Below are 55,582 nucleotides of genomic sequence, written 5' to 3'. Positions count from 1 at the left end.
GGTGGAACCTGTTCGGAAGTGGCGTCGAGCACGATGACGACAAGGGTGAGGTGATCTCGGACGCGTCTCTGGCCGTCTTCGCGCGGGAGGTCCTCGCAGAGCGCGAATGTGCCAAGGAGGCCTCGGATCGCGATCCAGTGAATCGCCCGTACGGCAGTCGCTGTCGGCTCTACCCGCAGCCTTGCGTCGAAGTTGATCGTGAGGAAAGCCGAGAACGGCATCTCGGGGAAGCGCTAGCCAGCGCCGCCGACGTCGGCTGCGGCCGCGACCAACCGGTCGGCGCTGTCCTGCAGCTCGCGCGCCTGCGCTGCGACGGCGTCCCGGTGGCGTTCCTTGACCTCGGGTGGCAGCGGGAGCGTCGATGTGGGAGGCAGCGAGGCAACTTGCCGCCCATGCCGTGATTGGAGCTGCGAGGCGCTCGCGAGTGCCTCTGGGGAGCCCGGCCAGCGACGTCATCGCGCTCCGCGCATCCTCGCCCCTCTGTCCGCGCATAGAGACGTCATGACGACTTCAACCTCTCCTCGTCCCACCCCGGGCCAAGCGGCGCTCGTACGGGTCAGCGCGGCGCTCGACCGTGCGGAGCAGCTGCTTCGGGACGAGGAGTACGACCCCGAGGTCTTGCTCGTGTCGACCCCGCTCCGCGTCATCGCCTACATCCGGTCCGCGGTCGACGGTCACGATGCGACGAGCGGCGATGCTGTGGCGGGGTCATCCAGCTGAGCTGCCTCCACAGCGCCGACGGGCGGGACCTCGTCGCTCACGGCCTCCACTGCGGCGGTCGCCGACCCTGATGGATCGGAGTCGTCCACGACTGCCGCGATGCCCTGGATCAGCTGTGCGACGCGGCCGAGCTCGCGCTGCGCGTCGAGGTACTCCCGATACGCCGCCTGTGCGTCGGCGAGCAGCTTCTGGTACTACACGACGCGGATGCCGCGCTGCGCGAGGGAACGGATCTGCTCCTGCTTCACCTCGTGGTCGTCCCATCCAGCCAGCGGACGGCCGACCACGCAGATCGTCTCGAACAGTTCGTCGCTGCCGATGGACCGCAGGTACTTCCGCAGCGCGGACCGGTACTTCTCCACCTGACTGGAGAGCTCCGCCTCCGTGACGATCCGCTTCGCCCGCTTCAGCTCGACGATGACGTGGACACCGCCGGTGCGCTTATACCGGATGTCGATGCGGCTCTTCTTCTCCGCCTTCGTCAGCTTTTTCTTCAGCCCGGCGAAAGCCTTCCCGACCGTCTCCTCCATGCTCCAGTCGGTCGCGCGTTCCCAACCCGGATCGAGGAGCCAGAGGTTGTCGTACAGGTGCTCTTGCAGGACCACCTCAAGAGCGTCCTCCTCGACGTTCTCCCGGAGCTTGTCGATGACTTCGAGACGTTGCTGCACGATCCGGTGGTACATCGCCGCCTGGATGTCGCTGATGTCCCCGAACACCGTCGAGAGACGCTGGAAGTCGGCGGCCTCCAACCGGTCCAGCGCTTCGAGGTTCTCCCGGTAGCGGAGGTTCTCGAATCCTAGGACCGCCTGCGCGTAGAGCTCACGGCGTTCCTCGGCGCTGTCGACAGTCAGCTGCCCGATCTTGCCGAACAGTTTGTCCGCCTTCGGTCGGATCTTCGGCGGCAGCGTCGCGAACCACTGCTCGATGAGCGGATTGTCGAACGCCTCGCTGCGCCCCGCGGCCGCGCGCAGGTCCAGCCACGTCGCGCCTATCCGGCTCACCTGGCCGCGCAGCCAGTGCGCCAACGCGCGGTAACGCGGATCGTCCTCGATGATCCGCTGCCTACTGCTGGTGGCGATGTCCTCTAGGTCGTCGTCGTCGAGGAAGTCTGCGACGAGCTCTCCGATGAGGTACGACGCATAGACGCCGTTCTCGTTGAACTCCTCCAGGAGGTCCTCGTGGGCGAGTTTACCCCGCATGATCAGGCCGATCTTATTGAGGTTGTCCTTCGTCCCCGGATCCTTCAGGTCCGACACTGTGCGGGCGGTGCCGATCCACCCCGTCACGGTGAAGGGGACCGCGTCCGGTAACGGCTTGAGGTCTTCCCCGAGCGGCTTCAGCCTCACCGGGCCCTTGTCGACTTTCTTTTCTGCCTTGCCTGCCCGGCCGAGGTACTGCGCGGCGGTGTCCTCTTCGCCGTAGGCCCATACGTACTGCAGCTTGTGGAAGTAGTCGCGGTCCTCGACGGTGACCTCCTTGCCACCGATGTACAGGCGGAATCCGTGTTCCGCGCCGAGGATGGAGAACCGACGCGCCAGGCGGGTCCGAAGGCCCGCTGCGGCCTGCACGAGGCCTTTCTTCAGATTCCGGAGCACGATCTTCGTGCCGACCGTCTGCGCCACACGCGAGACCGGCAGCTCTTGCGGGTGGTACACCGACTGCGGCTTCGCCAACGCGGCACGGATGCCCTCTACGGACATCGACAGTGCGCTGCGCTGCCCGTCGCGGATCGTGAGCACATCGACGTCGTTCGCGACCGAGAACAGGGACAGCTTGCCGATCCCCTTCCTGCCCATCACAGCGCGTCCCTCAGGCGACTCCGGCACCTCGTCCTTGCCCCGTCGCTGATACCCGACATTCAGGAACCGCTTGTTGACCTACTCGCGGGTCATGCCGTGTCCGTCGTCCGTGATCGTCACGGTTCCGCCGGCGACGTCGATGTCGACCCGTGTTGCGTCGGCGTCCCACGCGTTCGCGACGACCTCGCTCAGCACGGCAGGGACGTTGCTGTACAGGTTGATGCCGAGATGGTTCAGCACGTTCAAGCTGATCGTCATCTCGTATGCGTGCGTCGTTGCCATAGTTCCCCCGGGTCCTCGTCGGTCGACTCCCCGACAGTAGCGGAGGTCGGGCCGACTGCGGCGCCGGGGACGCTGGGTCAGTCGGCGGCAGCAGCCTCCAGCTCAGCTGTAGGGGCCGCCTGCCCCTCAACCGCGGCTTCGGCGGCGTCGATATCGAAACCTGGCAACAGGAACGCGACCAGCTCGCGGGTCAACGCCGGTGGCACCGCGTTGCCGATCATCGTCGCGATGCTGCCGCGGCGGGTGACAGCGGAGAAGGAGAAGTAATCGGGGAACCCCTGGATCCGCGCCGCCTCATGCGCGGTGAGCGCACGCGGCCGGTCCGGGTGCATATACCGGCCCTGTCCGATGCTGCCGAAACCGCTGGTGATCGTCTGCGCCTGCCCCGACCAGTTCAGCCGTCCGTACATCGACTTGTAGCTGTGCTGGTCCCTGTGGCAGACAGGCCGCTGGTCGTTCGGCAGGTCGTAGAGGTCCCGGTCGAGGAGGTACTGCATGCGGGCGCGGTTGTCGGCGGAGGCTACGGGCGCGACGTCGTACCCTGTGGGGTCGACGAGGTCGACGAGGTCGCCGATCGCCCATCGCAGGTCGAACTTCGCATCTGCGGTGCGGGAGGTGAGCTTGCGGAGGATCTCCTCCGGGGACACATCCCGGACACGGGACGCGAGCAGCACATGTCGTTTCCGGTTCTGTGCGACTCCCAGTGTGTGCAGCGCGACGGTCGCGGTCGCGACGTCGTAACCGATGGACTCCAGATGGGCCACAGTGGTCTGCACGACGCCGTCAGTGTCGAGTCGTACCGACGGGACGTTCTCGATGAGCACGAAGTTCGGCGTCAGCACTTCGGCGGCGCGCCCCATCCGGGCGTAGAGCTCGTTCTTCGGGTCGTTGCGGCGGGTGACGTTGTTGAGGTTGCTGTGCCCTTGGCAGGGCGGCCCGCCCATCAGGAGGTGCACGTCACTGATGCTGCTGCGCAGTTCCGTCTCCGTGGCTGTGAGTCCCGCGCCGAGCGCACCATCGAAGTACGTCTCCACTGACGCGTCGACTACGTGGGCGTCAGGGAAGTTCGCAGCGTAGACGGCGACCGCCTCGGCTTCGAAGTCGATGGCGAGCGGCACCTCGACGCGGAGCCCCGCCGCGGTCGCCGCCTGCTGCACGCCGAGGGAGAGGCCACCGCATCCTGCGAACAGGTCGACCACGCGGATCGCTGCACCGCTCGTCACCGGTCGAGGGCGGTTCTTCGTCCTGAGGGACGGAACGCGGGGTCGGGTCACGACTCCAACGTTACGACGATCCGAGGACAAACTCGAGTCGACGCGGACGACGGGCGCGGCTGCAGTCAGAACCGGAGGTGGGCGACGAGACGTCGGATGTCGTCCTCGGTGAAGTCTGCGGCCGCCGCGTCCGACGCCTCGGCGAGCCGATGCAGGGTCGGGTCGGCGAGAACTGCGTCCATTGCGCGCATCTTCTCCCGCAACGCCATGTCCACCGCCTCGTCGATCGTCCCGTCGGCGACGAGGAGCGTCACCTCGGCGGACGTGCCGGCTGGCATGCCCACCCGGTGGGTCCGGTCGAGGGCCTGCAGATACAGCCCGGCGTTGAAGGAGCGGTCCACGTGGATCTGCGCCTGGCAGACCTGGTGGAGGCTGATGCCCTCCCCGAGTGTCTGCGGTGTGGCGATGAGGACCGAGCAGTCGTCGTCCTCACGGAACCGGCGCAGCTCGCGGACGCGATCGGTCGGCGCCGCGGGGTCGTCCCGCGGCGTCGCCCCTGTCACGACCGCCGGCTGCAGCGGCGCGAGGAGCCTCGCCAGTTCCGCGACATTCCCGACGAAGTTCGTCCAGATGAGCACCTTCTGCCCGGCCCGGGCGTATCGGTCCGCGTGAGCGGCTGCGGCGAGCAGCTTCGCCGGCCGTGCGGCGCCCCGGAGGTCGTCGAGGAGCTCCTCGACGGTCCGGTCGGATGGGCCACCTGTGGACCAGAGCAACGCATCGTCGTCCTGCCCGAGGAGCAGCGGGTTCGCTGCAGCGGCGAGGACCCGCATGATCGCGGCACGTCGCCCCTGGTCGACGAACCGGCCGTCGCCGTCGACCAGCCCGGCCACGACGGCGTCGTAGAGGCGCCGGTGGTCGCGGTCGAGTTCCACGGTCTCGACGACGACGTGCGCCGGGTCCAGTTGGAGTTCGTCTTTCGTGATCCGGACCCACGACCGTTCGGCGTTCGGGGTCTGTGAGCCGGCGAGCCGGGCGCCGTGGCCGGGCCAGGCAAGATCCAAGACGGCGACGAGGTCATCCTCGCTGTTCGGCATCGGCGTGCCGGTGAGCACGAATCGGTGCGTGGCGAGGTCCGTCACGTCTCGTGCGGCCGCGCCGTGCAACCCGGCGATGCCGCGCTTCGCTCGGTGCGCCTCGTCGTAGACGACCATGAGGCGGTGCCGCTGCGCCCACCGGTGCAGCGCCGCCCGCAGCGAGCCGGAGGCCAGGCGTTCGTAGTTGACGACTACGACCTCCGACTCGCGGCGAGGCGCCCGTGGGGCGACCTCGACGACGGGCGGGTGGTCGAAGCAGGCGTCCGCTTCCTCCTCCCACGCCTCATATGCGCTCTGCGGCGCGATTACGAGCATCCGGTCAGCAGTCCCAGCTGCCCGCAGTGACGCGTAGACGGCGTAGGTCATCGTCGTCTTCCCGCTGCCCGGGACGGAGAAGTTGCCTCCGCTGCCGGCATCGACGAGTGCTGCGACCGCCCGTTCCTGCGCGGGGAGCAGTGTTCGGGTGAAGCCGGTGCCGTCGAATTCCAGCGGCGGCGGCTCCTCGGCGTCCAGGACCCTGGCGAGAGCTGCAGCGATGTCCTCCGCGTGGGTCGCCGCGGCGTCCGCCGCTGACGTCCAGTCCCAATCCCAGTTCTGCGCCGGCCATCGACTCAGGGTCAGCCGGACCGGTGCGGAGTTCTCCACCGGCCATCGAACCTGCCGCACCTGCGGCGCCTCGTGTTCCGCTTTCACCTCGGTCAGCAGACGTCGCTGCAGTGCGCGCCACGTCGAGTCGGGCATCTCCGGAGGGGCGGTGAGGATGAGGTCGCCGCCCTCGCGGTGCACCGTTCCGGGCGCGACGCTCACCGCCCTGCCCGGCTCGCCGCCTTCGCGAACGCCTTCCCTGTGTGGAAGAAGTCGTTGAGCGACTGCAGCATCTCCAACGCCCGCGACGCCAGATCCTCGTCGATGCCGATCCGCTCGAACATGGGGTCGCCCCACAGGTCGACGTCCTCTTCACGGTCGTCGGCGTCGCCTTCCGGCGGTTCCAGTCCCAGGATGTCCCCGGCGCGCTGGAGCCTGAGCTCGTCCGCGTCCCGCACCTTGGCGTCGAGCTCCTCGATGAACGCCTCGATGCGGCGCTGGAACTCGGTGATCGGGTTCTCCGGCGTCGGGTCGCCGTCGCCCTTCTTGCCCAGCCAGCGCGCGCGGAGGTAGAAGTCGCCGAGGATCTCGGCGTCGTCACGGTCCACGGGGACCGCCGGTTCCGCGGAGGCCACGAGCGCCACGATGGCGTCCTCCAGCTGGTCGATGCCCGCCGGGTGCTGCGCCATGGTCTTCAGCAGCACGGACGGGTCGGTGGCGTTGACCGTGGTCGCCTTGCCGCCACCGCCTCGGGCAGTTCGAGAGAGCGCTTCCCCCGCTTGGATCAGGCCCGGGTTGAGCATCAGCGCGACGCCGCCGAGGGCTGCGAGCGCACGCTGCGCGGGACCGGCAGCGTCCCCGTCGGCGTCGTCGGCGTGTGCCAGCTGCTCTGCTCGTGCCCGGTCGGCGAGCTCGCCGACCGGTGTGCCGAGGAGTTCCGGCCAGCGCGCTTCCTGTCCCTCGGTGCGCCAGAACCAGTTGTGGCGGAACAGGCCGAACAGGGCGGCCTGTGCGGTGTTCTCCCATCCCTCCTTGAACAGGCGCAGGGACACGATCGCCTGCGCGGCGGCGACCTTCGCCCGGTCGTCGGGGTGGGGCCGTCGGCCGTTGACCTTGAGGTGCTTCTTGACGATCTCGAGGGTGTCCTCGGGGTGCTCTTCCGTCCCCGGCAGGGCACGCTGCACGGTGAGGGTGCTGAGCATCTTCGTCACCATGGTCAGGCGGTTGCCGGGCAGGCCCTCCTCGTCGGCGGCGGGCCCGTCCCAGGGCAGCAGTGTCTCCCCGAACCATGCGGCGCGCTCCTCGGGACGGACCCGGCCCTCGCTCGTCAGCTCGTCGATCGCTCCGATCGCGATCAGGCCGTTGGTGTCGGCCTCTGCCCAGGGGTCCTTCATCTTGCCGGGCATGTGGTAGCCGCGGATCATCTCCTGGATGGTCTCCGCCACCGGGTTGGGGAACTTGCCGGTCTGCAGCGGGTCCGGGTCCACGGCGAGGACCAGGTTCACATCCATCGTCCGCAGTAGCTGGAACGCGACTGCGGCGGGTGTCGTCGCGGCGACCTTCTCCAACCACGTCGCCTGGTCCCTGCCGGGGATGAACGCAGCGGCGCCGGTCGACGGGTACCGCAGGGCCTCCTCGAGGATCGGCAGGTCGGACGCGTCCAGGTCTCGCAGGCGGGTGTGGGCGCCGCGCAGCCACTTGGCGGTCGCGACGTCGGCGACGTCGCGGTTCGCGAGGGCCTCCATCGCGAGGATGGCCGAGAAGTAACGCTGCGCGCCCTCCGCGGCCTGGGCGACCCAGGCACTGCCGTCGGGAGACTGCAGCTGGGTGAGGACGACGTCGGGCGGGTCGAGGACGCCGAACTGCACGATGCTGTCGATGCGGTCCTTCTTGCGATCGGTCGTCGTCGAGAAGGCGTCGAGTTCCAGGACGGTCCGCTGCGCGGCGACGATCTCGAGAACGTTGTCCGGGCCGTCGACGTCCATGATCGGCAGGTGGAGGACCGGGTGGTCTGCGGCTTCGGTGACGATGCGGGCCGTGCCCTGGAGCATGTTGCCCATGCGACGCAGGGAGCGTCCGTTGGCGAGCCAAGGCAGCAGCATGGTCGTGTGAACGGTCAGCCTGACCTGGGTCAGCATGCCGTGCTCGGTGCGCTTGACCAGCGGTGCGGCCAATGCTGTGACGTTCCGGTCGTGGTCGGCGCTGAGCGCCTCGACGAGGCGGATCAGGCCGAGGTCGACGTCACCGGGCTCGACACCGTTCGCTTCGGCGATGGCGGTGCGGAACCGGCTGCCGAATCGGCTGAGCGCCTTGCCGTCGGCTTCGGGCGCGGCGCCGGTCTCGGGCTTGAACGCCGGAGGGGCCAGTCGGCGGCCGGCGAGACGGCTGACCGGCGGCGCGGTCTCCGGCTCGGTGAGCACGCGGAGGGTGTTCGCTGCGGTCTTGATGGTCTTCGGGTTGGTACGCGCCATGCTGGACTCCTCGTCCGGTCAGGCCCATGCCGGTCGAGGTCGAGCGCGCTGCGTCGTTCGACGCGAAACGCGTCCCGCCGGTCGAACCGTGATCGAGGAACTCAGGCATCCAGACGGCTCGGCCGCACGGAAACCTGCTGTGTCCTGATGCGGCACGAGCAGGGAACTGCTTGCTCCGTGCACCGTAGCATCGGGAGCCGACAACCGCTACTGGTTGGGATGGAGGTTCTGATGGGGCGTCGCGACGCGTCGTGGGCGAGTTCCGAAGCAGTCCGCCGTTCGATGCGCGGCAATACCTCGCAGGACACGAAGCCGGAACTGCTGGTGCGTCGGGAGCTGTTCCGCCGGGGGTTGCGGTTCCGGGTCGACTACCGTCTCGCTCCCCCTCAACGGACCCGTGCGGACGTCGTGTTCACGCGGGCTCGGGTGGCGTTGTTCGTCGACGGGTGTTTCTGGCACGGATGCCCCGTGCATGCGACGACGCCGAAGTCGAACGCGGCATACTGGTTGCCGAAGTTGCAGGCGAATCGAGATCGGGACGTCGCGACCACGGCGCTCCTGATCGAACAGGGTTGGACGGTGCTCCGATTCTGGGAGCATGAGCCGGTATCGGCGGTCGCCGACGCCGTCGAAGACGCCGTGCGGGCCGCTTCCCCTCAGTCGCTCCGCCCGCGGATCGTCCGATAGAAGTACTCCCCACGCACGCCGATCAACCGAAGCGGCCCGTACGTCCGCACGACCGGCGCGTGCGGCAGCCGGGCGACGTTCCTGATGTGTCGGCCATCAATCGGGGTGAGACAGGTCCATCTCGAGTTTCCGTACCGCCAGGCGTCCCCCTCTCGGTCGATGACCACCATGCCGCGCCGCGGCATGACGTCGAGGCCGATCGGCGACTGCGCGTCGAGGTGAAGCCGTTCGACTGCGCGGAGATCCCAGATCGGGATGCTGCCCGCGTCATAAGCGCGTTGCGCATCCCGCAGCGCCGCATCGGAACCGCTCACAGGTCGGTCTCTACCTGCGCTAGAGCTCATGTTCTCCTCCTTCGCGGCCGAATGCCACACCTGCTCTATGCGCGGAGATCGTCGGGAGGAGGAGAGATGGAGGCGCTGCCGGTCAACTGTCTCCTTGAGCCGCGACGCAGCCGGCGAAGAGGCGCGCTCTTGGGAAGCCATCTCCCCTTGAGCACCCGAGAGCTGACCTTCGAACAGCGTTGGCGGCGAGTGCTGGCGCCGTCGAGTCGCATCGAGCGGGAATCTGACACCGAGCGGACTGCATCGCAGGCTTCTCGCCGAGTTCGATCGCGCTGGCACGAGCGGCGTGGCTACGAGGCTGATCAGGTTCGGCCAAATCATCTTTCTCTTCGACTCCGCCGTCGAGCTCGTGGACACCAGGGCGCCCGGCGAGCTGCATCAGATAGACGGAAGAATCGAGGCACTTCCTACCCTCGGTTGACAGCTGACGCAGACTGTTGCGGGCGGCGATTACCGGCCGTGGAAGCGGCTTCTCCGTAACCTTCTGCCAGAGTGGAACCTCACCTCATGCGGTATAGGAGAAGGACATGGCACAGAAAGTCACCACCCACCTCGTCGACGACCTTTCCGGCGACGTCATTGAAACCGGCATGGGACGCACCGTCCAGTTCGCGTTCGACGGCAGCAACTACGAGATCGACCTCACTGACGACAACGCCGATAACCTCCGTGAGGCGTTCTCCGACTACATCGCCGCCGCCCGCAAGGTCTCCGGTCGCAGCACCCGCACGGCGTCCGCATCTCCGGCGGCGAAGGGGCGCAGTAACCCTGACGAGTTGGCGAAGATCCGCGAATGGGCTGCCGCGAACGGGTATGAGGTTGCCGCTCGGGGTCGCATCAGCCAGCAGGTCCGCGACGCGTACGCCGCGGCGAACTGACCGACGCCGCTACGCTTTCCCCGGGGCTTGCCACACACTTGCCTCAGACCGGGTCGCCGTCCCCCCACGGCGACCCGGTCGTTCATTTGCTGTCAAGCATCTCCCTGTCGTGACAACGCGTTTCGAAGCCGCTGGGTCGGCAGCGGTCATGCCGCCCTCTTGAACTCCCCCGTGTCGATGTTCCGCTTCGGTTCCGGCCTGTTCATCCATCCGGTCTTGAGACTGACCGGTCGGATGTCGTTTGCACAGTCGGGGCAGTTGCTCGGGGTGTGGCTGGACAGGTGGTTCATCGGCCGCTGCGTGAACGGGCCGTGGAGCCCGCACACGATGGTGACCTGCGTGTGCGGGTCCACGTGTCGGACCTGCGCGTAGTCGTATCGGTCGCCGTGAACCTCTCGCGCACGGGCGATGAACATGTCTCGGCGGACGGATGGGCGGGAGTTCCGACGGCCTGAGCAGTCCGGGCACCGCTGACCGCGGCGGTGCTCGTTCGGCTCCTGTGTGAACTGCCCATGCTCGGGGCAGCCGATGGTGACTTTCGTGTGGGCGTTGACGAACTCGGCGAGCACCTGCGAGTAGTCGTACCGTCCGCCGTGCTTCTCGGTCGCAGCGGCAACGAACGCGTTCACTCGAGCAGTGAGGGTGTCAGTCGGCATCGGGGTCCTTTCGTCACCTCGCCTATGCGCGGAAGTGCCGCGATGTCGTGCGATCCGTCACTACTGGTGTGATCGCGACCGTCAGGTGGCGTGTTCGTCGAGCCAGGCGAGGACGTCTGGCCGTTCTGTGAGGCCTCGGGCGCGGAGGATCTCGACCGCTTCGGACAGTGCGGCGATGAGGACCACTGCGTCGTCGAAGTCGATGGTCATGGACGTCCCGATGGGCCCTTCGATGTCGACCAAGCCGCTGGGTTGGAGGATGGCGGTGATGTCGTCCATGACGGTTGCGATCGCGGTCCCGTCGTTGCGGTCGCCGCTGAACCAGGTGCGGTGCTGCATGGTGCTCCTTCCGCGCCGCCCGGTGCGGCGCTGTCACCCGTATGCGCGGGCACCAGATGATCTGAGCGATCCGGTGGAAGAGGGCCCGCCGCCGAAGGCCGGGAAGCCGCGTCGCATGCCGAGAGCGGATGCGTCTGCCGGATCACGCGCCGACTTGCGATCTCACGCTCAGGCGGGTGGATGACGCCTATAGGGATAGATGCGTATATAGACACCCCGTCTATCTATACCTTCTTACCTATATATACGTAGTAGTAAATGTAAGTAAGTAAGGAGAGGCCCCTAGCACCCCGCTACTTCCCCGGAACTGCGCGGTTCCGTCCGACTTGACGTTCGACAGACGAAGGCAAGCGACCGGCAAGCAGAAGCCGCGCCTCGGCTCACTTTTGGGGCCTGAAGCGACGGCATTTCGCGATCTGACGACAGGCTCGCCCCCACCGACGACCACCTTCACGGCGGTTCAGCGCATAGCTGCGGCACCGGCGGTGCCTCGGCCCGCTTTCCGCGAGGGCCCGCACGGAGTCGCGCGCCGCAGTATGCAAGCCCGGATGTGTGACGGGAGTCAACGATCTCGTCACCGTGAGGTGTCGACACGAGACCGCTTGTTCCTTACTATGAACGCATGGTGAGTGACGCGCAGGACCTGTGGGTCTCCGTTGACGAGTTCGTCGCGGAGCCCGTCCGACGGTTCCTCGATGTGATGGATGGCCGGGACGTGGTCATCACACGAGGCGGTATCCCGTTCGCGCTGTTCCACCCATCTCTCGAAACGCTGCACCGTCACGACGACACGGGCCAGGGCAACGACGGCGCACCTGCGGAGAGAGGCTCACGATGACCAACGGGAAAGACCGCCAGGACGACGCGGCCACTTTTGGCGTGAGCAACGAGCATGCCGGTGCGGGCGCGCAAGGCACACGGCAGTCGCACGCGGCTCATCACCTGGCGCGGATCCCGTTCACCACCCTTCGCACAGAGGTGCCAGCTGACCTTCATGCGTTGTACGTGCAGGTTGACGCCGACCAGGCCGTCATCCCCGGTTTGCAGATGGGCGTCGGTGCGCTCATCGTCCAGCAGTGGGACCCCACTTACGCAGCCGCAGGGTGGACGCTCTACGGCGCCGACCTCACCCTCGACATGGGACATCCGTTCGGCGCGCTGTTCTACCGAAACGACGCCGACGAACGGGTGCTCCGAATCGGCGTCCAATGGCACCCGCCGGTACAGCGGCTTGAGTTTCCCGCCCTGCACCCGTCGAAACCGGAACTCAGCAGCGACTGCACCGAAGCAGAGGCCGACGCGGTCATCCTCGACGCCCGCAGCCGCATTGGATCGCTCGTCGCCATCAACGCTCAGATCGGGTCATGGGTAGCCACCGAGGAGAGCGAGGACGCCATCCTCGCCGCGGCGGGCCTGGGCTTAAAGCGGCTGGCGGAAGACGACGCACGGTTGACTCACGATGCCTGATCGGGAGACGCCGTCGGTGGAACCGGTGCCGGCCCACGTGGCCACATGCTCCCAGGTGAGGTGCGCGTAATGGCGGGTCGGCAGTGGGTGCAGGACATCCGGCATCAGCAGACGATCCTGTCGTTGCCATTCGGACTCGGGTGGACGATCGATATCACCGACGCCCTTACCGCCCTGGCTGCGGCCGGCATGCCTGCTCGTGTAGAGGCATTTGACCGGCTGCGATTCGAGGACGGCCGGACCGGATTTCTCTCAACGCCGGACCCGACCGCCACGATCACCGACGACGGCACCCCTGCCGAACGAGACGAGGACCTCATCGTTCTCCCTGGCGGATCAGAAGGTGGAGTGTTGTCCTTGGCACGGCGGTACCCGGACCTCGTAGTCGTGAACGGGAAGCGGCAACGTGTCTGGGCGAACGGCCGGCAGGTGCACGGCAGCTCGATGCAGCGCGACGCGGCGCCTGAATGGCGGACCGTGTTCGCCAGCGCCCGGACGATCGTCTTGCACGGAGGCGGCACGCACACCATCGCGGACCGCATCGGCATCCCGGCGGATGACGTCCGAGCCGTGATGCCCGCGCTCGGTGCGCACGTCGTCCACACACCAGACGGGTGGGAAGCAGCCGACCGGCACGCACTCTGCGACTGGGCGTTGGCGGCGTATCCGGGTCCCGGCGGGATCCGCACCTGCTGGCGCCGCGACGTCAGCATCGACGCTCAAGCCGACGAACTGATCGGGCTTGGCGGGGTGATGTCGGACCGGTGGGCCGCGCAGCAGTCCGGCGTCTTCGTCCCGCCGAACCGCCTGACCGCGTTCTTCGCCCAGCACCCCGACATGCACGCGCTCGGCTACGAACCCGTCACCGTGAACGACGCAACCGTCAGAGTCGTCATCCCGCAGGACACCACCATCCTGACCGCGGCCGAGGGCTGCTGCACAGACGACTTCATCACCGCGCACGTCATGTACGAAGACAGCTGGGTGACCGCGAACACGGAGGCGGTGAACGCGCTGCGGCAGCTGCTGCACTTCCAAGCCGACCTCGCCCACGACCTCCGCTGGCACCCGAGCGGCAGCTGACGAGAGTCCACCGATGACGCTGCAGCTGCTGTCCCTGACGTTGGCGTACGACGACGCACGCTTCTTCGGCGCCGTCATGTTCACCAGCCTCGACCACCCTGACGACAAGCCCGCCACGGTGCTGATCGACCACACCGACGCGGCGCCGTGGTTCCGGCTCACCAACGTCGACCCGGACGCCCAGGACCCATCGGTCCCAGCGATGGCGGAAGCGGACCGCATCATGCGGTTCATCCTTCGCTACGCACCCGAACGAATCGGCCGCACCGAGCCGACTTCCTAGCCCTAACCCTCGCGCTGCTGTCCCGACTTCTTGGAGGTACTCGCTGATGATGCGTCTGGTTTCCCTGCACCTCTCGAACGACCGGATCCTGTGGGGGCATGTCCTCCTCGAGGACACCGATGACCCGGAAGCGTCGATGGCGCGGATCATGATCGAACACAGTGAGAAGGAGCCCGGTTACGAGCTCGTTGACCGGAACCGGCGGCGCCTCACCGACCTGACCGTCCCCGCCACTCGGGAGGCGAACCGCATCGTCCAGACCCTGCTCGTCCCAGCGTCCGAGGTCGCGAAGCGGGAGAAAGCGGTCCGAGCGGTCATCCACTCCGGCTACTTGGAAGGGTTCCCGGATGAGATGCCGTGGCAGGGCCAGTTGTGGATGTATGCCCGGGGTGAGATCAGCATCGACCAGCTCGAGGCCTACACCGACAAAGGCCGACAGATCTCGCATGCACCCGGTGCCGCTCCTGCTAATGGTGCGGACGTTCCCGAGGAATGGTGGCAGGCAACGCAGGCACGCATCCGCCGGCACCTGCTGGACACAACTCTCACCGACGCCGAAGCCGCCACCGCCCTGCAGATCAGCATCGACGAGGTGGGCGAACTGTTCGGGTCGAACCGGCTGACCAGCTTCGACCTCGACGGTGAAGAACGCATCCCCGACTGGCAACTCGTCCAACCCGCCCTCCCGGAATTCGGCGACCCGGCCGTCCTTCTGTCGGGCCTTGATGCGCTGTTCGCGGCTGCTCCGCAGCGGCTCCTCGACGTGGCGGCGATGACTGAGTTCATGACCACACCCCGCCAGTTCCTCAGCGTCGACGACGTACCCCTGACACCGTTGACCTGGATGCAGCAGGGCCGTCCGCTCGCGACCGTCATCGCCTTGTTCCGGGGACGGCGGTGGCGGTGGTGACCACCCGACCGGAGCTGTTCCTGCTCACTGTCGCGTTCGACATGGCCGGCACCCACGGACACATGTACTTCCGTGACCCACCGGACTCCGAGCTCCGGCAGGTCCTCGTCAGTAGCGCCGGCGGTGAGCCCGGCTACCGCTGCGAACCAGCACACGGTGACACTCGGGACGGGTGGGAGCCGTTCCTCACCGAAGCACGCTGGCTCATCGCCCTCATCCGACCCGACACCCCGGACGAGCGTCGCTGATGGGTCCCGCACTGCAATGGGTCGCCGACGCCTACGCGGGACGTCCGCAATTCACCCTCCCCTATGGGCTCGGCGAGACCGCGGACCTCACCGACGCCCTCGCAGTCCTCAAACTCGCCGGCCTGCACGCGGTCGTCGAGTCCCACGACACGATCCGCCTCGCCGACGGACGCCGAGCACGCCTCCCGACATTGACCCGGAACCCGCGCGGCGAACCGGACACACCCGCAGAGCTGCTCCTGCTCGCACCTCGCACGGTGATGCAGATGCAGGTCGCGCTCGCGGAACAGACCGAGACGGTCCTGCTCGTCGACGTCGACCGACGACGCGTGTGGATCGACGGGAAGCAGGTCCTCGGCGTCCACGACCGGTGGAAGGACGCCGCCCCGATCTACATCACGTTCGCCGTCGCACGGATGCTCGCCATCAACGGCGCCAAATTCGACGGGCTGGTCCGCCGCGGCAAACTCACGCCCGGGCAGGTGGACGACGCGCTCGCGCGGCTCGGGAAACGCGTGCACCGCACGAGCATCGGGTGGGAGTCCCGCGACGTCGGCGGGCTCGTCGACTGGAGCATCGCCTGCTACCCGGGCCCAGGCGGCATCCGGACCCGGTGGCGATCGGACCTGCCGCTCCCGGAGCAGGCGGACCGGCTCATCAGCGCCGGCTGTTTGATCTCCGGGCGAGGGATCTCGAGTCGCCCTGGTTACCCGGCAATCACTGTCGGCAAGACGACGCCGTACCGGCTCGTCGCCTTCACCGCGAACGAAATCGACATGACGAGCCTCGGATTCCAACCCGAAGACGAGGACCTCACCGGGACCGAGCTCATCCTCCCGGCCGACCCGACCATCTTCGCCACCGCGACAGCCGCCGGATACCGAGACCGCACCGACGACATCATCACCGCCAACACACTCCTCCGCGCCGACGCCCGCACCGACGACGACTCGGCCGCGCTCGATGAGGTTCGCAGCCGGCTGTGGTTCCTCGCCGACACCGGGTACGACCTCCGGTGGAATTTGCCGAGCTGACGAAAATCGCGGTTCCGAAACTCCGTGTCACACCGAGCTGCTCCAGGCCCACGCCGTCAACTTGCCACGGGCCACTTTCACCCAGACCGCGCGCGTGCGGGTATCCGGAGCGGACGTTCCGGTCTGACGGCGCACTCCTGCCTCCCAGAGCTACTCGGCGTAGCGAACGTCTTCACCGTGGAGGAATTTCATCTCACCTGCCTCAATGTAAGCGGGACCGACTCCGCGGAGATCTGTGTTCCGGTCCGGAGCTTCGAGGACAATGCTCCGGTGACCTTTCGTCGTCATGTTAGGCACAGAAGCTCGTCTCGACCGCTTACGAGACGAGGACTGCGCAAAACGTTCCGGAACTGACTTGACAGCGAGTACTTGGAGCCGCGCGACTGCGGTCAATGAGCTCCCACCGTCGCAAGAAACTTCTGTGTCTCCGAAGCGATTAGTGCTGCGTCCGCTTCGGTCGAGGCGTAGTGCTGACCTCCGGGAAGCCGGATCGATTGCCACGGGTTGCCCCGGTTCGACCATGCTTCGGCGACTTCGTCCGCGAGGTCCACCGGACAATGGGCATCGTTGACGCCGTGAAATGCAAGGACGCGAGCCTTAGAGTTGTAGCCACTGATGCCGTCGAAAAACCGTCCGTCGTCCCCGGCGAGATCGAACCGCCTGTCGAACCACAATCCGTGAGCCGGATCCATCGCCACCGCCCGATTCGCGTGCTCGCGAAGAGCGCCCGTGACACCGCCGATCACCAGGCCAATCACCCGATCTGAGACCGACGCGCCGGCGACGGCGACCGCGGCGCCGAAGCTCCATCCGGCAAGCACAACCGGTCCTCGCGCGGCCGCGATGGCGCGGTCGATGTCTGCTCTGATGGCCTGACGCCAGGCTTTCCATGGTCGACTTACCCACTCGGTATTCGGGTAGAGGGATCCGGGGTAATTTAAGCCGATCCAGTCCCATCCAGTGTCCGAGGCGTACCGCGGCAGACCAATCAGCCGTGGTTCGGGTATCTCGAACGCTTCCGGTCCGCCGTGTAGATGAACGACTGTCCCGCGTACCGCAGCCGCGGTGCGGCGGATCAATAGCGGGGGAGGAGTCCGATCAGCTCTGCGCGGTTTCGAGGTGGCGTCGACGCCGACGGCGTCAACGAGGTGGAGAACGTTGTCGTAGCCCTGCGCAGCGAGCACGGCACTGTTCGGTGCCAACGTCTTCCGCCCGCTGGGCACCTCGATGCGCTCGAGGTCAGCTTCGTCCGATCGAACACGAAACACTTCTGCGTTTGTACCGGTGAACACGCTCACGAGGATTTGACCGCTTCCTCCGCCGACGTCATCGACCGGTCCCGGTGTCGGAATGAAGTCAGTGCGTGAGGGACGGAAAACGTGAATCCCGGCGGGTGAAGCCGCGTCCCGATCGGCGGGGCTTGGAACCACCAGTGCGTTATCGGCAATGACTGGGCCTGCGCCGTCGATCTCAGTACCGGCGTCGTCATGACCCGAACGGATCCGAACGACTCTGGTGTGCAAGCCAGCAGGACCACGATCTTCCACGAGAGCGACGTGGCTTCCCGTACACGCTGCGACGTATTCTCCGGTTCGAACGGACGTCGACCAGCTCGACGGCGTAAATCCGCTTTGTTCGGAGCGCCCAAGTCGACGCACCGAGGTGCGTGAATGCTGCCAAAACGTCACTGCACCGGAAGGATCGCTGAGGACGACGACATCGTCATCGGCCGATTCAAAGATGATCGGCGGGTCGCTACCGACGCATACGAATGCATCGCCATCGAATGTGTATCGGTCCACTCGGGCGCTGATCGGCGTCAAATTGACCGCGACGAGTTCGTTCGCGGCGCCGGTAGCGATCTCATCAGCGACGATGTCGAGTTCGACGTGACGTAGCTCCGAGCTTGTTTCATCCAAACGCTGAAGGCCGGCCCTGCCGAGAAGGATCGTCGCATCGCACCGGCGAGCAATCGGTACCGCACGGTGGACCGCAAAGAGTGCTTCTGGCCCTGTGGGCGTGAATATGGAAGCAGCTCGGGCGTCACGCATGGGTGTCCACGCTGACGACTCGATCGAACAGGTCGAGATTCCGGTCAGAGTGAACTACGGCAACACCTTGCCCGCCGTGGCGAGCGAGCCCGTCCTTGAGTTGCGCGAGCGCGTTGCGTTCCGCGACGCGGTCGAGGGCGTTGAACGACTCATCAAGGAGGACGAGTCCGCTGAGCCGGTGATCGTCGATCCCCGCCAATGTGCGTTGCTGGATCGCTCCGGCCGGCTCGGTTTGCTGCTCGGCGAATGGGTCGGACGCCTCGATTACGGTAAGCACGCTGCGGTTTCGACGTGCTTCGGCGACTGCGTCGAGTGTGAGCGATTTCCCTGATCCACTCGGTCCGACCAGCCCGATGATCGTCACCTCCTCGTCGAGTGCGTCCAGCAACTCAGAAGCTGCAGGAGCGGCAGGGCGGAAGCCCCCCACGGCGGGCGATGCAGTCAAAAGCGTCTGAACGCGCCCGGCAGTGAGCGAGACGACCCCAACTCCGTGAAATGCCTCGATTGTGGATTGGACACCTGCAGACAGGGAAATCGCGAAGAACACGATTGCCGCCGGTGAGACCAATTGCGAGGTCAGCCCGGGGGTACATGCGATGACTGTGGCGGCAATATTCGTGGTCAGGACGATCGCCCCGACGAGACCGGTGCGAAACGCGTACGCCCGAGCGATCGCAACGTTCGTAGCCATGTAGCTCGCTTCGGCCTGCTCGTATCCGACCTTCGCCGCGACACCGAGGAGCCTGCCGTTCCGCGCGACACCGGATTCGACGAGCGCCCCGACCAGCCCGATGAAGTTGCCGCGTTCATTCGCGACAGCAGTCGCTGCGGGGGAGATCATTGCGGACCCACGAGAGAACGCAACGTACGCGAGCGGCGCGACGACGATCACCACCAGAAGCATGAGCGGTGCGCCTGCGACGGCGAGCCCGATTGTAACGGTTGCCTGCATCCCGACGAGAGCAGCCGCTCCGAGTGCGCCGGGCACGGACATCTGCAGTTCGGAGAAGTCTTCGCCGAGCCGGCCCACGATCGGGCCCGCGGTGCGCTTCGAGGCAAATGCGGGCAAGCGCTCAATGAGCATGTCGTGCAGTCGAGTCAATCGTCGGATCGGGACGGCGTAGAGCGTGTTGAAGTACAGTACGCAGCCCGTAAGCATTCCTAGGCCGCAGGAGAGAATGACAGGTACGTGGAGATCCGCGGCACGCTGACCTGCGCCGACCGCCGCAGCGAATGTCACTTCCGATGCGGCAATCAGCGCGGCACCAAGCAATATCCATGCAATGCCCGCTCCGAACACGATGCGAATCGCGGCGATCGTGCCGCCGCGAGCCGGCGGATCTGGCAGCGCCCCCGACGTTGCTTCGACCTCAGCGTCGGGGACGGCCAGGCGTTCACTCACCTGCTCGGTGTGGTCAGCCCTTGCTCTTTGATCCGGGAGGTAGTCCTCGGAGGAGAACACGACGGCGAAGGGGATGTCGGAAGCGTTCAGCACATTCAACATGCGTGACCGGTTCTTCCCGTCCAGCGATGCGAACGTGTCGTCGAGAATCAGCAGGTCGGGTTCGTCGGCAATCCCGAGCGCGACGGCCGCGCGGTGGCGTTCGCCGGATGACAACGAAGCCGGATCGGAGAAGAACCGTGCTTGCGTCGCGTCCGACAAGCCGAGCTCCTCGGATCGCCCCGCGAACGTCGAACGTGCGTGGTGGGAAGCGGTCCTTTCCCACGCCGCGAGCACTTGGGGCGCGAACGTCGGGTTGCGCGGGATGAAGCTGACCCCATTCTGTCCACTGATAGCGAGAAGGTGTTGCCCCTCCTCGGTGTCACGCTGCACGAACACGGCGCTTCCGTTGATCTTGGGATAGGCGGCGCCCTCGTCGCCGACGTGCGAGGTGGACTCATCGAGGGTTCGAAGCATCGGGATCGCCAGTCGGACGACGCGGTAATTGACCAAGTTGTTTTGTACAGCGCTATAGAAGTAGCGCGCAGCGACGATAAGGCCGATCCCGAACCCGGCGCTCGGGTCGATGGCGTTGGCGATGAGTGCTGCGATGACGAGGACGACGGTGAGGGCGCCCTTGTCGAGGAAACCGGTACCCAGCTGAAGGCACACTCGTTTACGGAGAAGCGTCTGCTCGTCATTTCGTACTTCGAGCACCTCGTTGACGGCCTGAGGCCAACCGGGTGCGAAGCGGCCCCGTGGCAGCGACGTGCACAGGACACGGATCCGTTCGCGACGTCTGCCCTCAAGAGCGATGTACTTCTCCCAAAGGGCGCCGACGCGGGCGATTAGTCGCACGCTGGCGAAGACCAGGAACGCGATCAAGACGACCGCCACTACTCCTCCGGCACCGTAAAGCGTGATCGTGACAATCAGTACGGCCACTATCTGCACACTCGACACGGCAAAGTCGACCACGTACGCGAACTGACTGATTTGCGTCGGGTAGGTCAGCACCTGTTCTCGCAAGCTCGAACGGTTTTCCGTGGCCTTCGACGATAGGAGCATAAATCGCCGAAAGATGAGCTGTCTTACTTGAGCGGTCAGGAGCAGTTCGTGGCGTTCTTTGACCCAGAATCCGATGGTCTCGGCCGCAAATCCCAGGGACAGGGTCAGGACGAGCTCCCACGGGAACCGATGAGCGGCCTCCCCGACCTGGCTGATAGTGAGAGTCACGGTCACGGATCCCGCGACGACCAACAGCCCCGCAGCGATGACGACTGCGGTTGTCCGTCGCGGGGCGAGAACGAGCCCCAGCCACGAGACCGGTCCGGTGCTGTGGCGTGACCGCCATCGCACATAGCGTCCGTCAGATTCGCTCAGTCGGCCCCACGGCTCTACAGCTCTAGGACGACGCATTCGCACTCCAGTTCTGGTCGACTAGCTCATCGTCGGGATATCGCGTCTTCAGCTCGCTGAGCGCCCGTCGGCCGTCGAACAACGGGTCGAGCTGTATCTCCGCTTCGATGTACAGCAGTTCAGTCTCGGCTCGACCGTTCAGCAGCTGCGGTTCGCCGTCGACCCAAGGTCGCTGCGCAAGCGTCCAGGAGTAGGTGCGGGCGGCGTTCGAAGCGCGAAGCATGTCAAGCAGGGCGGTCGCGTCTCCAAGTCGGGCGGCCACCTCGTATGCGTCCCGCGCGGCGTGGGCATCTTCCGCGAGCATGTGGAGGTAGCCGAGAAGGCGATGGGCTTCCGGGATACTCGGATCCAGCAGCACCGCTTGGCTTGCGGTTTGAATCGCCTCATGCAGATTGCCGTGGTCGGCTAGGAACCCTGCAAGGTCCTGCCAGTATTCGGCGAACTTAGGATCGAGCTCGACCGCACGCCGAAGGCACCGTTCGGCGTCGCCGTCTTCTCCCGCGGCTGCGTAGACTCGGCCGAGGTTGGACAGTAAGACCGTGTGATGGACCTTCTGACCGAACCTAGACACCTCGATGAACTTGATCCCGCGCTCCAGCATCACTGCAGCATCCTGGAGACGGCCTTCTCGGAACAGCAGCAGTGCCAGACCATTCCGGTTGAAGACTCGCTCGTAGAGCACTTGCTCCGATTCGGGTTCAAGCTTCAGCCGCTCCCAGGCCTGTTCAAGATGACGTTTTGCGAGTCCGTGGTCCCGGAGCGCCTGCGGGTGGTGACGTGCGGCCAGCATGGACAAGCTGTAGCGAGCGCGAGCCTCCGCCAATGGGGATTGTTCGGACCAACCGCTCCATAGCAACTGCGCGGTGCCCGTCTCGCCCTGCAGCGCGAACGCGAGTCCTAGTACGTCGCCAAGCAGTGGATCGACGCTTTGCGCCGTGTCAAGATAGATAGAAGCGATGCGCTCGGCATTCCAGGAGTCCCCGCAGTTCAAGAGCCGATTGAGGCCATCGCGCAGATTAGCATCGCCAGAGGAGGCAGCGAGGATGAGCGAGTCGACGAAGCGCTGCTCATCATCCGGCTGCGCCTCTCCTCTGAAGCGTGCAACGTGAGCCTCGACGAGCCGATTCGCAACGAGCAGGTCAAGGAACTCGGCATCAATCTCGGATGGCCATCCGGACAGACGAATCGTCGTCCCCGCGGGCAAGCCATCCGCGATGCTGCGCGCTACTAAGCGCAGACCTCGCCGCACGCGATCACTTGTGTAATACCGAAGTTGGTCGTCGGGAGTCTGCTGTTCGCTTAGACTCTCGCCTTGTGTCCCCGGACGTAGGAATACAGCTCGTGTCAGCGAGTGGATCGCCCAGTTCGACCCGGTGAGAGCGTCGACCTGTCGGATGATCGCCCGCGTAAGCGCGAGCGGCGTCTCCGTTGATGTAGCACGAACGTCAATATCCAATTTTCCCCCCAAGCCACTGTCCTGATGGTGTGGCGGGGGGCTGACCCGCAAAAAAACCTGCGCCTTGATGCGACTCAGCCCCTCGCTGAAATGCCGAACAGCTAGATCTGCACCGACTTGTAGCAGTACATGACGGACATGTTTGTCTTCGGCTTTTCGACCTTGCGAGTGGTGATCTTCATGACGTTTCCCCTTTCGTCGGAAGTAGACGACCGCCCTCCGGCCGCCGAGCGGCGAACCGCTTGAGTGCCACAATAGGAACGCTTCAACCGTTGCGCAAGATGCAACTTCGGCCGAGTATGTCGATGCGCGGAGAGGCGCTCGTCGTGTGGGCATGCGCGACTGGCGTCGTGACAGTCCGCTCATCGCCGAGTTGCTCATCAGGTGCGGCCCCGTCGGCAGTCACGGTTCATCGTCGTTCGAATGGACCTCGACAAACCCGAGCGGGCGCTCCTCCTGGCCGGCGACCCGAACGAGCCGCGTCTCACCTGATGGCCGACAGAGTTTCATCGGAAGCCTTTCGTGCCCGTGGCACTCAACGAGTCCTTCCGCTGCCGCTGCGGACTGGACAGGGGCGCCCCGCCAGGTCTACGTTCCTAGTTATGACCGCACCGGATCCGCTCACAGACTTTTTGAGTCTCGTTGCGGACGTCGACGTGCCACGTCTGGGGTGGCCGACATCGATGCTCCCACCGGACGGCGTGCACGTGTCTGCCGTCGAGCGCAAGGGCGGGTCCAGCGTCAGCATCTTCGCGTCCTCCGAGGGCGCGGAGGCTGGCGCCCGATTGGACCTCGTCACGCGAGAAGTCGTGGTCACTTCAAGCGGTATGGACGCAATCCAGGAGCGCACCCTCCGTCGCCTCGTGCTGAGCTACGTCGCAGATCGGAACGCGTTCGACGAACAAAGCGGCATCGACACCCGTCCTGCGCCGCCGGAGCGTGGTGAAGACGACCCCGACAGGTGGACCTCGATGCAGCTCCTCGCAGCGGTGACCGATGGCTCCTGGTATCCGCCAGCACCGGCACGTCGGGATCCCGCCAACTGGGCAGAGTTCTTCGCCCGCGCTGAGGAGTTCAACCGCGAGTTCCGGAGGCCGGACGACGTGGCCACAGCTCCGCGTCAAGTCCCGCCTCAAGCCGGGCAATCGTCTGCAGGTCCGGCCACGCCTGACCCGCCAGGACACGCTGGAGAGTGACATGGCCGATGCCGGCATCAGCAGCGACCGCGCGGAGACTGCGTCCCGCCATCGCGTCGCGGAGATTGAGGACGAACTGGCGGGCGACTTCACCGAACGGATCACGGGACCGAACGCTCGGCCACGGTGCGTCAGCGAGCTCCACCGGCAGCGCACGCATCGGTCGACCCATGCGTTCAGCGTAGAGGGCACATCGCGGCCGAGCGCACGTCGCACCGACTACATCCTCACAACGGGGCCAGCACGCACTCGCCGTCCGCGCATGCAGAGGACGACATGACCGCCGATGGCGAAGTTCTCAAGCAATGACGCGGGGTTCCGGCAGCAGCCCGTACCGACCGCAGATGGCCGACACCGAGTGGGCGGCCATCGCACCGTACGTCCACGACGTCGTCACCCGGGCAGAACCCCTCGTCACCTACGAGGCACGAGACCTCTACCCCGTCGTCGCGCGGTTGGCCTTGTTCGCCCATCAGGTTCACATGCCCCTTGAGGACGACGAAGTCCTCAACCCGTTCACGGTCGAACGGTTCGTGCAGTTCCACCTCAACTCGTACAACCGCGCCAGCCGTAACAGCATGCGCGCCCGCCTACGTCGTGTCTCCGAAGCACTCCTCGGCGAGCGTGCCGCCGTCCGGACTCGAGCACTCGGGAAAGCGGAAGCATCCCGGCCGTACACGCCCAAACAGGTCGCGGAACTCGATGGGTGGGCGCTCGCGCAACCATCCGAGGAGCGGCGAACCTCAGCGCGCGGACTTCTTGCACTCGGCCTCGGCGCGGGCCTCACCGGCGCCGAGATCATCGCACTCCGCACCAGCAGCACCCACACCATCGGGGCCACGACATACGTCGATGTGGCGGGCGCCGACGAGCGCGTCGTTCCGGTCCTACCCGACTGGGCTGACGAACTCGGCGAACGATTAGCCTACGTCGGCGAAGACGGGTGGGCGTTCCGCTCCGAGCAACGCGGCGGCAACATCAACCTCATCACCGACTTCGTCTCCCGGAACGGGCCACACATGCCCCTGCAGGCGCGGCGGATGCGTGCCACGTGGCTCGTGCACCACCTCGAGGCGGGAACACCGGTGAAGGCTCTGCTGCGCATCGCTGGACTGCGATCAGCGGAGGCGCTCGACCGAGTCCTGCCCTTCGTGAAGGACTCGACGCCGTGACCGGCCCCGCCGCCTCGCCGCCCACGCCGTAGACCGGCCCAGGAGACGGGATCGAAGCGGCGGAGCCGACCAGCAGCTACCGCCGGGCGCGCGGCTCGAGGATCATTCCGCGGTCGGCGAGGATGCGGACCGCTTCGGAGAGCGCGGCTGCGAGGTCGGCGGCGTCTTCCATATTGACGGTCAGGGCGGCTCCCCCCGGGCCTTTGATCGTCATCGTGTCCTTCGTGCCGAGGAAGACGGTGAGGTCGTCCGCGAGCTCTGCGACCGCCGTTCCGTCGGCGCGGTCCACTTCGAACCAGCTGCGTTTCGTCGTTGCCATGGTGTTCTCCGTTCTGAACCTGCACCGTGCGGGCTCGAAGATCCGTATGCGCGGATGAAGGGTGCGACACGCCCGGGATGCATCGCTCGGCGTGCTGATTCACATCGCCGGAGTCGGTTGACGATTCGATCCCTGATCGGGACTTTTGCAGCTGAGTGCGGATCTTGGATCCCGGATCAGGCGCTTCACATCCCCGCTCACGCGTTCGCCCGCGCATAGGCCAGCACGTGAAACCGACACCCAACGCCCCTTCCCAAACCGCGCAGCCAGTACCACACTTTGTTCCTAACAACGAACACAACTCGCCGGAAATCGTGGAGGTCATCATGCGGTACTTCCCAGCGCGCACGAATCCCGCACTGTGGCACCCCATCCGACTGTTCGTCACGCAGAGCGTCCTCGACTACCGCCCAAACACGGTCCAGGCAGCGCGCAGTCTCATCTCCACCCTGACCGGATATGTGCTCTGGGCCGTTCACGAGATGCACGCCCCCCTCGACCGTGACGACCTGTTCTACCCGCTGATGATTCGGCGGTACATCAGCAGCATCTCCCACACCGAATCGTCCAAGCAGACCTACGAATCCGCGCTCTACCGCCTCGCGAACGTCATCGGTGGACTCCCTGATAAGGACCGTCCCCCTTCGGCGCGCGGCCTCAGCCCAGTCCGGTCGTACACGAACCGCGAGCTGGCCGACATCGACGGCTGGATATCCGTCCGGAAGACCCCGACCAAACGGCGGGACGCCAGCATCATCGTCGGGCTCGCCGGCGGCGCAGGCGTTCGAAGCACAGAGATGCCAACCATCCGACAAGACGGCATCCGGCGCGACACGCAAGGCCGCACCACCGTCAACGTCGGTGGCCGAAACCCCAGGACCGTCGACGTCCTTCCCGACTGGAACTCGCACTTCGATGACCTCCTTCTCGAACCACCCGCTGACCAGACCGCAGTCCTCAAGAGCACAAGCACGGTGACCGGCTTCTCAAACGCGATGAACGCACTTATCAGAGGCCCACACCCCGCTCCCGACCTCACGCTCCTCCGCGAGACGTGGCTCCTGCGCACCCTCCAGACACTGCCCGTCGCCGACCTCATGCATCAAGCCGGCTTCGCCACGCCCGCATCCCTCACTCGATACATGCCATACCTCACCCCAGGAGTAAGCGACCGTGAACACCGCAACCGCAGCTAGCAACAACGACGACGACGACGCCACAAACCGCTTCGACGAACTCGTCTGGGGCAAACTCACCACGCAGGAAGCCCGCGCAGGAAGCGGCAGCCACGCGATGATTCCCGGCTGGTGGGCCGCCGCATGGCTCGCCCGGATGCTCGCTTCCCCGCTGCCCGGACGCTGCGACCTCTGGCGCACCGAAGACAACGCCGACAAGAAGCCCGGCGGACGGAAGCCACTGTTCAGCGACTCCGTCACTCTCACCCTCTCAATGATGCTCGTACTTGAAGGCCAGCCGCTGAACCCCACCACGCTCGGGCACCTCCTCGAAACCCGACTCGACGACGACGCCAAGGAAGCGCTCGGTATCGCACACCTCTACAACCGTGCCGACCGCGACTGGTACCACGTCGCCTACCGGGCGCTGCGCCGCATCATCAAGCTCATCGACGGCTGGCCCGCGCCCAAACGCCTCATGCTCGTCGACGAACGAGAAGCGATTCTCGACAGCCGCGACGAAACCGACGTCGCCGCAAAGCGTGCCCGGGGACAGGAGTTCGGCAACATGCTCCTCGACATCGTCATCAGCATGCAGCCCGAGGAACACCAGCGAACCAGTATCTCCGTCTCCGTCGACCAGACCTCCCTCCGAGCCGGCAGCCAGCGACGCCGATGGAAGCGCGACAAGAAGACCGGGAAGGAAATCCGCCGCTACCACCCAACCACCGGAGCCGAACTCGACCGCCCAACCCTCGAGCTGGAAGCAGGTCTCTACCCGAAGGAGAAGGGCGCAGCAATCAAGGACCCCTCCGGCGCGGACGTGTTCATCGCCTCCCAGTGGGAGAACGTCTACGTCGCCAACATCCTCATCGACACTCGTGAGGACCCGACCGCCGACCACAGCGACGCGTCCCCGCTGCTCATCCGCGCCATCAGCGTCGCCACCCCCAACAAGCGCGTCGGCGAAGACACCCTCGAACTGCTCGACTCCATCCAGTCGCGCGGCTACGACATCACCCGGCTCACCTTCGACATGGGTTACAACCACGCCATGTCCGGCGGCTTCCACAAGGGGCTGCGCGAACGAAGCATCCCCAACGTGCAGGAGTACCGCGCGGAGCAGAAGGGCATCACCAACGGCGTCGGCGGAGCGAAGTTCGTCGAAGGTGATTACTACTGCCCGGGGACCGCTCCCGAGCACCTCGACGCAACCGTCAGATTCGACGAAGCAAAGGGGGACGTCAGCGAACGGCAGTGGCGAGACAACCTCGCAGAACGGTGGAGGTTCGCTCTCCACCTCAAGGACGTGAAACCAAACGGGAAAATCCGACTCAGCTGCCCCGCGCTCGGACCGTCCGCCACCGTCGCATGCCCCATCCGCGACGCACACGCACGGGCATTCCGCGGGAAGCGGGAGGCCGGCCAGGTCCTCAAGAAGAACCTGCCGAAGCGCTGGGCCGAGACCGCCGTCTGCTGCCAGGACTCCATCACCGTCGACCCGAACGAGTTCCTCACCGAACAGCAGAAGTACCGCTACGGCAGCGACACATGGTTCGACGTCTACCGCACGGACCGGAACGTCGTCGAATCGGTCAACGACAAGCTCAAGTCCGACTTCCGCGTCGACCTGAACAGTGAGCGACGGATGCGCGGCCTCGCCGCAAACCAGTACGTGTTCGCGTTCAAAGCCGCCGCTCTGAACTACAAGCGCATCGCCGACTACGCGCGCGCCCAGCTCCGCAAGGCGGAGAAGGCGAAGCGTCGCTCCAACCTCACCCCCATCCGCCCCAACGTCGAACTGCCCGCCACGGTTTCGAAGCCGGTCGAGAAGATGGTCCGCAGCCGCGACCGGCACGGATGGTCCGACTACGGACGCAACCGGAAGAAGTTCCGCAGCGTCGAAGTCAAGCCCGACATCACGCCCGAAGGCTGAACCAGAAGAGCCCCCGACCAGATGGTCGGGGGCTCTTCTATGTCCGGGAGTTTCGCAAAAAGGGCAAGCCAGATTCGCAAACAGCCCGTTGGCGGTACCGGTGGGATTTGAACCCACGGTGGAGTTGCCCCCACACATGTTTTCGAGACATGATCCTTCGGCCGCTCGGACACGGTACCGGGAAAGAGTTTACACGATCCGGGAGGCCCGTGATGACACCCCGGGTCGGATCGCCCTCCACAAGCGGTCACCAGCAGGGCTCTCCCCACACCCACAGGTCCTCCTCGTCTCCGGCAAGACCGGCGGGCGTACCGTCCACGGCATGAGATCCCGCACGCTCATCGCACTCCTCACCTCCGTCATCGGCAGCCTCGGCGTCGTCGGCGCCGCAGCCGTCGGTGCCCGCGCCGGCGTGAAGGGCCAACGGGCAGCGGCGCAACGGGTCGTCGACATGCTCCCGATCCACGCCGACTGGTGGCGGGAACGACAGCAGCACGAGGGGCAGCTGCTCTACGTGGCAATCGGTGACTCGGCAGCGCAGGGCGTCGGTGCCACTGCACCCGGCCGTGGCTACGTGGGGCTGCTCGCGCGGCGCATCCGGCACCGTTCCCACATGTCGGTCCGGGTGGTGAACCTCAGCGTCTCCGGCTCGACCACCTGGGGCGCAAAACGTGATCAGCTGCCGAAGCTCCGGCACTACGCGCCCGACGTCTGCACGGTGTCGATCGGGGCGAACGACATCGCCGACTTCGACCCGGACAAGTTCGAGCGGAACATCCGGGCGATCTACGGCGCGGTCCCGTCGCACGCCGTGGTGGCCGAGCTGCCGTGCATGTTCGTGCCGGACCGGGAGCGCAAGGTGGCGGTGGCGAACGAGATCGTGCACCGGGTGGCCGACGAGTTCGGGCTGACGGTGGCGCCGCTGCACACCATCACGAAGCGCGTCGGGGTCCGCCGCACCTTCTTCAACAGCTACGGCGACCTGTTCCACCCGAACGACCGCGGCTACGAGGTCTGGGCGAGCGCCTTCGAGCCGGCGGTCGACGCGCGGGTCGACACCGTGGCGGCGATCCGGCACTACCTGTCCGTGCGCGAGGCCGAGAACCTCGGTCGTGACGCCGGGGCGGTGGCGAACGCCCGCGCCGAGCAGGACACCGACGGCGCCGAGGCACTCGACCACGCCTCGCGCCAGGGCCCGGGGCCGGTCGAGCGTCTGCGCCACCGGATGACCGGGTCGATCGCGCTGCCCGATGACCGAGACCAGTCAGACGAGCCGGGCGGCCACGCCGGTGATGTCGGCCGTACGGCCTAGCCTCGACGACATGGCGCGCCCGCAGTCCCTCTACCGTTGCACCGAGTGCGGCTGGACCAGCATCAAGTGGGTGGGCCGGTGCGGTGAGTGCCAGACCTGGGGCACCGTCGAGGACAGCTCCGCGGCGTCCGCGAGCACCCGGGGCACGTCAGCGGTCGCCGTCACCGGCGCCCGGGCGGCGCGACCGATCACCGAAGCCCGCGGCACCTCGGTGCAGCGCTGGCAGACCGGCATCGGCGAGTTCGACCGCGTCCTCGGCGGTGGCGTGGTGCCGGGTGCGGCGGTCCTGCTCAGCGGCGAGCCGGGTGTCGGCAAGTCGACCCTGCTGCTCGAGGTCGCCTCCCGAGCCGCAGCCTCGGGCAAGCGCGTCCTCTACGTCAGCGCCGAAGAGTCCGTCGACCAGGTCCGACTCCGTGCCGAACGCACCGGGGCGATGCACGACGACCTGTACCTGGCGAGCGAGGTCGACCTCGGCGTCATCATCGGCCAGATCGACCAGGTCCAGCCCGACCTGCTCATCGCCGACTCCGTGCAGACCATCTCGTCGAGCTCGATCGACGGCATCGCGGGTGGCACGTCCCAGGTGCGCGAGGTCGCCTCGACCCTGATCCGCATCGCGAAGGACCGCGCCCTGCCCGTCCTCATCGTCGGCCACGTCACGAAGGACGGCACGATCGCCGGCCCGCGGCTCCTGGAGCACCTGGTCGACGTCGTGTGCCACTTCGAGGGCGACCGGCAGACCGCACTGCGCTTCGTCCGGGCGCTCAAGAACCGCTTCGGCCCCACCGACGAGGTCGGGTGCTTCGACATGGGCGGCGACGGCATCCACGAGGTCCCCGACCCGAGCGGCCTCTTCATGTCGAAGAACGCCACGCCGGTGTCCGGCACCTGCGTCACCGTCGCACTCGAGGGGCGTCGCGCGCTGCCGGTCGAGGTGCAGGCCCTCATCGTCCCGAGCTCGGCGCCCCAGCCCCGCCGGGTCGTGAACGGTGTCGATGCCTCCCGTGTCGCGATGCTGCTCGCGGTGCTCGAACGCCGCGCCGGCCTCAAGCTGTCCGATGCCGACGTCTACGTCTCCACGGTGGGCGGCATGAAGCTCACGGAGCCCGGCGCCGACCTGGCGATCGCACTGGCCCTCGCGAGCGCCGCACGAGACCGTCCGTACCCGCACACGCTCGCGGCCGTCGGCGAGATCAGCCTCGCCGGCGAGATCCGTCCGGCCACGGGCACGAAGCAGCGCGTGAACGAGGCCACCCGCCTCGGGTTCACGACCGTGCTCGGCTCGGACTCCGGGCACCTGCGCGAAGCCCTGCGTGTGGCGTTCTCGATGACGCAGTCGCCGCGCGAACGCGAGCTCGACCGCGCGTTCTGAGCGGCTACGCGCGCAAAGCGGCCAGCAGGTCCGCCGGCGCGGCCTGCATCGTGTGCGGGCCGGCGATGTCGAAGAACACGCCCTCGAGCATGTCGAGGTGGGCGGCCAGGAACTCCTCGAGCCGCGGCCCGTCGTAGACCATGACCTGCCGGATCTTCTCGTCCGGCACCATCGCCGTGTAGGCGTCCGCCGACGAGAACAGCAGCAGGATGCGCTTGTCCGACCCCTCACGGCCGAACACCCGCACCTGCATGTCCTTCTTGCCGGTGACGAGTCGGGGGACGATCACGATGTCGTGGCGGAGCGCGAACGCCACCGCAGCGACGTCCTGCTTCGCGAGGGCTTCCTCGAGCTGTTCGCTCCGGAAGCGCTGTTCCTTGTCTGCCATCAGCTCAATTCCACCAGATTTTCGTCGTTCCGTGACGCACGGGTAGCCAGTCGGCCCAGAGCACGCTAGCCTGATGGAACCGCTTCGGCGGCGCTCAACGTCCGGGCGAGGTGGTTTGCCCCTCAACCCGGGCCCCCAGGGTCACTGGCCGACAGGCCTGGCCCCGAACCCGTCCCGCCGGCACCTGCCCGCGTGGCGCATCACCCCCGTCGACGTACGTCGGGGTCTCCGTCGGTGCATCTGCACCTTGGCGGAAGCAAGAAAGCTAAGGAAACGCCATCATGGCATCTACCGGTACCGTCAAGTGGTTCAACAACGAAAAGGGCTTCGGCTTCATCGCCCCGGACGACGGCAGCGCTGACGTCTTCGCGCACTTCTCTGCGATTGCTGGCAACGGCTACAAGTCGCTCGAGGAGAACCAGAAGGTGGAGTTCGACATCACCGAGGGCCGCAAGGGCCCGCAGGCGGAGAACATCACCGTCCTCGGCTGATCACATCAGCTTGAACAGGCCCCGTCGTCTTCGGACGACGGGGCCTGTTGCTGTTTCCGGCACCTCTGCTCGGCACAGCCCAGCCGGAGCGGATCGGAACCGCGAACCGCGCACCCGCCGCCTACTGCAGGATGAACTGCACCGAGGTCTTCGACTCGAGGTTCCCGACGGCGACCTGCAGGTGGTAGCTCGCGCCTCCCGCGGTGACCGCCGGCCGTGACGAGTCGCACGTCGACGTGGACGAGCGGGTGCGGTCCCAGGCGATCGCCGGGGTCGTGAGCGTCTGACCGGACTTGATCGTGACGTCCTGGTTCGTGCCGCCGGTCTGGCAGTCCTTCGACGACCAGTACTGCTCCTGGCCGGAGCTGATCGTCAGCACCTGCTGCGCCGATCCGAGGTCCAGGTGGCAGGAGTTCGTGCCGGAGTTCTTGATCGACATCGCGATCTTCGGGTCCTCGGTGGGGCCGTAGGCCGACTTGTCGAGCACCGGGGTCAGGACGATCTGGTCCTTCGTGCAGGTCGAACCGTCGGCAGCTGCGGGCTTCGACGCAGAAGCCGAGGCGGAAGCCGACGGCTTCGGCGCAGCAGACCGCGAGGACCCGGAACCGGACCCAGAACCGGCAGACGATGCATCGGCACCAGACCCAGCAGAGGCCGACGCACTCGGCGCCGCCGAGGTGGCCCCGCTCCCCCGCCCGACGACGATGAGCACCACGACCAGGACGACGACCAGCAGCGCCGCGAGCACGAGCGCCCGGCGACGCCAGTAGACGACCGGCTTCTCGGGCCCGACGGGGTGACGCAACGACGACATGCGCACAGGGTAGACAACGGTGCGTGCCGCGCCCGGCCACCCCGCCGGGCGGCACGAGAAAGCGTCAGAGGTTCTTCAGCATGCGGGTGTTGCCGAGGGTGTTCGGCTTGACCCGGGCGAGGTCGAGGAACTCCGCGACCCCTTCGTCCGACGAGCGGACCAGTTCGGCGTAGACGTCCGGCGACACGACGCTCTCGCCGATCTCCAGGTACCCGTGCTTCGCGAAGAAGTCGACCTCGAAGGTCAGGCAGAAGATCCGGGCGACGCCGAGTTCACGGGCGTCGTGCTCGAGCGCTTCGAGCATCCGGTGCCCGACGCGCTTGTGGATCCACTGCTCGTCGAGGGCGAGCGTGCGCACCTCGGCGATGTCGTCCCAGAACACCGCGAGCGCGCCGCACCCGATGGGCGTGCCGTCGGGCCCTTCGGCGATCCGGAACTGCTGGATCGAGCCGTACAGGGCGACGTTCTCCTTGCCGAGCAGGATGCGCCGGTCGACGTAGGGGGCGATGAGCCGCTGGATGTGCGGGACGTCCGAGGCGAGCGCCGGACGCACGAGGATCCCGTGGTCGTCGCGCTCGTGGAACGCGTGCTTGCCGTGCTCTGTCATCCGCCTCACACTACCGGGGTCGCAGGGGGACAGCGCTGCTGAGTGCCGCCCAGGTCGATCGGCCTACCGTCCGGTGCATGCCTCAGATCATCGAAACCGTCGACGTCAACGTCCCCGTCCGCCAGGCCTACGACCAGTGGACCCGTTTCGAGGAGTTCCCGCACTTCCTCGACGAGGTCGAGAAGATCGTCCAGGTGGACGACAAGACCACCGACTGGACCGTGAAGATCGCCGGCCAGGAGCGCGAGTTCCGGGCCCTCATCACGGAGCAGCACCCCGACGAGCGTGTCGCCTGGACCGTGAAGGACGGCGAGACCGACCACGCCGGGGTCGTCACCTTCCACAAGCTCTCCGACGCCGAGACCCGTGTCACCGTGCAGATCGACTGGGAGCCCTCCGGCATCCTCGAGAAGCTCGGCTCCGCCGTGGGCGTCGGTGGCCACGCCGTCAAGAAGGACCTGCAGAACTACAAGGAGCGCGTCGAGAACGCACCGACCCAGCCGGGCTGGCGCGGCGACGTGCAGGCGTAGTCCGCACCACACGACGGACGGGAGGCGCGGTGCCAGCTGGCACCGCGCCTCCCGTTCGTTCGTCCCCCGTTCGGCATCCCCCCATCGAAATGCCGACCTGACGAGCGAGCGCGAGCCTGGCAGAGTGGTGACACCGGCCGACGCGCTGGATCAGTTTTATCATGTCTGAGACAGATGTGAGAGTGGGGACACGTGATCGAGTACAACGACGACGACGCACACCGTCGGGAACTGTCGCGCAAACTGCAGCTCCTGATGGACGTCGTCGAGGCCAACTCGGGCCAGCGACCCCCGTACAAGGAGATCGCCGCCGAGATCGAGGCGCAGGGTGCGTCGATGAGTCGACCGCGCTGGGGCTACATGCTCGGCGGCAACGGTCCGGCCGTGCGAGACCAGCGACTCCTGGCTGCCCTGGCGACCTACTTCGGCGTCCCGGCGGAGTACCTGACCGACGCGGCCGGCAACACGGACGTGCCGGAGCGGGTGCAGGCGCAGCTGGAGCTCGTGCTCGAACTCCGCAAGCGCGAGGTCGTCGCGTTCGCGACCCGGCGTCTGGGCGAGTTCGCCTCGGCGGACGAGATCCGCGACTTCACCGACCACCTGCGTCGCCTGGACGAATCGGGCGGCACCCCGTGAGCGGCTACCGTGACCGCTTCGACGCCCTGCGTCGGCAGACCGAGGCCCGTCGCCGCGTGCAGCGCCTCGGGCTCCCCCGTCGGCTGTCCCTGCCGGAGCTGACCGCCCGTGCCGAGGCGGCGCTCGGCAAGCCGATCCACGTGCGCACCACGGAGCTGCCGGGCGACCTGTCCGCGCGGCTCATCCAGCGCACCGACCACGCCCTGCTCGAGACCCGCCCCGGGCTGTCCGAGCGCTCCCGGGTGGCCTGCGTGCTGCACGAGCTCGCCCACGTGTTCATGGACGACACCGGCTGCGACCACCAGGCGTACACGGGGCTGCTCAGCGGCCGGACGGCGTTCACCCGCTCGCTGGACACCCCGCACGAACAGGCCGTCGAGCTCGTCGCCGACCAGCTCGCGCTGCGGATCGGGCTGCTCGACCCCGAGGGCCAGCCCGGGATCTTCCGGTGACGCGGTGACGCTGCACGTCTGGGGGTCGATCCCGGTCTGGCTGATCCTGGCGGTGCTGGTCGCCCGGCTGCTCCTGGTGCGCACCCAGTCGGCCAGTGTCACGTGGCTGATGGTCTGCTGCAGCTGCGTCGCCGTCGGACTCACGATCAACCAGCCCGACGTGACGACGTTCCTCGCCGGGGTGACGCACGTGCCCAACATCGCCGATCTGATCGGCCGCTGCCTGATGGTGTGCGGCATGTTCGCCCTCGCGCAGTCGGTCGAGGCTGCGGCACGCTCCGCCAAGCTCCTGCGCGCCAGCCGCATCATCGGCTGCGTGCTCGTGCTCGTCGCCCTCGTCGCGCTGTTCAGCCTCATCGACGCGCCGACCCCCACGGCGCAGTTCATGGTGGCCTACGGCGACCAGCTGCCGACCGCGCTCTACTCCGCGGTCGAGATGACCTACATCGCCATCGTGATCGCCCGGTCGGCCGTCGCCGTGCTGCGCGGCTTCCGGAGCGGCGACGGACTCGGCCGCCTGTACTGGCTCTTCGTCGTCGGTGCCGCCGGCCTCGTGCTGCTCGCCGGCATCGCCATCGCCCTCGACGCCGTGCACGTCGCCGGTGCCGACGGTGCGGTCGGGGTCCTGTCGAAGCTCTACACCCCGGTGTTCCTCGGCTCGATGGTCCTGCTCGCCATCGGCGCCGCCGGTGGCGTCCTGCCCGACGCCGCACGGGAGTTCCGCGACTGGCGGGCCGCCCGACGCCGGTTCCGGGTGCTCGAGCCAGAGCTCCGGCGACTCGAGACGGCATCGGGCAACACCGGGCTCTACTTCACGATCGTGTGGCAGCGTCGCCAGTGGCGGAGTCGGCAGCACCGGCTGTCCGTCGAGATCGAAGACCGCGCGCGCGAGGCCGGGCAGGACGTCCCGGCCGCTGCGACGCTCACCACGGCACGACTCAGGGAGATCACATGACCGGCGCACGCATCACAGCACTCGGCACCGCGGCAGGGGCGGTCGGCACCCTCGGACTCGGCGCCTTCGTCGCACGACGGCTGCTGTTCCCGACGCCGTACACGGCGACCGCCACGGTCCGCAGCGCCACGGACACCGAGGTCGAGCTGACCGCCACCCGCGACACCCGTCTGCCGGGCACCTACGACCTGCAGCGGGACGACACCCGGGTGCAGGTCGGCGCGATCACCACCACGGGCACGGTGACCGGAGCCAGCAGCGACGGCGACACCGTCCGCCGCAGCGTCACCGCCCCCGTGGCGACCGGTGCGTGGGCCTGGGACGCCCTGCGGTACGACGGACCGGACGACGTGCCCGGCACCGAGCCCGAGGCCGCCACGACCCACGTGGTCCACGTGCACGGCCAGTCCCTCGGCCCGCGCCAGGTCCTGCGCGGTGTCGGGGTCTGGCGTTCGCTCGGCGCCTCGTCCGAGGTCGTCGACACCACCGACCTGCCGCTCCGCTCCCTCGACGCCGGGGCAGCGGACCGCATCGTCGCCGCCGTGCGCGCCGCCCGGGCCCGCGGCGCTCAGCGCGTCGTGCTGCAGGGCTGGTCCGCCGGTGCGCTCGCCTGCTCCGTCGCCGCCGCACGCGTCGACGTCGACGGACTCGTGGCCGTGTCACCCCTGCTCGACGTCGCCTCGGCACTCCGCGGGGCTGTCCGCGGCGCGCACCTGCCCGCGTTCGTCGGCACGGTCGCCGCCCGCATCGCGACCACGAACGTGCTGTCGCGGCTCGCCGGGGCCCCGACTCCCGTCACGACGACCACCTGGCAGGACTCGTCGACGCCGACGCTGCTGATCCACTCCGAGGCCGACGCCCTGGTCGCGGCCGACGACGTCGCCGCACGGCAGGGAGCCACCACGGTCACGTTCCGCACGGCACCGCACACGCTCGAGTGGAACGAGGACCCGGAGCGCTGGGATCGCGCCATCCGCGACTTCGCCGCACAGCTGCCTGCCGCCGTCTGACACGGCGGACGTCCGCCCGCGCGGCGGACCGGCCCCGAACGAACCACCCCCGGACGTGCAACGGCCCCGGTCTGCGAACAGACCGGGGCCGGCTGCGTCTCGATCCGTTGGGGGGAACCGATCGAGCGCGACGCGCGAGGAGTTGGGGGGAACGTCTCGCGCGTTGTCATCACAGTACCCCCGGACGGGGGTCCGTGGCCGCAAGGACGCGCAGATCGGCGATGCGGGATCTGAACGCGACCCGGGAACGGACAGGAGGCCCGGTGCCAGCTGGCACCGAGCCTCCTGTCCGTGGGGTGTCAGGTCCTAGGACTCGATCTCGCCCTGGGGCGTGTCGGTCGCGGCCTCGACCGCGGCTGCACCGGCGAGGACCTCTTCGCGCCCCGGCTGACGCCCGGTCTCGAAGTGGAACGCACCGTCGACGAAGTCGACCTTCACGTGGTCGCCGGCGTTGAGCTCACCCTGCAGGATGTGCTCGGACAGCTGGTCCTCGACCTCGTGCTGCATCGCGCGACGCAGGGGCCGAGCACCGAGGGACGGGTCGAACCCGACCTTGATGAGCTGCTCCTTGGCCGGCAGCGTGAGCTCGACGGTCATGTCGCGGTCGAGCAGGCGGTCGGCCAGACGCTTCACGAACAGGTCCACGATCTGCAGCAGCTCGGGCTGCGACAGCTGCGGGAACACGATCGTGTCGTCGACACGGTTCAGGAACTCGGGCTTGAAATGCTTCTTGAGCTCCTCGTTGACCTTGCCGCGCATGCGGTCGTAGCCGACGGCCGAATCACCCTCGACCTGGAAGCCCACCGGGCCACCGGCGATGCCCTGCGAACCGAGGTTCGTGGTCATGATGATGACGGTGTTCTTGAAGTCGACCACGCGGCCCTGACCGTCGGTGAGACGGCCTTCCTCGAGCACCTGCAGCAGCGAGTTGAAGATGTCCGGGTGGGCCTTCTCGATCTCGTCGAACAGGACCACGGAGAACGGCTTGCGGCGCACCTTCTCGGTGAGCTGGCCGCCCTCCTCGAACCCGACGAACCCGGGAGGGGCACCGAACAGGCGGGACACGGTGTGCTTCTCACCGAACTCCGACATGTCGAGGGAGATCAGCGCACCCTCGTCGTCGAACAGGAACTCGGCGAGGGCCTTGGCGAGCTCGGTCTTCCCGACGCCCGTGGGGCCGGCGAAGATGAACGAGCCGGAGGGACGGTTCGGGTCCTTCAGGCCGGCACGGGTACGGCGGATGGTCTTGGACAGGGCCGAGATGGCCTCTTCCTGACCGATGACGCGCTCGTGCAGTGCCTTCTCCATGAAGACGAGACGCGAGGTCTCCTCTTCCGTGAGCTTGAACACCGGGATGCCCGTGGCCTGGGCCAGGACCTCGGCGATGATGCCCTCGTCGACGGTGCCGGACGCGGCGACGTCACCCGCACGCCACTGCTTCTCGAGGCGGAGACGCTCGCCGAGGAGCTTCTTCTCCTCGTCGCGCAGGCTCGCGGCCTTCTCGAAGTCCTGCTCCTCGATGGCGGCTTCCTTCGACCCGCGGACCGTCGAGATCTTCTCGTCGAACTCGCGGAGCTCCGGCGGTGCCGACAGGATCGACAGACGCAGGCGAGCGCCGGCCTCGTCGATCAGGTCGATGGCCTTGTCCGGCAGGAAGCGGTCCTGCACGTAGCGGTCTGCCAGGTTCGCCGCGGCGACGATCGCGCCGTCGGTGATGGACACCTTGTGGAACGCCTCGTACTTGTCGCGCAGACCCTTGAGGATGTTGATCGCGTGGGGCAGCGACGGCTCGTTGACCTGCACCGGCTGGAAGCGACGCTCGAGTGCGGCGTCCTTCTCGAAGTGCTTGCGGTACTCGTCGAGCGTGGTGGCACCGATGGTCTGGAGCTCACCGCGGGCGAGGAGCGGCTTCAGGATCGAGGCCGCATCGATCGCGCCCTCGGCTGCACCGGCACCGACGAGCGTGTGGATCTCGTCGATGAAGACGATGATGTCGCCGCGGGTGCGGATCTCCTTCGTGACCTTCTTCAGGCGCTCCTCGAAGTCACCGCGGTAGCGGGACCCGGCGATGAGCGACCCGAGGTCGAGCGAGTAGAGCTGCTTGTCCTTCAGCGTCTCGGGCACGTCGCCCTTGACGATCGCCTGGGCGAGGCCCTCGACGACGGCGGTCTTGCCGACGCCGGGCTCACCGATCAGGACGGGGTTGTTCTTGGAGCGGCGGGAGAGGATCTGCATGACCCGCTCCATCTCCTTCTCGCGCCCGATGACGGGGTCGAGCTTGCCGTCGCGCGCAGCCTGGGTGAGGTTCCGACCGAACTGGTCGAGGACCTGCGAACCCTGCTGCGCGTTCTGCTGCTGCTCGCCGCCGACGGCGACCGCTTCCTTGCCCTGGTAGCCGGACAGGAGCTGGATGACCTGCTGGCGCACCCGGTTCAGGTCGGCGCCGAGCTTCACGAGGACCTGGGCTGCGACACCCTCGCCCTCGCGGATCAGGCCGAGCAGGATGTGCTCCGTGCCGATGTAGTTGTGGCCGAGCTGCAGCGCCTCGCGCAGGGACAGCTCGAGCACCTTCTTGGCGCGCGGCGTGAACGGGATGTGCCCGGTCGGCTGCTGCTGGCCCTGCCCGATGATGTCCTGGACCTGCTCGCGCACGGCGTCGAGCGAGATGCCCAGCGACTCCAGCGCCTTGGCGGCGACGCCCTCGCCCTCGTGGATGAGGCCGAGGAGGATGTGCTCGGTGCCGATGTAGTTGTGGTTGAGCATCTTCGCTTCTTCTTGAGCGAGGACGACAACACGACGGGCCCGGTCGGTGAATCTCTCGAACATGTGCTCTCCCTTGGCCCCTGATGAGCGGAGCCGACGCTGTGCCGGTCTCGTGTGAGTCCGGCCAAGTACTTCGAGAGTAACCAGCGCTCCCCCCGGGGGCTGCCCCTGTTCGCCGTGGGCGTGACCAGGGTGCGTCTTGTGCGCAGTGAGCGAACGACGAGACGGACTGGAGGGCCGTGGCGATCCCGCCACGGGCCTCCAGTCCGTCAACCGATCGTCGGTCAGGAGCGCCGCACCGCGCGACGCAGGTCGCGTCGGAAGCGGCGCGCGTCGACGCCCAGGGCGTCGAGGACGTCGTGCGCCGATCCGGCGAGCGGATCGTCGACCGAGTCGAGCACGGCGAGGACGACGTGCGGTGGCCGGATGCGCTCCGAACGGCCGGCGATCGTCGCGGCGCGGGCGAGCACGCGCATCGCGGCGGGCGTGCACGCGACCCGGTCGTGTTCGCCGGGGCAGGTGGTGTGGGCGCCGACGAAGGCGCGGATGCCGGAGCGGACGGTGTCCGGGGAGATCCGGTGGGCGTCGAGGACGGGGCGGAAGCGGGGCATGCCGGCGCAGAGCGTGACGGCGGCCAGCAGCAGGTGTTCGGCGTCGACGAAGCCGAAGCCGGACTCGTGGGATTCGAGGTCGGCGAGCAGCACGATCTCGCGGCCGTGCCGAACGGAAGGGAGGGCGACGGAGAGCTGAGCGGTCTGCATGTATTCAGAATATCGCATGTCTCTGCGGAGGGACAGCCCGCATCGGAGGTCCGCTCGGTACGATCCGGTCATGGAGCAGCCCGTCGTCGGCCTCGTCGTCCACCCGACCAAGAACGTGCAGGAGTCCGTGACGACCCTGCAGCGCTGGAACGCGTCCGGCCAGGGCGAGCTACTCGCCCGGCGCGCGGACGCCCAGCGCATCGGTGGCGGGGTCGACGTGGTGGACGACGACGACTTCACCGACCGCGTCGACCTGGTCGTGGCTCTCGGCGGCGACGGCACCATGCTCGGCGCGATGCGGCTCGTGGCGAAGCGCCCGGTGCCCGTCCTCGGCGTGAACTACGGCAACGTCGGGTTCCTGGTCGAGATCGAGCCGCCCGAGCTCGAGAGCGCTCTGGAGCGGCTGTCCGCCGGCGAGTACCAGCTCGAGCCGCACCACGCGCTCGAGGCCCGGTTGTCCTGGGGTGGCGCCCGCACCGACTACCTGGCGTTCAACGACCTGACCATCGTGCGGCGCCCCGGCTCCGGGCAGGTCTCGGCGGACCTCAGCGTCGGGGGCCTCGGGTACGGGTACTACCGGGCCGACGCCATCGTGGCCGCCACCCCGGCCGGCTCCACCGCGTACAACTACGCCGCCGGTGGGCCGGTGCTCTCCCCCGCGCTGTCCGGCTCGGTGGTGACGCCGGTCGCGCCGATGGCCGGGATCGACCGCTCGGTGGTGCTCGCCGCGCGGGAGCGCTACCGGTTCGACATCGCCGAGGGCACCAGGAGCGCGGCGCTCGAGGTCGACGGGCTCGTGGTCGGCGAGGTGGCCACCGGGGCGCAGATCGACATGCGGCTCCGCAAGGACGCCGGCAGCGTGGTGCGGCTCGACGCCGAGCGGCACGGGCGCACCGGACGCGTGAAGCTCAGCCTGCTCGACCTGCCGGTGCGGCCCGACCAGCTGGTCGAGCTCATCCCGAGCGACCTGCGGCAGAAGCTCCGGCGCGAGATCGACGACTGACGCCGCGCCGGGGCTGGCCCTGGCTATGGCTCCGGCTCCGGCTCCGGCTCCGGAAACGTGAATGGCCCGCTCGAGCAGTGCTCGAGCGGGCCGTCCCATCACCCCACCGGATCGTCTTCCCACAGAACGACCCGGTTTCCCCGCGCCGGCACGGGTGAACGTGCCGGCCGAAGTCCACTGACCTAGTCGGTCAGGTACAGCTGCATGTCCTGCGAGACCGCCTTGGCGAACAGACGCAGCTTCGCGCGCGACTCCACCCGGCTGACGGCCTGGCGGGTCGTGTGCACGATCTTCGAGATCTCGTCGAGGGTCATCGGCTTGTCGTCGTCCAGGCCGTAGCGCATGCGGATGACGTTCGCCTCGTCGCTGGGCAGCTCGGCGACGATGGAGCGGATGTCGCGGTGCAGCAGCGTCGTCTCGGTGAGCTCGTTCGGGCTCGCGGCGTCCTCGTCCTCGATGAAGTCACCGAGTTCGCTGTCGTCGGAGTCGCCGACCACGGTGTGGATCGAGACCGGCTCGTGCGATCGACCCTTGAGGTCGACGAGTTCCTCGACGCTCATGCTCAGCTCGGCGGCCACTTCCTCCGGCATCGGCGCACGGCCGAGGTCGACGGTCAGGTCACGCTCGGTGCGCGAGATCTTGTTGATGAGCTCGACGGTGTGCACCGGGATGCGGATCGTGCGCGCCTTGTCGGCGAGGCCACGCGAGATGGCCTGGCGGATCCACCAGGTGGCGTAGGTCGAGAACTTGTAGCCCTGCGTGAAGTCGAACTTCTCGACGGCACGGACCAGGCCGAGGTTGCCTTCCTGGATGACGTCCATGAAGGGCAGGCCACGCTGCGAGTACCGCTTGGCGATGCTCACGACGAGGCGGAGGTTCGAGGTGATCATGCGCTCCTTGGCGCGCTCACCGTCGCGGACGAGCCAGCGGAGTTCACGCTGCAGGGTCTTCGCGAGACCCTTCTCGGTGGCGAGCTTCTCTTCGGCGAAGAGCCCGACCTCGATGCGGCGTGCGATCTGCGCTTCTTCCTCGGCGGTGAGGAGCGAGAGACGGCCGATGTGACGGAGGTAGTCGCCGACCTGGTCGACCGAGGCGCCGCGGACACCGGCGAGCTGCTCGTCGGCCTCGACCTCGGTGTCGAGGGAGGTGGTGGCGGACTCGGCGGTCGCGGTCTTCGATGCCGATGCCTTCTTGGTGGCGGTGCGGCGGGTGGTGCTGGGTGCAGCCGTTGCGATCGTCATGGTGTTTCTCCCTGCGTTCGACGGTGATGGCTTCGTGGGGCGTTGCCGGGGGGTGCTGATGAGTAAAGCGGCCCGGAGGTGTACCCCACAAATCGTTCGGAGCGATTCTCAGGGTTCTCCGTGCTTCATCATCGAAAGCGTCCCCCGCGGGGTACAGCCCACCGCCAGTCTGGTCCCCCAATCGGCCCTGGATCAAGCGGATAACGCCGTGTTTCCGGCGTTGCAGGCGTGTTTCACCAGTGTTTCCGATCGTGTACCCCGCGCGACTGCGTACTCCGGACATGCAAAAGGGGTACGTCCGACCGGATCAGTGCGATCTGGTCGTCGTACCCCGAATACCGCATGGGTGGGGGTCACCAGGAGGGTTCGAGCCACCCGTCTCGGCGCTTGGAGACCTCGAGGTCTGCGTCTCGGTCGAACTCGTCGTACTCGCTCTCGATGTCACCGACGAGGCTGCGGCCCGTGAAGGGATGTGCGGTGGTTGCCATGCGGACGATGCTCACCCCGGCACGCGTCGGCGAGGTGAACGGTGCGTGACGGTCCGTCGGCGCTCAGACGTCGAGGTCGTCGACGTCGCCCTCGTCGTCGAGGGGTCCGTCGTCACTGCCGACGGGCGAGACGGACGCCCCGGACGCCGGGTGTCCGAAGGCGTCCTCCACGTCGAGGTCGTCGAGGTCATCGACGCCGGCGGCGGACTCCGGGATGGTGGGCATGCGCGACAGGATCACACCGCGCGGTGAACACGGGGTGAAGTGGATCGTGCGCGGGCGGCTACTCGGCCGACGTCGGAGCCGGTGCGGGGCGACCGTGCTCACGCTCGAAGCGGGCGCGCTCCTCGGCCTCGACCTTGGCGTACGCGGCTCGCTCGGTCCGGTCGGCACGCATGATCGCGCGCATCACGAACCAGAAGATCAGGCCGACGACGATGGTCGGCGTCAGGGCGAAGACGATCCCGCTTACGACTCCTTCAGGCACCCGAGCATCGTACCCCGGTGGACCGGGAGTTATTTCACCAGCGGGAACAGGATCGTCTCGCGGATGCCCAGGCCCGTGATGGCCATGAGCAGGCGGTCGATCCCCATGCCCATGCCGCCCGACGGAGGCATCGCGTGTTCCAGGGCCCGCAGGAAGTCCTCGTCGACGCGCATCGCCTCGAGGTCACCACCGGCCGCGAGCTTCGCCTGCTCGACGAACCGCTCCCGCTGCACGACCGGGTCGACGAGCTCGGAGTACGCCGTGCCGAGCTCGAAGCCGCGGACGTAGAGGTCCCACTTCTCGACGACGCCCGGACGGGTGCGGTGCTGCCGGGTGAGCGGCGAGGTGTCGACCGGGAAGTTCATCACGAAGGTCGGGCGGTCGAGCGAGTCGATGACGAAGTGCTCCCAGAGCTCCTCGACGTACTTGCCGTGCGTGGCGTGGGCGACCTCGACGCCCTCGGCCTCGGCGAGCGCCTGCAGCTCGGACAGCGGGGTCTCCGGGCTGATCTCGCGCCCCGCGGCCTCGGACAGCGAGCCGTACATGTCGATCCGGGGCCACTCGCCACCCAGGTCGTAGGTGCTGCCGTCGGGCAGGGTGACCTCGAGCGCACCACCGGTGACCGCGCGGGTCGCGTTCTGCACGAGCTCCTGCGTCAGGTCGGCCATCTGCTCGTAGTTGCCGTACGCCTGGTACGCCTCGACCATCGCGAACTCGGGCGAGTGCGACGAGTCGGCACCCTCGTTCCGGAAGTTGCGGTTGATCTCGAACACCCGGTCGATGCCGCCGACGACGGCGCGCTTGAGGAACAGCTCGGGTGCGATGCGCAGGAACAGCTCGGTGTCGAAGGCGTTCGAGTGCGTCACGAACGGTCGCGCCGAGGCGCCGCCGTGCTGGGTCTGCAGCATCGGGGTCTCGACCTCGAGGTACTCGTGCGCGGTGAAGGTCTGGCGGAGCGAGGACATCACGGCGGCGCGGGCACGCACGGTGGCGCGGGCCTCGTCGCGGACGATGAGGTCGAGGTAGCGCTGGCGGACCCGTGTCTCCTCGTTGAGTTCGTTGTGCAGGTTCGGCAGCGGCAGGATCGCTTTCGCCGCGATCGCCCAGTCGTCGACCATGACCGACAGCTCGCCGCGGCGCGAGGAGATCACACGGCCGTGCACGAACACGTGGTCGCCCAGGTCGACGAACTCCTTCCAGCGGGCGAGGGACTCGTCCCCCACCTCGGCCAGGGAGACCATCGCCTGGATGCGCGAGCCGTCGCCGGACTGCAGGGACGCGAAGCAGAGCTTGCCGGTGTTGCGCGAGAACACCACACGACCCGCGATGCCCACGACGTCCTGGGTCTCCTCGCCGGTCTCCAGGTGCGCGTACTGCTCGCGCACGGCCGGGATCGTCGTGGTGATGGGGAGCTCGGCGGGGTACGCCTCGATGCCCGACTCCAGCAGCTTCGCCCGCTTGTCGAGCCGGACCTGTCGCTGCTCGCTGGTCTCCTGCTCGGCCAGTGCGGCGGCGTCGGCGATCGCGGTGTCGGGGGTGACGGTCTCGTCGGTCATGCGGGTGCGGCTCCGATGGTCGTGGGGGTCGGGGGAAATGCTACCCGCGCCGCGGTCCCGCCCCCGAACCGCTAGAGCGTCGACTGCCCGTCGGCGGCGGTGAGCGCGTTGTCGACGGCGGAGCGGACGAGCGCACCGAGGACACGACCCGGGTGTTCGACGCCGATGCCGGACAGGGTGCCCGCCGACTGGTCCACGATCGCGGTCGAGAAGCTCACGGCGGCCCGCACGGCATCGGCGTACGCGGGCCGGTCCGCCTCGGCGACGACGAACGGTTCGGCCCCCATCTCGACCACGAGCGCCTGGGCGATCGGCAGGACAGGCGCCGGGGCGGTCACCGCGCAGTACGCGTCGCGCAGCCGGGACAGGTCGACACTCGTGCCCGTGAAGGCCATCGCGGGGTGGATCGCCAACGGGATGGCACCGGCTGCCATCGCCGGGGCGAGGATGCCGACGCCGTGATCCGGGCTGGTGTGGACGACGAGCTGCCCCGGCTGCCAGATCCCGGCGTCCGCCAGCCCCTGCACGAGCGAGGCGAGCTGGTCGTCCGGCACCGCGAGCAGCACGAGTTCGCTCCGCTCCACCAGGTCGGGCGTCGCGAGCACCGGAGCGCCGGGCAGCATGGCCTCGGCGCGGTCACGGCCCTCGTCGGACACGGCGGTCACCCCGACGACGGCGTGCTCCGCGTTCGCCAGGGCTGCTCCGAGGACGGGTCCGACCCGTCCGGCGCCGACGATGCCGACCCCGAGACGCCCGGCCCTCATCGTGCGGCTCCGGTCGGTGGGACGTCGTCCCAGCCGGTAGGGACGGCGCCGGACCGGTGGTCCGCCGCCTGCCCGGCAGGGGCTCCGGACCCGTGCACGGTGTCGGCCGCAGCGTGCGTGGCGGCCGCGGGACGGGCCTCCCGTTCGCGCCAGCGGTGGGTCGTGTCGACTGCGGCCGCCTCGACGGCACGCTGCGTCGTCTCCGACCACAGGCGCTGCGCGTCCCGCGCGTCGAGCGCACCGACGCGGGCCGAGACCGGACCGGCCACGGTGTGGACGTGGACGGCTGCGAGCCGCAGGGCACGCTCAAGGGGACCCTGCTCGACCTTGACGCTCTGCACCCGGGGCAGCGGCACGATGACGAGCGAGCGCCACACGGCACCGAGCCGCAGCAGCACCGCACCCTGCACGAACCGGTAGCCGTTGCGGCGGAACGCGAACGGACGGAGCCAGGCGCCACGTCGTGGGGAGTGTACGAAGCCGCCGCGGTCGCCCGAGGTGGTGAGGCTGTCGTCGACGACGTCCACGGCTTCGGCCGCACCCTCGCGCAGGGCTTCCTGCGACGCCTCGGGGCCGGCGACGACGGTGCCGACGAGTCCGGGCAGGATGATGTCGAGGACCTCGCGGACGTCCGCCGTCGTGCCGACGGGCAGCACGATCGAGGACACCTGCTGGTTGCTCGACGCCCCGTTGCCGGCGCTCGTCGCCCGGTTGATGCGGATGTCCCACCAGCCGAAGGGGCGCCACAGCAGCGGCTGGGCGACGCTGACGGCGTGGATGCGGCCCGGCGGCAACGTCTCGTTCGACGTCGAGACCAGTCCGAAGCCGATCCGGATGCCGTCGCGGGTCTCGGCGATCGTGTACTGCAGCGAACGGGAGAATTTCCGGACGTAGTAGCCGCCGGCACCGAGCACGGCGGGGAACAGCCCGAACAGCACCGCGAACTCGCCGGTGAGGGCGACGCTGACGATCATGCCGGCGATGACCAGCAGCAGGAACAGCGTCGTGCCGGACAGCAGCATCGACGCGATGAGCCGCCCCGGGCGCACCTTGACGATGCGGGTGGCGTGCACGGCTGCCGGGTCGAGCTCGGGCGAGAACATCTCGTCGACGCGGTCCTGCAGTGCCCCGTGCGACTGCCGCGACGGACCGCCGTGGCCGTCGTCGTCCTTCGCGCCGGACGCGAGCACCAGGATCCGCTGCCGCAGGTCGTCGGCGGCGCGGGCCCCGAGGTAGGCGAGCTGCACGTTGGCGTCGTTGCCGGCCTGCGCGATCTCGAGCTTGGCGGTGCCGAACACCCGGGGCACGAGCGGCCGCTGGATGTTGATGCCCTGGATCCGGTCGAGCCGGGCCTTGCGGTGGTTCCGGAACAGCACGCCCGAGCGCACCTCGACGATCTCGCCGGTGACGCGGAACTCGTGCATGCGCCAGGACAGGTAGAACAGGCCGATCAGCACCAGGAGCAGCACCACGATGCCGAGCAGGACCCAGCCGACGACGCCGTGCTCGTACACGTACCGGACGGGGTCACCGTCCTCCTGCTGCTCGCCCGGGATGAAGAACTCGACGAGCTGGTCCCGCAGGCTGTTCAGCACGTAGCCGAGGATGACGATGAGGAAGATCCCGCCCTTGAGCAGCGGGGTCAGCGGGTGCAGGCGGTGCCACTCGCCGTCGGTCAGGGGTGCCGCAGCGGCCGCGTTGCCCCGGGTGGGCGGGGCGGGCGGAGCGGGTGGCGGGGTGCCCGGTCGGAAGGTCACGGACGACCCCTACAGCCCGGCGCGACGGGACTCGGCGAGCTCGACGAGGCGGTCGCGCAGCTCGTCGGCGTCCGCTGCCGGGACACCCGGGATCCGGACGTTCGTCGCAGCCGCGGCGGTGACGAACTTGAGCTCGCTCATGCCGAGCGCCCGGTCGAGCGGCCCGCGGGCGACGTCGACGAGCTGCATCCGGCCGTACGGGACCGCCGTGAAGCGCTGCCACATGAGGCCGCGGCGCACGACCAGGTCGTCGTCACGGAGCGCGTAGCCGATGGCCCGGACCCGTCGGGGTGTGAGCGCGGCGGTGATCGCCGTGGTGACCGCGACGACGATGCCGATGGACAGCCAGACCGTGCCGGCCCCGGAACCGAAGCCGTCGGTGACGATCCCGATGAGCACGCAGCCCGCGGTGAGCACGACACCGATCACGAGGGTGGTGATGAGTTCGGTCCACACGAGCTTCGCGGACACCCGCTGCCAGGCGATCCCACCGAGGCCGAGGCCGGGCTCGTCGAGTCGTTCACGCGGCATCGCGGGCCTCCTGGGGTTGCTCGGTCAGTTCACCGTCGTCGAACCGTTGCGGGGATCGTCACGGTCGTCGTCGTCACCCGGGGGTGCGATGCACATGCGCTCCGCCACGAGTGCGCAGACCGTCAGGACGATCCCGCCCCCGACGGCGATCACGTTCGGCAGGGTCGAGCCTAGCGAAGGCGTCGCGGGACGGGTCAGCAGGTACAGCACGAGGCCGAGGGCGAACCCGCCGAGCAGCGTGCCGCAGATGCTGGACGCCTTCGCGAGCACGACGACCCGGGTCGCGTAGAGCGGGTCGACCGGCCGCTGGCGTCCGGCGCCGTCGCGCGCGTGCCGGCGCACCGGACGCGCCATGAGCACGACGGCGACGCCGATGAACGCGAGCGTCACGCCGAGCGGGATCGAGAACAGGAACGTCGGCAGCTGGCGCGACGCCAGGACGGCGTCGAGTGCGAAGCCGGCGACCGCCGTGACGACGGCGATGCTGATCAGCGTGGAGGCGCGGGTGGGCTTCATGCGCTGGTCGCGCTCCCCGCAGGCCGGGAGGCCCGTGCCGGCTCCGCGAACAGGCGCGGCTCGTCGACGCGCTCGGTGTCGTCCCCCACGGCGGTGAGCAGGTCGGCCACCGGTCCGGCACCGGGCAGGACGGCCTCGGGGTCGGCGTCGAGCCACGGGGCGAGCACGAACGCGCGCTCCGCTGCCCGGGGGTGGGGCACGACCAGGGTGTCCGTGGCGATCCGCAGGTCGTCCACCGCGACGACGTCGAGGTCGAGGGTGCGGTCGCCCCACCGGACCTCGCGCGTGCGGCCGTGGGCGTCCTCGATGCCGTGCAGGGCGTCGAGGAAGGCCTGCGGCTCGAGGGCGGTGTCGACGACCACGACGGCGTTCCGGTAGCGGGGCTTCGACGTGTCGAGGCCGTCGAGGGTCACGGCGACCGACTCGACCTCACGGCTCGAGGCCACCGGCACGACCCCGGGCAGGGCGGCGATCGCGGTGGCGGCGGCGCGGAGCGTGCTCCCTCGGTCGCCGAGGTTCGCTCCGAGGGCGACGACGACCCGGTGGGTCATTCTTCTTCCTCGTCCGGCACCGTGGCGCCGCGGGTGCGCCGGATGGTGATCGAGACGTCGGTGAACGGCACGGTGATCGGGGCCTGCGGCTTGTGCACCGTGACCTCGGTCGCGAGTGCGGCACGGTGGGTCAGCACGGCGGCGGCGATGCGCTCGGCCAGGGTCTCGATCAGGTCGACCGGGTCGCGTTCGATCTCGGCGACGACCTGCTCGGCGAGGACGCCGTAGTGCACGGTGGCGTCGAGGTCGTCGCTGCCCGAGGCGGCGCGGGCGTCGAGCTCCACGGCGACGTCGACGACGAAGTCCTGGCCGTCCTCGCGCTCGTGGTCGAAGACGCCGTGGTGTCCGCGGGCGCGGACCCCGGTGAGTCGGATGGTGTCGTTCACGATCGAGCTGCCCTCCAGGCGTCCCAGACGTCGAGCACGGCACGGGTCGGTGCCGGGTCGTGCACGCGCACACCCCACGCGCCGCGTTCCGCGGCGAGCAGGCTGATGGCGGCGGTGGCGAGGTCGCGCTCCCTGGGCGGGGCACCCTCGGGGCTCCCGACACCGTCGAGGAACCGCTTGCGTGAGGCGGCGACGAGCACCGGCAGGCCGATCGAGGCGAAGCGTTCGTAGCCGGCCAGGATCTCCCAGTTCTGCACGCCGTGCTTGGCGAAGCCGAGGCCCGGGTCGATGACGACCTGCTCCTGCCGGACGCCGAGCACGATGAGTTCGGCGACCCGGAGCTCGACCTCGCGCCGGACCTCCTCGACCGCGTGGGTGTACTCGGCGTTGCGGTACATCCGGTCGCTGTGGCCGCGCCAGTGCATGACGACGAAGCCGACCCCCGTCGACGCCACGACCCTGGCCATGTCCGGGTCGGCGAGCCCGCCGGAGACGTCGTTGACGATGGCGGCACCGAGGTCGACGGCACGCTCGGCCGTCGCGGCGTTCATCGTGTCGACGCTGACCGGGATGCCCTCGGCGACGAGCTGCTGCACGACCGGCAGCACCCGTTCCTGCTCGACCGGCACGGGCACGCGCTCGGAACCGGGGCGGGTGGACTCCCCACCGACGTCGATGACGTCGGCACCGGCCGCGACGAGGTCACGTGCGTGCTGCACGGCGGCGTCGTAGGCCTGGTGCAGCCCGCCGTCGCTGAACGAGTCGGGGGTGACGTTGAGGATGCCGAGCACCCGGGTGCGCTCCTCGGCCGGACCACCGCGGTCACGGCGACGGCCGGTCACGACCTCCGGCACCGGCTGGGGTGCACGGAGGTCGATCGCGACCGTCGCCGGTTCGGCGGCGGCGGCGCGGGCACGACTCACCTCGGCGAGTCGACGCTCTCGTCGCGTCGGCAGCTCGGTCATGCCGGCCTACGCGGGGGCGATACCCGGGTTGCCGAACGGGCGACGACGGGTCTTCGAGGTCGACTCGGAGTCCGACGGGTCCGCTGCGGTCGAGGCGGCCTTGCCGGGCACGTCGATCGCGGGCAGGTTGCTGACCGGGCGCTTGTCGCTGGAGAGCCACTGGGGGCGCTCCGGCAGCTTGCGGACGTCCTTGAAGATCTCCACGAGCTCCGGGGCGTCGAGCGTCTCCTTCTCGAGGAGCTCGCCGGCCAGGCGGTCGAGGATGTCGCGGTTGTCGTTGAGCACCTGGTAGGCCTCGTCGTGCGCGGCCTCGAGCAGGGCGCGGGTCTCGGCGTCGACCGTCTGGGCGATGGTCTCCGAGTAGTCGCGACCGGTGCCACCGCTCATGTCACGGCCGACGAACGGCTCGCTCGAACCGGACCCGAGCTTGACGGACCCGACGGCCTGGCTCATGCCGTACTCGGTCACCATCTTGCGGGCGGTGCCGGTGGCCTTCTCGATGTCGTTCGAGGCGCCCGTGGTCGGGTCGTGGAAGACGATCTCCTCGGCGACGCGACCACCCATGGCGTAGGTGAGCTGGTCGAGGAGCTCGTTGCGGGTGACCGAGTACTTGTCCTCGAGCGGGAGCACCATCGTGTAGCCGAGGGCACGGCCGCGGGGCAGGATCGTGATCTTCGTGACCGGGTCGGTGTGCCGCATGGCCGCTGCCGCCAGGGCGTGGCCGCCCTCGTGGTACGCGGTGATCAGGCGTTCCTGGTCGGACATGATCCGGGTCCGGCGCTGCGGGCCGGCCATCACGCGGTCGACGGCCTCGTCGAGGGCGCGGTTGTCGATGAGCTGCGCGTTCGAACGGGCGGTCAGCAGGGCTGCCTCGTTCAGGACGTTCGCCAGGTCGGCACCGGTGAAGCCCGGCGTCTTGCGGGCGAGCAGCTCGAGGTCGACGCTCGCGGCGAGCGGCTTGCCCTTCGCGTGCACCTCGAGGATCTGCTTGCGGCCGGCGAGGCCCGGGGCGTCGACGCCGATCTGGCGGTCGAAACGGCCGGGGCGCAGGAGCGCGGGGTCGAGCACGTCGGGACGGTTCGTCGCGGCGATGAGGATGACGTTCGTCTTGCCGTCGAAGCCGTCCATCTCGACCAGGAGCTGGTTCAGCGTCTGCTCGCGTTCGTCGTTGCCACCGCCGATGCCGGCACCACGGTGACGACCGACGGCGTCGATCTCGTCGATGAAGACGATGGCCGGCGAGTTCGCCTTGGCCTGCTCGAAGAGGTCACGGACACGGCTCGCACCGACACCGACGAACATCTCGACGAAGTCCGAACCGGAGATCGAGTAGAACGGCACGCCGGCTTCTCCCGCGACGGCGCGGGCGAGCAGGGTCTTGCCGGTTCCGGGAGGGCCGTAGAGCAGCACGCCCTTCGGGATCTTCGCCCCGACGGCCTGGAACTTCGCGGGCTCCTTGAGGAACTCCTTGATCTCGTGGAGTTCTTCGATCGCCTCGTCGGCACCCGCGACGTCGGCGAACGACACCTGCGGGTTCTCCTTGTTGTTGATCTTGGCCTTCGACTTGCCGAACTGCATGACCTTCGAGCCGCCACCCTGGGCGCTCGAGAGCAGGAACCAGAACAGGGCACCGATGATCAGGAACGGCAGCAGGATGCCGAGCAGCGACAGGAACCAGTTGCCCTGGGCGACGCGGTCGTTGTAGCCGTCCGGCAGGTTGGCGTCGTTGACGGCCTGCACCACCTCTTCGCCACGGGGCGTGGAGTAGTAGAACTGCTCCTGCTTGTCGCCGTCCTTCAGGACGAGGTCGACCCGCTGCTCGGTGGAGTTGATGGTCGCGGACGAGACCTTGTCATCGGAGAGCTGCTCGAGACCCTTCTGGGTGTCGATCTCTTGCGTGCTGCCCTGGCTGATGACGCTCCAGCCGATGAAGATGCCCGCCAGCGCGATCAGCACGTAGAGGTACGGGCCGCGGAAGATGCGCTTGAAGTTCATGTGATCCGGGCGCGAGTGCCCGACACCTTTCTCTGCCGAAGTTGCGTGCAGGTCAGCATACGGCCGCGATTCTGTGGCGAGAATGGGTGTCCTCTGCGGGCGAACTCACCCCCGGGCCAGAGTCGGCCGAGTGCGACCCGAGCGCGGCGGGCCGCCCGTCAGGAGTAGACGTGCGGAGCGAGGACGCCGACGCCGCGCAGGTTGCGGTAGCGCTCGTCGTAGTCCAGGCCGTAGCCGACCACGAAGGCGTCCGGGATGTCGAAGCCCACGTACTTCACGTCGACCTCGACCTTGGCGGCCTCGGGCTTGCGCAGCAGGGCGACGATCTCGACGCTCGCGGCACCACGGGACTGCAGGTTCTGCTTGAGCCACGACAGGGTCAGACCGGAGTCGATGATGTCCTCGACGATCAGGACGTCGCGCCCGTGCAGGTCGGTGTCGAGGTCCTTGAGGATCCGCACCACACCGGACGACTTCGTGCCGGAGCCGTACGACGACACCGCCATCCAGTCCATCCGCGCCTGCATCTTGAGGTGGCGCGAGAAGTCCGCCATCACCATGACGGCACCCTTGAGCACCCCGACGAGCAGCGGGTCGCGGCCCGCGTAGTCGGCGTCGACGACCGCCGCGAGCTCAGCGAGCTTCTCGTCGATCTGCTCGGGGGTGAAGAGCACTTCGGACAGGTCTGCCTGGACGTCGGAGAGTTCCACCACGCCAGCCTAACCGGCGCTGAACTCGATGCGGTCGCCGGTCCGCGTGGCACGGACGCCCGGCAGGTCGATCGGGCCCTGTCCGCTCCAGTCCGTGACCAGCCGGCAGACCTCGAGCGTCTGCACGCGCGACAGCGTCACCCCGAACTCGCTCTCCACCGCCAGGCGCACGAGTCGCTGCCGGAGCGCCGGTGGGTTCGCCCCGAGCGCCCGCACCGACAGCGAGATGCCCGCCTCGGAGTGCTCGGCGATGTCCTCCGCGATCTCCTCGGCGAAGTGGTCGAGGGCGGCGGAGTCCTCGCGCAGCTGGTCGGCCGTGCGGGCCAGGGCCTCGGGCACCCCGGCACCGAGCTCCCGTTCGAGCACCGGCAGCAGGGTGTTCCGCACCCGCACCCGTGCGTACGCGGGATCGTCGTTCTGCGGGTCGTGCCACGGCGCCAGCCCCGCTGCGGCGCACGCCTGCCGGGTCGCGTTGCGCCGGACCGACAGGAGCGGCCGGCCGTAGGCCGGACCGCCGTCGCGGCGGGCGAGCGGCTGCATGCCGGACAGGCTGTCCGGCCCGCTGCCGCGCAGCAGACCGAGCAGCACGGTCTCGGCCTGGTCGTCCAGGGTGTGGCCCAGCAGCACCAGGGGTGACCCGGTGGCGGCCGCGACCTCGGCGATCGACGCGTGGCGGGCCTCCCGGGCGGCGCCTTCCGGACCACCGTCGGAGCCGACCGTGACCCTGCGGACCGTCACCGGGTCGAGTCCCAGCTCGGATGCCTGCCGGGAGGCGCGGCTCGCGACCGCCTCGGAGCCCGCCTGGAGCGCGTGGTCGACGACCACTGCCCCGGCCCGCAGACCCTGCTTGCCCGCTTCGAACGCGGTGGCCGCCGCCAGGGCGAGGGAGTCCGGTCCGCCGCTCAGTGCGACGAGGACCAGGTCGCCTGCGGCGACCACGCCGTCGTCGACGGCTGCGGCGAGCAGGTCGCGGACCGCCAGGCGGGTCGCGGCGACGGCGGGGTCGAGCCGGGGACGCGGAGAGTTCACCCGGTAACGTTAGCCGCGCTTTCGCAACACACGACAGTCCCCGAAGCAGACACAGGAGCGCAACATGGCCGCGTACGACGTCGTCGTCGAGATCCCCAAGGGCAGCCGCAACAAGTACGAGGTGGACCACGAGACCGGTCGCGTCTACCTCGACCGCGTGCTGTTCACCTCGTTCGTCTACCCCACCGACTACGGGTTCTTCGAGAAGACCCTGGCCGACGACGGTGACCCCGTGGACGCGCTGCTGCTGCTCGAGTTCCCGACGTTCCCCGGCGTCGGCGTCAAGGTCCGCCCCGTCGGCGTCTTCAAGATGAGCGACGAGGCCGGCATCGACGAGAAGGTCCTCGTCGTCCCCGCCAAGGACCCGCGCTGGGCCCACATCCAGGACATCGCGGACGTGCCGGAGCAGACGAAGGCCGAGATCGCGCACTTCTTCGAGCACTACAAGGACCTCGAGCCCAACAAGTGGGTCAAGGCCGAGGGGTGGGGCGACGCCGCCGAGGCCGAGCGCATCGTGCAGGCCGGTCAGGCCGCGTACGTGCCCGGCTCGCACTGACGATCCCCTGACGACGAACGGCGCCCGCTCTCCTTCCGGAGGGCGGGCGCCGTTCTGTGGTGGTGGCTGCGGGGTGTGGCGTGCGCGGGCGGGGCGTGCGCGGGCCTGGGTGTGCGGGGCGTGCGCGGGCGCGCATGGTGGAAACGGGCGTACCTGGTGCGTTGATCCGTGCAGGTACGCCCGATCTCGCTTGGTACCGCAGCCGCTCTGGGAAAGAACGGGCACTCCGGGAGCGGGCTACAGGGAACCGCTCGGGCGGGCGACGTACGGCATGAGCTGGTTCGGCAGCCAGATCGCGCGCTCGACGACGCCGACGCCGGGGCGCGCGGCCTCGACCATGGTGCCGTAGCTCGTCACGATCGAGTCGTGGTACGCCCCCGAGGCGGTGCCGTTCGACGAGTAGAACAGGATGTCGCCGGGCTGGCGCTGGGACAGCGGGACGAGGCGGCCGATCGACTTGAAGTAGTTGTACTGCCAGACCACGTTGTGTCCGCCGGTCGCGATGCCCTGCGAGTTGTAGGCCATCATCACGAGGCCGGAGCAGTCCCAGGTGTTCGGGCCGGCGCCGGTCAGGACGTACGGCTCGCCGAGCTGGGCACGGGCGAACGCGATGGCGCCGGCCCGAACACCTGGGACTGCTCCGGCCTCGTGATGATGGCCTACAACTCGCAGGGCATCGCGACCGGCGGACACAACG

The 55,582-nt window shown here is 68.1% G+C and carries 58 protein-coding genes and 1 tRNA gene (1 of these 59 cut by a window edge); 23 read left to right on the top strand and 36 right to left on the bottom strand.

Going from position 1 to position 55,582, the window contains the following annotated elements; genetic code table 11:
- Nucleotides 1-221: the 5' portion of a hypothetical protein gene (locus DEJ02_RS07915; protein ID WP_111032581.1), read on the bottom strand. It extends 136 nt beyond the left edge of the window; 221 of the gene's 357 nt are visible here — the first part of the coding sequence; its start codon is at nt 219-221; the stop codon falls past the left edge of the window.
- Between the two features lie 280 nt (nt 222-501).
- Between DEJ02_RS07915 and DEJ02_RS07910 the strand changes: the two genes are divergently transcribed.
- Nucleotides 502-720 carry a hypothetical protein gene (locus DEJ02_RS07910; RefSeq protein ID WP_111032580.1) on the top strand — a complete coding sequence of 73 codons (219 nt, stop codon included), beginning with the start codon at nt 502-504 and terminating at the stop codon, nt 718-720.
- A gap of 194 nt (nt 721-914) precedes the next feature.
- Here DEJ02_RS07910 and DEJ02_RS07905 read toward each other — a convergent pair whose 3' ends face one another.
- The 5 genes from DEJ02_RS07905 to DEJ02_RS07885 form a co-directional block, all read right to left on the bottom strand.
- Nucleotides 915-2,519, bottom strand: coding sequence for a hypothetical protein (locus DEJ02_RS07905; protein ID WP_111032579.1), 1,605 nt, complete (start codon nt 2,517-2,519; stop codon nt 915-917).
- 78 nt (nt 2,520-2,597) lie between these two features.
- Nucleotides 2,598-2,777, bottom strand: a complete 180-nt coding sequence (locus DEJ02_RS07900) for an ATP-binding protein (protein ID WP_181440300.1) — start codon at nt 2,775-2,777, stop codon at nt 2,598-2,600.
- 101 nt (nt 2,778-2,878) lie between these two features.
- Nucleotides 2,879-4,075: a DNA cytosine methyltransferase gene (locus DEJ02_RS07895; RefSeq protein WP_181440299.1), complete on the bottom strand. Its 1,197-nt coding sequence runs from the start codon at nt 4,073-4,075 to the stop codon at nt 2,879-2,881.
- A 65-nt stretch (nt 4,076-4,140) separates the two neighbouring features.
- The gene (locus tag DEJ02_RS07890) at nt 4,141-5,916 is read right to left on the bottom strand and encodes a DEAD/DEAH box helicase (RefSeq protein ID WP_111032576.1); all 1,776 of its coding nucleotides are present in this window, start codon (nt 5,914-5,916) and stop codon (nt 4,141-4,143) included.
- Entirely contained in the window at nt 5,913-8,165 is a 2,253-nt protein-coding gene (locus DEJ02_RS07885) for a hypothetical protein (protein WP_111032575.1), read from the bottom strand. The genes DEJ02_RS07890 and DEJ02_RS07885 overlap by 4 nt, the downstream gene beginning before the upstream one ends.
- A 219-nt stretch (nt 8,166-8,384) precedes the next feature.
- Between DEJ02_RS07885 and DEJ02_RS07880 the strand changes: the two genes are divergently transcribed.
- Nucleotides 8,385-8,852: a very short patch repair endonuclease gene (locus tag DEJ02_RS07880; protein ID WP_258378690.1), complete on the top strand. Its 468-nt coding sequence runs from the start codon at nt 8,385-8,387 to the stop codon at nt 8,850-8,852.
- On the opposite strand, the gene DEJ02_RS07875 is transcribed toward DEJ02_RS07880, so the two are convergent.
- Entirely contained in the window at nt 8,822-9,166 is a 345-nt protein-coding gene (locus DEJ02_RS07875) for a hypothetical protein (protein WP_111032574.1), read from the bottom strand. The genes DEJ02_RS07880 and DEJ02_RS07875 overlap by 31 nt on opposite strands.
- A 557-nt stretch (nt 9,167-9,723) precedes the next feature.
- Between DEJ02_RS07875 and DEJ02_RS07870 the strand changes: the two genes are divergently transcribed.
- Nucleotides 9,724-10,074: an Lsr2 family protein gene (locus DEJ02_RS07870; protein ID WP_111032573.1), complete on the top strand. Its 351-nt coding sequence runs from the start codon at nt 9,724-9,726 to the stop codon at nt 10,072-10,074.
- Between the two features lie 146 nt (nt 10,075-10,220).
- Here the strand turns inward: DEJ02_RS07870 and DEJ02_RS07865 are convergent, their stop codons facing one another.
- Together DEJ02_RS07865 and DEJ02_RS07860 are read right to left on the bottom strand one after the other, a co-directional pair.
- The gene (locus DEJ02_RS07865; protein ID WP_146249243.1) at nt 10,221-10,730 is read right to left on the bottom strand and encodes a hypothetical protein; all 510 of its coding nucleotides are present in this window, start codon (nt 10,728-10,730) and stop codon (nt 10,221-10,223) included.
- 81 nt (nt 10,731-10,811) lie between these two features.
- Nucleotides 10,812-11,069 (bottom strand): hypothetical protein, encoded by a 258-nt coding sequence (locus DEJ02_RS07860; protein ID WP_111032571.1) that lies wholly within the window; start codon nt 11,067-11,069, stop codon nt 10,812-10,814.
- Nucleotides 11,070-11,691: 622 nt separating this feature from the next.
- Between DEJ02_RS07860 and DEJ02_RS07855 the strand changes: the two genes are divergently transcribed.
- The 7 genes from DEJ02_RS07855 to DEJ02_RS07825 all read left to right on the top strand — a co-directional run bounded on the left by DEJ02_RS07855 (nt 11,692) and on the right by DEJ02_RS07825 (nt 16,094).
- Complete coding sequence (locus tag DEJ02_RS07855; protein WP_111032570.1) at nt 11,692-11,907, top strand: hypothetical protein; 216 nt, start codon at nt 11,692-11,694, stop codon at nt 11,905-11,907.
- Nucleotides 11,904-12,536 (top strand): hypothetical protein, encoded by a 633-nt coding sequence (locus DEJ02_RS07850; protein WP_111032569.1) that lies wholly within the window; start codon nt 11,904-11,906, stop codon nt 12,534-12,536. The genes DEJ02_RS07855 and DEJ02_RS07850 overlap by 4 nt, the downstream gene beginning before the upstream one ends.
- Nucleotides 12,537-12,623: 87 nt before the next feature.
- A complete protein-coding gene (locus DEJ02_RS07845) occupies nt 12,624-13,619 on the top strand; it encodes a hypothetical protein (protein ID WP_181440298.1) in 996 nt (331 codons plus the stop codon).
- Nucleotides 13,620-13,632: 13 nt separating this feature from the next.
- On the top strand, nt 13,633-13,902 hold the full coding sequence (locus DEJ02_RS07840; RefSeq protein WP_111032567.1) for a hypothetical protein: 270 nt from the start codon (nt 13,633-13,635) through the stop codon (nt 13,900-13,902).
- Nucleotides 13,903-13,948: 46 nt separating this feature from the next.
- On the top strand, nt 13,949-14,812 hold the full coding sequence (locus DEJ02_RS07835) for an antitoxin VbhA family protein (protein WP_111032566.1): 864 nt from the start codon (nt 13,949-13,951) through the stop codon (nt 14,810-14,812).
- On the top strand, nt 14,809-15,060 hold the full coding sequence (locus DEJ02_RS07830) for a hypothetical protein (RefSeq protein ID WP_146249241.1): 252 nt from the start codon (nt 14,809-14,811) through the stop codon (nt 15,058-15,060). Before DEJ02_RS07835 ends, DEJ02_RS07830 begins: the two co-directional genes overlap by 4 nt.
- Nucleotides 15,060-16,094, top strand: coding sequence for a hypothetical protein (locus DEJ02_RS07825; protein WP_111032564.1), 1,035 nt, complete (start codon nt 15,060-15,062; stop codon nt 16,092-16,094). Before DEJ02_RS07830 ends, DEJ02_RS07825 begins: the two co-directional genes overlap by 1 nt.
- A gap of 389 nt (nt 16,095-16,483) precedes the next feature.
- Here the strand turns inward: DEJ02_RS07825 and DEJ02_RS07820 are convergent, their stop codons facing one another.
- The 4 genes from DEJ02_RS07820 to DEJ02_RS18780 all read right to left on the bottom strand — a co-directional run bounded on the left by DEJ02_RS07820 (nt 16,484) and on the right by DEJ02_RS18780 (nt 23,709).
- A complete protein-coding gene (locus tag DEJ02_RS07820; RefSeq protein WP_111032563.1) occupies nt 16,484-18,145 on the bottom strand; it encodes an alpha/beta fold hydrolase in 1,662 nt (553 codons plus the stop codon).
- Entirely contained in the window at nt 18,138-20,828 is a 2,691-nt protein-coding gene (locus DEJ02_RS07815; protein WP_181440297.1) for an ATP-binding cassette domain-containing protein, read from the bottom strand. Before DEJ02_RS07815 ends, DEJ02_RS07820 begins: the two co-directional genes overlap by 8 nt.
- Nucleotides 20,829-20,991: 163 nt before the next feature.
- The gene (locus DEJ02_RS07810; protein WP_181440296.1) at nt 20,992-22,254 is read right to left on the bottom strand and encodes a tetratricopeptide repeat protein; all 1,263 of its coding nucleotides are present in this window, start codon (nt 22,252-22,254) and stop codon (nt 20,992-20,994) included.
- Nucleotides 22,255-23,535: 1,281 nt separating this feature from the next.
- Nucleotides 23,536-23,709: a helix-turn-helix domain-containing protein gene (locus DEJ02_RS18780; protein ID WP_368072981.1), complete on the bottom strand. Its 174-nt coding sequence runs from the start codon at nt 23,707-23,709 to the stop codon at nt 23,536-23,538.
- 292 nt (nt 23,710-24,001) lie between these two features.
- Here DEJ02_RS18780 and DEJ02_RS07800 point away from each other — a divergent pair, with 292 nt between their 5' ends.
- Nucleotides 24,002-24,829, top strand: coding sequence for a hypothetical protein (locus tag DEJ02_RS07800; RefSeq protein ID WP_111032559.1), 828 nt, complete (start codon nt 24,002-24,004; stop codon nt 24,827-24,829).
- Nucleotides 24,830-24,905: 76 nt separating this feature from the next.
- Here DEJ02_RS07800 and DEJ02_RS07795 read toward each other — a convergent pair whose 3' ends face one another.
- Complete coding sequence (locus DEJ02_RS07795) at nt 24,906-25,148, bottom strand: hypothetical protein (protein ID WP_146249240.1); 243 nt, start codon at nt 25,146-25,148, stop codon at nt 24,906-24,908.
- A gap of 314 nt (nt 25,149-25,462) precedes the next feature.
- Here DEJ02_RS07795 and DEJ02_RS07790 point away from each other — a divergent pair, with 314 nt between their 5' ends.
- Together DEJ02_RS07790 and DEJ02_RS07785 are read left to right on the top strand one after the other, a co-directional pair.
- Complete coding sequence (locus DEJ02_RS07790; protein ID WP_111032557.1) at nt 25,463-26,344, top strand: hypothetical protein; 882 nt, start codon at nt 25,463-25,465, stop codon at nt 26,342-26,344.
- On the top strand, nt 26,322-28,259 hold the full coding sequence (locus tag DEJ02_RS07785) for a hypothetical protein (protein ID WP_111032556.1): 1,938 nt from the start codon (nt 26,322-26,324) through the stop codon (nt 28,257-28,259). The genes DEJ02_RS07790 and DEJ02_RS07785 overlap by 23 nt, the downstream gene beginning before the upstream one ends.
- An 89-nt stretch (nt 28,260-28,348) precedes the next feature.
- On the opposite strand, the gene DEJ02_RS07780 is transcribed toward DEJ02_RS07785, so the two are convergent.
- Nucleotides 28,349-28,438, bottom strand: a tRNA-Ser gene (locus DEJ02_RS07780).
- A 143-nt stretch (nt 28,439-28,581) separates the two neighbouring features.
- Here DEJ02_RS07780 and DEJ02_RS07775 point away from each other — a divergent pair.
- Nucleotides 28,582-29,571, top strand: a complete 990-nt coding sequence (locus DEJ02_RS07775; protein ID WP_111032555.1) for an SGNH/GDSL hydrolase family protein — start codon at nt 28,582-28,584, stop codon at nt 29,569-29,571.
- A 10-nt stretch (nt 29,572-29,581) separates the two neighbouring features.
- The gene (radA, locus tag DEJ02_RS07770) at nt 29,582-30,943 is read left to right on the top strand and encodes a DNA repair protein RadA (RefSeq protein ID WP_027467076.1); all 1,362 of its coding nucleotides are present in this window, start codon (nt 29,582-29,584) and stop codon (nt 30,941-30,943) included.
- Nucleotides 30,944-30,947: 4 nt separating this feature from the next.
- On the opposite strand, the gene DEJ02_RS07765 is transcribed toward radA, so the two are convergent.
- On the bottom strand, nt 30,948-31,331 hold the full coding sequence (locus tag DEJ02_RS07765; RefSeq protein WP_017887661.1) for an SseB family protein: 384 nt from the start codon (nt 31,329-31,331) through the stop codon (nt 30,948-30,950).
- Nucleotides 31,332-31,612: 281 nt separating this feature from the next.
- Between DEJ02_RS07765 and DEJ02_RS07760 the strand changes: the two genes are divergently transcribed.
- Nucleotides 31,613-31,822, top strand: a complete 210-nt coding sequence (locus DEJ02_RS07760) for a cold-shock protein (RefSeq protein ID WP_017887662.1) — start codon at nt 31,613-31,615, stop codon at nt 31,820-31,822.
- Between the two features lie 121 nt (nt 31,823-31,943).
- On the opposite strand, the gene DEJ02_RS07755 is transcribed toward DEJ02_RS07760, so the two are convergent.
- Together DEJ02_RS07755 and DEJ02_RS07750 are read right to left on the bottom strand one after the other, a co-directional pair.
- Nucleotides 31,944-32,636 (bottom strand): hypothetical protein, encoded by a 693-nt coding sequence (locus DEJ02_RS07755; RefSeq protein WP_111032554.1) that lies wholly within the window; start codon nt 32,634-32,636, stop codon nt 31,944-31,946.
- 64 nt (nt 32,637-32,700) lie between these two features.
- Complete coding sequence (locus DEJ02_RS07750) at nt 32,701-33,243, bottom strand: amino-acid N-acetyltransferase (protein ID WP_071245253.1); 543 nt, start codon at nt 33,241-33,243, stop codon at nt 32,701-32,703.
- A gap of 77 nt (nt 33,244-33,320) precedes the next feature.
- On the opposite strand from DEJ02_RS07750, the gene DEJ02_RS07745 reads away from it, so the two are divergent.
- The 5 genes from DEJ02_RS07745 (at nt 33,321) to DEJ02_RS07725 (ending at nt 36,826) form a co-directional block, all read left to right on the top strand.
- A complete protein-coding gene (locus DEJ02_RS07745; protein ID WP_027467072.1) occupies nt 33,321-33,773 on the top strand; it encodes an SRPBCC family protein in 453 nt (150 codons plus the stop codon).
- A 192-nt stretch (nt 33,774-33,965) separates the two neighbouring features.
- Nucleotides 33,966-34,409: a hypothetical protein gene (locus tag DEJ02_RS07740; protein ID WP_035809351.1), complete on the top strand. Its 444-nt coding sequence runs from the start codon at nt 33,966-33,968 to the stop codon at nt 34,407-34,409.
- Nucleotides 34,406-34,861: a hypothetical protein gene (locus tag DEJ02_RS07735; protein WP_111024020.1), complete on the top strand. Its 456-nt coding sequence runs from the start codon at nt 34,406-34,408 to the stop codon at nt 34,859-34,861. The genes DEJ02_RS07740 and DEJ02_RS07735 overlap by 4 nt, the downstream gene beginning before the upstream one ends.
- Nucleotides 34,862-34,865: 4 nt before the next feature.
- Complete coding sequence (locus DEJ02_RS07730) at nt 34,866-35,816, top strand: hypothetical protein (RefSeq protein WP_111032553.1); 951 nt, start codon at nt 34,866-34,868, stop codon at nt 35,814-35,816.
- A complete protein-coding gene (locus DEJ02_RS07725; RefSeq protein WP_111032552.1) occupies nt 35,813-36,826 on the top strand; it encodes a hypothetical protein in 1,014 nt (337 codons plus the stop codon). Before DEJ02_RS07730 ends, DEJ02_RS07725 begins: the two co-directional genes overlap by 4 nt.
- Nucleotides 36,827-37,132: 306 nt before the next feature.
- Here the strand turns inward: DEJ02_RS07725 and DEJ02_RS07720 are convergent, their stop codons facing one another.
- Nucleotides 37,133-39,652, bottom strand: a complete 2,520-nt coding sequence (locus DEJ02_RS07720) for an ATP-dependent Clp protease ATP-binding subunit (RefSeq protein ID WP_027467068.1) — start codon at nt 39,650-39,652, stop codon at nt 37,133-37,135.
- Nucleotides 39,653-39,873: 221 nt separating this feature from the next.
- The gene (locus DEJ02_RS07715) at nt 39,874-40,350 is read right to left on the bottom strand and encodes a Clp protease N-terminal domain-containing protein (RefSeq protein ID WP_181440295.1); all 477 of its coding nucleotides are present in this window, start codon (nt 40,348-40,350) and stop codon (nt 39,874-39,876) included.
- Nucleotides 40,351-40,420: 70 nt separating this feature from the next.
- Here DEJ02_RS07715 and DEJ02_RS07710 point away from each other — a divergent pair, with 70 nt between their 5' ends.
- Complete coding sequence (locus DEJ02_RS07710) at nt 40,421-41,353, top strand: NAD(+)/NADH kinase (protein ID WP_071404515.1); 933 nt, start codon at nt 40,421-40,423, stop codon at nt 41,351-41,353.
- Between the two features lie 182 nt (nt 41,354-41,535).
- Here the strand turns inward: DEJ02_RS07710 and DEJ02_RS07705 are convergent, their stop codons facing one another.
- The 15 genes from DEJ02_RS07705 to tilS form a co-directional block, all read right to left on the bottom strand.
- The gene (locus tag DEJ02_RS07705) at nt 41,536-42,594 is read right to left on the bottom strand and encodes a sigma-70 family RNA polymerase sigma factor (RefSeq protein WP_035809350.1); all 1,059 of its coding nucleotides are present in this window, start codon (nt 42,592-42,594) and stop codon (nt 41,536-41,538) included.
- 353 nt (nt 42,595-42,947) lie between these two features.
- A complete protein-coding gene (locus DEJ02_RS18640; RefSeq protein WP_258320880.1) occupies nt 42,948-43,082 on the bottom strand; it encodes a hypothetical protein in 135 nt (44 codons plus the stop codon).
- A gap of 63 nt (nt 43,083-43,145) precedes the next feature.
- Nucleotides 43,146-43,307, bottom strand: coding sequence for a hypothetical protein (locus DEJ02_RS18440; protein ID WP_163343079.1), 162 nt, complete (start codon nt 43,305-43,307; stop codon nt 43,146-43,148).
- 58 nt (nt 43,308-43,365) lie between these two features.
- Nucleotides 43,366-43,569, bottom strand: a complete 204-nt coding sequence (locus DEJ02_RS07695; protein ID WP_071245264.1) for a hypothetical protein — start codon at nt 43,567-43,569, stop codon at nt 43,366-43,368.
- A gap of 29 nt (nt 43,570-43,598) precedes the next feature.
- On the bottom strand, nt 43,599-45,125 hold the full coding sequence (gene lysS / locus DEJ02_RS07690) for a lysine--tRNA ligase (RefSeq protein ID WP_111032550.1): 1,527 nt from the start codon (nt 45,123-45,125) through the stop codon (nt 43,599-43,601).
- 71 nt (nt 45,126-45,196) lie between these two features.
- Nucleotides 45,197-45,889 carry a Rossmann-like and DUF2520 domain-containing protein gene (locus tag DEJ02_RS07685; protein ID WP_164941150.1) on the bottom strand — a complete coding sequence of 231 codons (693 nt, stop codon included), beginning with the start codon at nt 45,887-45,889 and terminating at the stop codon, nt 45,197-45,199.
- A complete protein-coding gene (locus DEJ02_RS07680) occupies nt 45,886-47,646 on the bottom strand; it encodes a PH domain-containing protein (RefSeq protein ID WP_111032549.1) in 1,761 nt (586 codons plus the stop codon). Before DEJ02_RS07680 ends, DEJ02_RS07685 begins: the two co-directional genes overlap by 4 nt.
- 9 nt (nt 47,647-47,655) lie before the next feature.
- On the bottom strand, nt 47,656-48,177 hold the full coding sequence (locus tag DEJ02_RS07675; RefSeq protein ID WP_110863569.1) for a PH domain-containing protein: 522 nt from the start codon (nt 48,175-48,177) through the stop codon (nt 47,656-47,658).
- Nucleotides 48,178-48,201: 24 nt separating this feature from the next.
- Nucleotides 48,202-48,693: a DUF3180 domain-containing protein gene (locus tag DEJ02_RS07670; protein ID WP_111032548.1), complete on the bottom strand. Its 492-nt coding sequence runs from the start codon at nt 48,691-48,693 to the stop codon at nt 48,202-48,204.
- Nucleotides 48,690-49,244, bottom strand: coding sequence for a 2-amino-4-hydroxy-6-hydroxymethyldihydropteridine diphosphokinase (gene folK / locus DEJ02_RS07665; protein WP_111032547.1), 555 nt, complete (start codon nt 49,242-49,244; stop codon nt 48,690-48,692). The genes DEJ02_RS07670 and folK overlap by 4 nt, the downstream gene beginning before the upstream one ends.
- Nucleotides 49,241-49,630, bottom strand: a complete 390-nt coding sequence (folB, locus tag DEJ02_RS07660) for a dihydroneopterin aldolase (RefSeq protein ID WP_027467059.1) — start codon at nt 49,628-49,630, stop codon at nt 49,241-49,243. Before folB ends, folK begins: the two co-directional genes overlap by 4 nt.
- Nucleotides 49,627-50,595, bottom strand: coding sequence for a dihydropteroate synthase (folP, locus tag DEJ02_RS07655; RefSeq protein WP_173032459.1), 969 nt, complete (start codon nt 50,593-50,595; stop codon nt 49,627-49,629). Before folP ends, folB begins: the two co-directional genes overlap by 4 nt.
- Nucleotides 50,596-50,601: 6 nt before the next feature.
- A complete protein-coding gene (ftsH, locus tag DEJ02_RS07650; protein WP_027467057.1) occupies nt 50,602-52,590 on the bottom strand; it encodes an ATP-dependent zinc metalloprotease FtsH in 1,989 nt (662 codons plus the stop codon).
- A gap of 158 nt (nt 52,591-52,748) precedes the next feature.
- Complete coding sequence (gene hpt / locus DEJ02_RS07645) at nt 52,749-53,300, bottom strand: hypoxanthine phosphoribosyltransferase (protein ID WP_017887686.1); 552 nt, start codon at nt 53,298-53,300, stop codon at nt 52,749-52,751.
- Between the two features lie 9 nt (nt 53,301-53,309).
- Nucleotides 53,310-54,329 carry a tRNA lysidine(34) synthetase TilS gene (gene tilS / locus DEJ02_RS07640; RefSeq protein WP_111032546.1) on the bottom strand — a complete coding sequence of 340 codons (1,020 nt, stop codon included), beginning with the start codon at nt 54,327-54,329 and terminating at the stop codon, nt 53,310-53,312.
- Nucleotides 54,330-54,393: 64 nt separating this feature from the next.
- Here tilS and DEJ02_RS07635 point away from each other — a divergent pair, with 64 nt between their 5' ends.
- Nucleotides 54,394-54,885, top strand: coding sequence for an inorganic diphosphatase (locus tag DEJ02_RS07635; RefSeq protein WP_017887688.1), 492 nt, complete (start codon nt 54,394-54,396; stop codon nt 54,883-54,885).
- Nucleotides 54,886-55,122: 237 nt separating this feature from the next.
- Here DEJ02_RS07635 and DEJ02_RS07630 read toward each other — a convergent pair.
- Nucleotides 55,123-55,582 (bottom strand): C40 family peptidase (locus tag DEJ02_RS07630; protein ID WP_146249239.1); only part of this gene is annotated, 460 nt, incomplete at its 5' end.

The organism is Curtobacterium sp. MCLR17_042 (assembly GCF_003234695.1).
Taxonomy (GTDB): Bacteria; Actinomycetota; Actinomycetes; order Actinomycetales; family Microbacteriaceae; genus Curtobacterium; species Curtobacterium flaccumfaciens.
The sequence above is the reverse complement of the archived record's forward strand: the minus strand, read 5'-3'. Positions and strand labels throughout refer to the sequence as shown.

Bases quoted from the DNA above. Each gene is read 5' to 3' on its own strand.
- DEJ02_RS07835 (WP_111032566.1), top strand. From the start codon at position 13,949: ATGATGCGTCTGGTTTCCCTGCACCTCTCGAACGACCGGATCCTGTGG.
- DEJ02_RS07710 (WP_071404515.1), top strand. From the start codon at position 40,421: ATGGAGCAGCCCGTCGTCGGCCTCGTCGTCCACCCGACCAAGAACGTG.
- DEJ02_RS07745 (WP_027467072.1), top strand. From the start codon at position 33,321: ATGCCTCAGATCATCGAAACCGTCGACGTCAACGTCCCCGTCCGCCAG.
- DEJ02_RS07840 (WP_111032567.1), top strand. From the start codon at position 13,633: ATGACGCTGCAGCTGCTGTCCCTGACGTTGGCGTACGACGACGCACGC.
- DEJ02_RS07675 (WP_110863569.1), bottom strand. From the start codon at position 48,177: ATGCCGCGTGAACGACTCGACGAGCCCGGCCTCGGCCTCGGTGGGATC.
- DEJ02_RS07885 (WP_111032575.1), bottom strand. From the start codon at position 8,165: ATGGCGCGTACCAACCCGAAGACCATCAAGACCGCAGCGAACACCCTC.
- DEJ02_RS07685 (WP_164941150.1), bottom strand. From the start codon at position 45,889: ATGAGGGCCGGGCGTCTCGGGGTCGGCATCGTCGGCGCCGGACGGGTC.
- DEJ02_RS07860 (WP_111032571.1), bottom strand. From the start codon at position 11,069: ATGCAGCACCGCACCTGGTTCAGCGGCGACCGCAACGACGGGACCGCG.
- DEJ02_RS07865 (WP_146249243.1), bottom strand. From the start codon at position 10,730: ATGCCGACTGACACCCTCACTGCTCGAGTGAACGCGTTCGTTGCCGCT.
- DEJ02_RS07850 (WP_111032569.1), top strand. From the start codon at position 11,904: ATGACCAACGGGAAAGACCGCCAGGACGACGCGGCCACTTTTGGCGTG.
- DEJ02_RS07855 (WP_111032570.1), top strand. From the start codon at position 11,692: ATGGTGAGTGACGCGCAGGACCTGTGGGTCTCCGTTGACGAGTTCGTC.
- DEJ02_RS07725 (WP_111032552.1), top strand. From the start codon at position 35,813: ATGACCGGCGCACGCATCACAGCACTCGGCACCGCGGCAGGGGCGGTC.
- DEJ02_RS07755 (WP_111032554.1), bottom strand. From the start codon at position 32,636: ATGTCGTCGTTGCGTCACCCCGTCGGGCCCGAGAAGCCGGTCGTCTAC.
- DEJ02_RS18440 (WP_163343079.1), bottom strand. From the start codon at position 43,307: ATGCCCACCATCCCGGAGTCCGCCGCCGGCGTCGATGACCTCGACGAC.
- folP (WP_173032459.1), bottom strand. From the start codon at position 50,595: ATGACCGAGCTGCCGACGCGACGAGAGCGTCGACTCGCCGAGGTGAGT.
- DEJ02_RS07900 (WP_181440300.1), bottom strand. From the start codon at position 2,777: ATGACGATCAGCTTGAACGTGCTGAACCATCTCGGCATCAACCTGTAC.
- radA (WP_027467076.1), top strand. From the start codon at position 29,582: ATGGCGCGCCCGCAGTCCCTCTACCGTTGCACCGAGTGCGGCTGGACC.
- DEJ02_RS07705 (WP_035809350.1), bottom strand. From the start codon at position 42,594: ATGACGATCGCAACGGCTGCACCCAGCACCACCCGCCGCACCGCCACC.
- DEJ02_RS07635 (WP_017887688.1), top strand. From the start codon at position 54,394: ATGGCCGCGTACGACGTCGTCGTCGAGATCCCCAAGGGCAGCCGCAAC.
- DEJ02_RS07760 (WP_017887662.1), top strand. From the start codon at position 31,613: ATGGCATCTACCGGTACCGTCAAGTGGTTCAACAACGAAAAGGGCTTC.
- DEJ02_RS07910 (WP_111032580.1), top strand. From the start codon at position 502: ATGACGACTTCAACCTCTCCTCGTCCCACCCCGGGCCAAGCGGCGCTC.
- DEJ02_RS07825 (WP_111032564.1), top strand. From the start codon at position 15,060: ATGGGTCCCGCACTGCAATGGGTCGCCGACGCCTACGCGGGACGTCCG.
- ftsH (WP_027467057.1), bottom strand. From the start codon at position 52,590: ATGAACTTCAAGCGCATCTTCCGCGGCCCGTACCTCTACGTGCTGATC.
- lysS (WP_111032550.1), bottom strand. From the start codon at position 45,125: ATGACCGACGAGACCGTCACCCCCGACACCGCGATCGCCGACGCCGCC.
- DEJ02_RS07670 (WP_111032548.1), bottom strand. From the start codon at position 48,693: ATGAAGCCCACCCGCGCCTCCACGCTGATCAGCATCGCCGTCGTCACG.
- DEJ02_RS07765 (WP_017887661.1), bottom strand. From the start codon at position 31,331: ATGGCAGACAAGGAACAGCGCTTCCGGAGCGAACAGCTCGAGGAAGCC.
- DEJ02_RS07880 (WP_258378690.1), top strand. From the start codon at position 8,385: ATGGAGGTTCTGATGGGGCGTCGCGACGCGTCGTGGGCGAGTTCCGAA.
- DEJ02_RS07795 (WP_146249240.1), bottom strand. From the start codon at position 25,148: ATGGCAACGACGAAACGCAGCTGGTTCGAAGTGGACCGCGCCGACGGA.
- DEJ02_RS07715 (WP_181440295.1), bottom strand. From the start codon at position 40,350: ATGCAGACCGCTCAGCTCTCCGTCGCCCTCCCTTCCGTTCGGCACGGC.
- DEJ02_RS07870 (WP_111032573.1), top strand. From the start codon at position 9,724: ATGGCACAGAAAGTCACCACCCACCTCGTCGACGACCTTTCCGGCGAC.
- DEJ02_RS07820 (WP_111032563.1), bottom strand. From the start codon at position 18,145: ATGCGTGACGCCCGAGCTGCTTCCATATTCACGCCCACAGGGCCAGAA.
- DEJ02_RS18780 (WP_368072981.1), bottom strand. From the start codon at position 23,709: ATGGCGGGACGCAGTCTCCGCGCGGTCGCTGCTGATGCCGGCATCGGC.
- DEJ02_RS07775 (WP_111032555.1), top strand. From the start codon at position 28,582: ATGAGATCCCGCACGCTCATCGCACTCCTCACCTCCGTCATCGGCAGC.
- folK (WP_111032547.1), bottom strand. From the start codon at position 49,244: ATGACCCACCGGGTCGTCGTCGCCCTCGGAGCGAACCTCGGCGACCGA.
- DEJ02_RS18640 (WP_258320880.1), bottom strand. From the start codon at position 43,082: ATGGCAACCACCGCACATCCCTTCACGGGCCGCAGCCTCGTCGGTGAC.
- DEJ02_RS07720 (WP_027467068.1), bottom strand. From the start codon at position 39,652: ATGTTCGAGAGATTCACCGACCGGGCCCGTCGTGTTGTCGTCCTCGCT.
- DEJ02_RS07750 (WP_071245253.1), bottom strand. From the start codon at position 33,243: ATGACAGAGCACGGCAAGCACGCGTTCCACGAGCGCGACGACCACGGG.
- DEJ02_RS07800 (WP_111032559.1), top strand. From the start codon at position 24,002: ATGGCCGACACCGAGTGGGCGGCCATCGCACCGTACGTCCACGACGTC.